Below are 53,102 nucleotides of genomic sequence, written 5' to 3' on the forward strand. Positions count from 1 at the left end.
ATGCAGGAACTGATCAACAATATCGCCAAGGCTTACGGCGGTTATTCGGTTCTGGCCGGCGTGGGCGAACGCACCCGCGAAGGCAACGACCTGTATCACGAGATGATCGAGTCTAACGTGAACGTCGCCGGCGGCGGCGAAGGCTCCAAGTGCGCCCTGGTTTACGGCCAGATGAACGAGCCCCCCGGCGCCCGCGCCCGCGTGGCCCTGACCGGCCTGGCCCAGGCCGAATACTTCCGCGATGAAGAGGGCAAGGACGTCCTGCTGTTCATCGACAACATCTTCCGCTTCACGCAAGCCGGTTCGGAAATGTCGGCTCTGCTGGGCCGCATTCCCTCGGCCGTGGGCTATCAGCCGACGCTGGCCACCGAGATGGGCAACCTGCAGGAGCGCATCACCTCGACCAAGAAGGGCTCGATCACTTCGATCCAGGCCATCTACGTCCCGGCCGACGACCTGACCGACCCGGCGCCCGCCGCCTCGTTCGCCCACTTGGACGCGACCACGGTTCTGAACCGCGACATCGCCGCCCAGGCCATCTTCCCGGCCGTGGACCCGCTGGACTCCACCTCGCGGATCATGGACCCGCTGGTCATCGGCGAAGAGCACTATCAGGTCGCCCGTCGCGTCCAGGAAATCCTGCAGCAGTACAAGGCGCTGAAGGACATCATCGCCATCCTGGGCATGGACGAGCTATCGGAAGACGACAAGCTGGTCGTGTCGCGCGCCCGTAAGATCAGCCGCTTCCTGTCGCAGCCCTTCTTCGTGGCCGAGCAGTTCACCGGTTCGCCGGGCAAGTTCGTCGAACTGGCCGACACCATCCGCTCGTTCAAGGCGATCTGTGACGGCGAATACGACCACCTGCCGGAAGCCGCCTTCTACATGGTCGGCGCCATCGAAGAGGCCGTCGAGAAGGCCGCCAAGATGGCTGCGGAAGCCTAAGTCATGGCCAGTAAGCTGAACTTCTCCCTCGTCGCCCCGGAACGCGAAGTCTTCGCCGGTTCGGTCGATCAGGTCGATGCGCCGGGCGTCGAGGGCGACTTCGGCGTCCTGCCGGGCCACGCGCCCTTCATGACCACCCTGCGCGAAGGCGTGGTGACGGTCTATGACGGCGCCCTGCGCCGCCGCTTCGAGGTCAAGGGCGGTTTCGCCGACGTCAACGGCGAAGGCCTGACCATCCTGGCCGAAGAGGCTTCGGAGCTGACCGCGAACTAAGGTTCGCGCGACTGAAACGATCAAAGGCCCCTCGCTCTAGCGGGGGGCCTTTTGTTTTGTTCGTATCTCAAGCCCTCCCCCTCGATGGGGAAGGGAGCGTCAGGAGGCCCACTCTCCGAACGCCCGCACCACCTGTTCATAGACCGGGCGTTTGAACGGCACGATCAGACCGGGCGCTTCTTCCAGACGTCCCCAGCGCCAAGCGTCGAATTCGGGCTCGCCGTGGCCGTTCAGGTCGATCTCGTCGTCGGCGCCGGTCAGGCGGAAGGCGAACCACTGCTGCCGCTGGCCTTTCCAGCCCCTCCAACTTTTCGGGCTCGGCAGCCCTTGCGGGAAGTCATAGGGAATCCACTCGGTCGTGCGGCCCAGAAGAGCGATGGAGCGGACGCCCGTCTCCTCGTGCAATTCACGGCGGGCGGCGGCTTCCAGGTCCTCGCCGTCATCGACGCCGCCTTGCGGGAACTGCCAGTTCCACGGCTCGGGCGTGTCGGCGCGGCGGCCGAACCAGACCTGGCCGGCCGGGTTGAACAGGACGACCCCGACGTTGGGGCGATAGAGGGACAGGTCGATGCTCATGCTTCTTCGCATACGCCCCCGCCATGCCGGGGGCTAGGCGTCAACGTCCGGGAAAGGGAGCGCGTCTAGGGTGGCGTCATGGACAGACGTCAACTGATCGGCCTGACTTTGCATGGCGCCGCGCTGGGCGGCCTCGCATGGGCGGGCGTCGCCCACGCTTCGCCTGAGAAGGGCGGCGGCGGCAAGGGCGGGTATCTGTCCCTGCCCACGGCCACGGCGACCGTTCTGCGCCGCGACGGGCGGCGCGGGGTCTTGACGGTCGAGACAGGGCTCGACATCGCCGACGGCACCCTGATGGAGCGGGCGCGCCTGTCCCAGCCGCGTCTCAGCGCCGTCTATAATGAGGTGGTCCGCATCGCCGCAGAGCGGCTGCTGCCGGACGCGCCGCCTGATGTCGAATGGCTGGTGGCGGCGCTACAGCACGCGACGGACGCCATTCTGGGCAGGCCGGGAGCGAAGCTGCTGCTGGGCACGGTGATGGTGGCGTGATCCGCGTGTGAGGGGAGAGGAGAGGTCAGTCCTGCGTCGGATCCGGGCGGCTCGTGTCGCCGTAGGTCATGGCCAGGAAGACGTCTTCCAGATCCGGATCCTCGGTGGCGATGTCCTTGATGGTCACGCCCGCTGCGCGGACGGCCGCCAGCACCTGTTCGACGCTGGATTCGCCCGTGCGATAGGTGACGACGAAGGCCCCGTTGGCGCGCGGGGCGACGGCGAAGCCGTTCAGGGCGGGCAGGGCGTCGGGCGCTGTTTCGGGCGTCACCACGACGTTGCGGGTGTCCAGCCGCTTCAAGAGCTGCTGCGTCGGCTCGCAGGCCACGACCTCGCCCCGGTTGATGATGGCGATGGTGTCGCACAGCTCCTGCGCCTCTTCGAGGTAGTGGGTGGTCAGGATCACCGTCACCCCCTCCTCGTTGATCTTGCGGACATAGTCCCACAGCTGGCGGCGCAGCTCGACGTCCACGCCCGCTGTCGGTTCGTCCAGGATCAGGACCGGCGGATTGTGCACCAGGGCCTTGGCCACCATCAGGCGCCGCTTCATGCCGCCGGACAGGGCGCGGACATAGGCGTTGGCCTTGTCCGACAGGCCCAACGCCGCCAGCAGCTCGTCCGAGCGGCGCTCGTTGGTCGGCACGCCGTAGAAGCCCGCCTGGACCTCCAGCGCTTCGCGCGGGGTGAAGAAAACGTCGGCGACGATCTCCTGCGGCACCACGCCCAGGGCCGAGCGGGCGTCGCGCGCCTCATGGTCGATGTCGCGATCCCAGATGCGGACCGTGCCCTCGGATTTGTTCACGACCCCGGCGATGATGTTGATCAGGGTCGACTTGCCTGCGCCGTTCGGTCCCAGCAGGCCGAACATGGAGCCGCGCGGCACCGTCAGATCGACGCCGCGCAGGGCCGTCTTCGGCGGCGACTTGCGTGAGCCCTTGTAGGTCTTCTTCAGCCCCCTGACCTCGATGGCGTTGACGGGCAGGGCGGGGGCTTGGGTCATGGCGCGGACTTCAACTCGGGCAGGGATGAGCGGACCGCATAGGTAGGGGGCGCGGCGCCGTTCGCCAAGGCGTCGTTGCGATGCGAAGACAAGGCTGCGAGACGATATGTAAAAGTTGCTTGACGGCACGCGTAAGGGTGTCTAGCTTGCTTGTCATAAAGACAACTTCCCTTGGATGAGGACACGCCATGACCACCGCCATCGCTCCCCATAAAGCCATGACCCGCACCCGCCTGATCGGCTTCATCGCCATGGGGTTCTGCGTCGTCGGCTACGCTGGTTTCACTCTCGCTCTGCTGGCGGGGAAGCTGGACTACCTGCCTATGACGCAGGCGGCGATCATCGCCGCCGTCGCTGCTGTCATCGGCGAGATCGGCCTGTGGGTCGGCGCGGGCTGCCTGGGCCTGACCCTGTTCAAGAAGCGCAAGGCCCTGTTCGATCAGGTGATGGGCCGCAAGCCCGCCGCTTCGGACGTTTGACCTGACGGTCCGGTCCGCCTAGGAACGGCGCAAAGCCTTTCCAGACCGGACCGGATCATGCCTCCCCGCCATCTCGACGCCGTCATTCCTCCGCCCGAAGAGATCGTGGTCTCGACCAAGCGCGTCGCTTGCGACGGCGGCGGCGGGGCCCTGGGCCACCCGCTGGTCTATATGGACATGGGCGAGGACGACTTCATCGAGTGCGGCTATTGCGACCGCCGCTTCGTGCTGTCGGCGCATCCGCAGCCGGAGAACGAATACCTCGACCCGGCGGCGCGTCCGCCTGAGGCGCACTGAGGCCGGTCGCGCCATGCGTTATCTGCATACTATGGTCCGGGTGAAGGATCTGGACGCCTCGATGCGTTTCTACCGCGACCTGCTGGGTCTGGAAGAGACGCGCCGCGCCGATTATGAGGCCGGGCGCTTCACCCTGGTCTATCTGGCCGCGCCGGCGGACAAGGCCCGCGCCGAGGCCGAGAAATCGCCCGAGGTCGAACTGACCTACAACTGGGACGATCAGGATTACGATGGCGGCCGCAACTTCGGCCACCTGGCCTTTCAGGTCGACGACATCTACGCCGCCTGCCAGCGGCTGATGGACGGCGGCGTCGTCATCAACCGCCCGCCGCGCGACGGCCATATGGCCTTTGTCCGCTCGCCGGACGGCATTTCGATCGAACTGCTGCAGGCGGGCGAGCGTCTGGCTCCGGCCGAGCCCTGGGCCTCCATGCCGAACGTGGGCGCCTGGTGAGCGTTTCGGCGCGGCTGATCCTCGGGTTGGCGGTCTTGAGTCTGGGCGCCTGCGCCATGGTGACCGAGACCAATCCGGCGCGGACGGCCACCGACATGCTGCTGGTCAACCGCGCGGCCGACCGCGCGGTCGAGGGGCTGACCCTGCCGATCCCGCAGGGCGCGCGCGTCTTCGTCGACGAGACCTATTTCCAGGCCGAGAACGCCCGCTATGCGCTGAGCGCCATCCGCGCCGCCCTGTCGGAAGCGGGCTACGCCATCGTGCGCGAGCGCGGCGAAGCGGACGCCATCTTCGAGGTGCGCGCCGGCGCCCTGTCGCTGGACCAATTGCGCCGCGTGGTCGGGATTCCCGACATGCGGGTGCCGATCAATGAGAGCCTGAACGTCGTCTCCCTGCCGGAACTGTCGATCTATTCCAACCGCGATCGCATGGGCGTGGCCGAGTTTTCCGGTTTCCTCTACGACGCGCGCACGGGCATGCCGCTGGGCGCCGTCACCCCGATGATCGGCCAGTACAAGATCCGCAGCCACAAGGCCTTCATGATGCTGACCTGGGGCCAGCAACTGGCCCAGCCGGGCGAGCGCGATCCGGGATCGAGCTGGAAGGAATTCTAGGGCGAGACCAAATCGCCCTTGCGCCGCTCAGTCCGTTCGCGGAGCGAGACAGGCGCGTTCGGCCGTGTTAGGGCGCAGGTGAGCATAAGGCGTTCCGGCCGCGCTCATCTGTTCGCCGCCGCCGCAAGAGACGACGCCCTTGTCCTTCTTCCACGCCGGTCCTGCGCCGAAAGGCTCCGGTCTTCGCCGAGGCGCCCTGCGCGACGGGCTGGATCTGGCGCCGGGGATGAAGGTCGGTCTGTTCGGCGGATCGTTCAATCCGGCCCACGACGGCCACGCCCATGTGGCGGCCACGGCCATGCAACGACTGGGGCTGGACCGGGTGGTCTGGCTGGTCTCGCCGCAGAACCCGCTGAAGTCCGCCCATGAGACCGCCCCCCTGGCCGAGCGGATGGCCTCGGCGCAGGCGGCGGCCGCGACGGTCGGCCCGGCGATGATCGTGTCGGATTTCGAGACCAGAGCCGGCACGCGCTGGACCGTCGACACCCTGCGCGCCATCGTCGCGCGCCATCCGGGGGTGCAGTTCGTCTGGCTGATGGGGTCTGACAATCTGGCGGACTTCCATCGCTGGCGCGGTTGGACCGACATCATGCGGCTGATGCCCGTGGCGGTGATCGCCCGGCCCGGCAGTCTGCTGGACAGCCGCACGGCGCCGGCCGCGGTGCGTTTCGCCCGCTATCGCGTGCCGATGGCCCAGGCCGGGCTGCTGCCCTGTCTTGAGGCACCCGCCTGGACCTATCTGTCGGCTCCGCTGAATCATCGCTCCTCGACCGCGATCCGGGCTGCGCGAACCGCGCGGGGCGAAGAGTCGCCGCCAGCCGGGTGACCTTTCGCGCCGGGCGTGCTAGACTGGGCTTTTAGTAAATCGCCTTGGAGCCCTCCGCTGACCCCCTCGACCGCGCACGATGCGCAAGACGCCGTTTCGAACGCGGCGCACGAAATGGACCTGATGGATTCCGTCCATTCCGAAGACGGTCAGGCCGAGGACGGCCCCAGTAGCGGCGAGCGCCAGCCTCTGCCGGTCGGCGCGACCGAGCTGGAACAGGCCATTCTCGCCAAACTCGACGACGACAAGGCTCAGGACATCGTCCTGATCGACCTGCGCGGCAAGAGCCCCATGACCGACGCCATGATCGTCGCGTCGGGCCGTTCGCATCGCCATGTCGGCGCCATCGCCGATCACCTTCTGCGCCTGTTCAAGGAGCAGGGGCTGGGCAAGGTGAAGGTCGAGGGCCTGCCGCACTGCGACTGGGTGCTGCTGGATGCGGGCGACGTCATCGTCCACCTGTTCCGCCCCGAAGTGCGCACCTTCTACAACATCGAGAAGATCTGGGCGGTCGACAGCGCCCACCGCGGCGGCCCCGTCCGCGGCTGATCTTTTTCTGAAAACGGGCTGACCTCATGAAGCTGGCGATCGCGGCCATCGGCAAGCCGGGCCGCGGTCCCGAGGCGGCTCTGGCCGACGACTACGCCCGGCGCGCCACCCTGTCGGGGCGGGCGCTGGGTCTGGGCCCGCTCGAACTTATCGACCTTGAGCCGAAGAAGCCCGGCAAGGCGCCCGAGGCTGAACTGCTGCTGGCCGCCGCCGAGGGCGCGCATCTGATCGCCTGCGACGAGCGGGGGCGGACCTATTCCTCGCGCGCCTTCGCCGACCATGTGGCCGCCCTGCGCGATCAGGGCGAGCGGCGTCTGGTCTTCGTTATCGGCGGGGCAGACGGTCTGGACGAGAGCGTGCGCCGCGCCGCTCGTTCGACTCTCGCCTTCGGGCCGCAGACCTGGCCCCACGCCCTGGCCCGCGCCATGCTGGCCGAGCAGATCTATCGGGCCGTGACCATTCTGGCCGGTTCGCCCTATCATCGCGACTGATGCGACGCGGGGCCGTTCTTCTTCTGACCTCTTCCAGCCTGCTGCTGGCCCTGGCCGGGCCTGCGGCCAGCCAGCGCGCGGCTCCGTCGAACGCCGAGCTGACCCGGCTTCAGGCCGAGTATCGCGACGAGACCGCCCGCGCCCGCCGTCTGCGGGCCGAGGCGGCCGCCGCCGCCGAGGAGATCGTCGATCTGGATCGACAGTTGCGCGAACTGCGCCGGGCCGAGGCCGAGGACGATGTGCAGTTGGAGGCTCAGCGCGCCCGGCTGAAGGAACTGGCCGAGCGCGAGGCCGCCCTGGTCGCCGCCCTGTCGCGTGAACGCGCGGCTCAGGGTCGGCTGCTGTCCGCCCTGCAGATGATGAGCCGCAAGCCGCCGCCGCCTCTGCTGATCCCGGCCGATCAGGCCGTGGATACGGTGCGCGCCTCCATCCTGATCCGCGCCATCACGCCCGACTTGCAGAAACGCGCCGAGACCCTGGTGGAGCGTCAGGCCGAGATCGGCCGCATCCGTCGTCTCGCCGCCCTGTCCAGCGAGCGCCTGTTCACCGTCGAGAGCGCCCAGAACGACCGGCGCGCCGAAATCGAGGGTCTGACGGCGCGCAAAACCGCCCTGCGCTCGGTGCTGAGGGCCGAGGCCGCGCGGGCCGAGCGCGCGACCAAGGCGCTGGAAGCCCGTATCCGCGAACTGGGCGGGCAGACGCCGCAGGTGGCGGAGGCGCCCGAAGAGGCGCCCGCCGCCCGCCTGCCTGCAGGCCGTAGCCGCCTGACGCCCCCTATCGCGGGGACGCCCTCGCAACGCTTCGGCGGCCGCTCGGCCGGTTGGAGCTGGCGCTCCAGCCATGAAGCGGTCGGCGCCCCCGCGGCGGGCCGTGTCGCCTATGCCGGGCCGCTCAAGGAGTGGGGCGAGGTGGTGATCCTGGACCTGGGCCCCGGCTGGCGCGCCGTGATCGCGGGGCTTGACCGTCTGGAAGTCGAGACCGGCCAGCGCGTGGCCGACGGCCAGACCCTGGGCCGCACCGGCGAGGACGGCGAAGCCTATTTCGAACTGCGCCGCCAGGAACGGCCCATCGATCCGGCGCCGTGGCTGCAGTAGGATCAACCGCGCGAAATTCCTTTCAAATCGGCGCGGACGCTGATTGTATCGACGCAACTGTCGCGCGCGCCTTTGCGGCGCTCGCGCCGCCCTGGACGACCGGAGCCGAAAGCGGATCCGATGGAAAGAGACCGAATGCGTAAACTGCTTCTCGTGGGCGCCGCCGCCCTGGCGCTGGGCGGATCGGCCGCGGCCGTCGCCAGCCAGACTCCGCGCAACGAGACCTTCCGGATGCTGGAGCTGTTCGGCGACGTCCTGGGCATCGTCGAGCAGGCCTATGTCGTCCCTGTCGACAACAAGAAGCTGATCGAAGCCGCCCTGCAGGGGATGATGACGGCGCTCGACCCGCACTCCAACTACATGCCCGCCAAGGCGTTCGGCGATCTGCGCGAGCGCACATCGGGCGAGTATTCCGGCGTCGGCCTGACGATCACCTCCGAAGGCGGGCTGGTGAAGGTCATCTCGCCGATGGATGACAGCCCGGCTGGCCGCGCCGGGGTGCAGGCAGGCGACGTCATCAGCGCCGTCAATGGTCAGAACGCGGCTGGTCTCAGCGTCTCCGAGGTCTCGGACAAGCTGCGCGGCGCCACCGGCACCAGCGTCACCATAACCTTCCTGCGCGATGGCGAAGAGCCGCGCGAGGTCGTGCTGACGCGCGAAGTCATCAAGGTCGAATCCGTCACCGGCCGTCTGGAAGGCGATTTCGGCTATCTGCGCATCTCGACCTTCAACGAGAACACCGGCCGCGAACTGACCGAGACGATCGAGCGGCTGAAGCGCGAGAAGCCGGGCCTGAAGGGTTATGTGCTGGACCTGCGCAACAACGGCGGCGGCCTGTTGACGGCGGCCATCGACGTGTCGGACGCCTTCCTGGAGCGCGGCGAGATCGTCAGCCAGCGCGGCCGCAAGCCCGAGGACATCGAACGCTACGCCGCCAAGCCGGGCGACCTCACGGGCGGTCTGCCGGTCGTGGTGCTGATCAACTACGGATCGGCCTCGGCGTCGGAAATCGTGGCGGGCGCCCTGAAGGATCAGGAGCGGGCGACGGTGGTCGGCCTGACCAGCTTCGGCAAGGGATCGGTGCAGACGGTGATCCCGCTGCGCGGCGGGCGCGACGGCGCCCTGTCGATCACCACGGCGCGCTATTACACGCCCTCGGGGCGCTCGATCCAGAAGATCGGCATCGAGCCGGATCTGGAGGTGGCCCGTTCCGAGGCCGAGGCGCGCATCGTTTCGCGCTCCAGCTTCATCTATTCCGAGGCGGCCTATTCGACGGCGCTGGACTCCTCCATCGGGGCCGAACGCAAGGGGCCGCACACCCCGCGCGAGGCGCCGGGCGCCGACTACGCCAAGGACAAGGACTATCAGCTCGAGCGGGCGCTGGATGTGCTGCGCGCCGGCGGCGACCTGACCAAGCTGGCCGCCGCGCCCGAGGGGATCGTCATCACCGAACCGGGGCAGGAAAAAGTCGAGACGGCCGAGGCCGACACGCCCAAGGTCACGGTCGAGCCGAAAGACCCCCCGGCGCCGCAGCGCGCGCCGGAAATCACGCCGGGGAACGAGCCGAAGAGCGACTGAGGCGCGGCGCTCGAACGTGGTGAATGCGCCGTTAGGCTTTCTTAACCGGCGCAGGGCTTAACTGAGGCTGAGGGGCGCCGCGTCTGTGCGGCGCCTGCAAGCCTGAGCCGTCGCCCTGACCATGTTCGCCAAGCGCCAGTCCGCCCTCGCCGCCGCCGCAGGCGCGCCGCCGGAGCCCCGGTCGCGCGTCGCTATGGACCCGGTCTTCAACGCCTTGAAGAAGCCGCCGGTCGCGGCGGGCGCGGCGGGAGCCTTCGTCATCGGCGCCGCCGCCCTGTTCGTCGCCGTTCTGGGCGATCCGCGCGCCGGCGCACCGACGGCCAGCGCGGTGCTGGAGCGGCCCGCCGCCGCTGCCGCCCCAACCGGCGCCGAGGCCTTCGGCTTCAGCGGTCTGGACATCTATCAGGACCTTGGCCCCATCGACCCGGCCCTGATGGGCGAAGAGGGCGCGGGGATGATGGGCGAGGCCCTCATCACCCTGCCGGACGGCGCCAGCGTGGCCTCGGGGCAGGGCTTCAGCGCGCCGGTGCGCGCTCCGTCCAACCCCCTGCCCAAGGCGCCGATCGCGGGCCTGTTCCAGCCCGGCCCGAACGGTCCCCTGCCGCGCATCGCCGCCGATGGCCGCGTCCCGGCTCAGGCCTACGCCCGGCCTTTCCGCTCGAACGGTAAGCCGATGGTGGCCCTCGTCGTCGGCGGCCTCGGCCTCAACACCGCCACCACCCGCGCGGCGATCGAACGTCTGCCGGCCGAGGTGACGCTCTCCTTCGTGCCCTACGCCGAAGGTCTTCAGACCTGGATCGACATGGCTCGCGCCCACGGCCATGAGGTGATGATCGAACTGCCGATGGAGCCGACCGGCTATCCCGACAACGATCCCGGCCCCTACACCCTGCTGTCGAGCGGCGGGGCCGACGATGTGGCGGTCAAGCTGGACTGGCTGCTGGCGCGCGCCACCGGCTATTTCGGCGTAACCAACTATCTGGGCGACCGTTTCGCGACCTCGGACGAGGGCGTGACGGCCCTGATGACCCATCTGCGCCAGCGCGGTCTGGCCTTCTTCGACGACGGCTCCATGCGCCGTCGCCCCGGCGCCTTCGCCCGCGCCAGCGCCGACCGCGTCATCGACGAGGAACAGACCCCCGCCGCCATCCTGCGCCAGTTCAACGCCCTGGAGGCCGCGGCCAAGACCAATGGCGCTGCGCTGGGAACCGGCTTCTCCTACCCCGTCACCGTCGAGGCCGCCGCCCGCTGGACAGCGGGCCTCGAAGCGCGCGGCCTGCAACTGGCCCCCGCCTCGGCGATGACCCGGCGGCCGGGGCGTTAGGGCGGGGGGCTGCTTCTTCGACTAGGCTAACGGCGTGATGTCGACTAGGGTATCGACGTTCTTGTCAGCAGGAGGTCTGGGAAGTGAGCAGATTGCGTATGGGCGTCCTATGGGCCGCGCTGGCGTTATCGGGGCTAACCTCAACGGTCTGGGCGCAGGCGCAGCCTGACGTCACGGTCCTGCCGGAAGTTACTGTGCAGGGCCGGGCGACGCCTGAGGCTGTGCGTGATTTTGTCGGTCGGGTGGCGGCGCCGTCTCCGGGCCGACCGCTGGCGCAATGGCGCGGTCCGATATGCCCTGGGGTGGTCAATCTGGAGCGCGAGGCCGCCCAGGCGATCATCGATCGCATAAGCCAGACTGCGGCCGAGTTGGGACTTCGGACCGGGAATCCAGGATGCGAGAGCAACCTTGTCGTCGTTTTCGCCGAAGACGGCCGGGCGACGGCTCAGGGTCTGAACCAAGCGAATCCCAAACTCTTCCGTCAAAATGTGACAGGCTGGGATCGTGGGCGGGCAGCGTTCCACGCCTTCCTCTCGGATGAACGACCTGTGCGCTGGTGGTCGCTGAGCATCCCAACCGATCCAGACACGGGGCAGCGCGGCGTCAGGGTGCCGGGGGACCGGTCAGGGGTACAGATCGATCCTCAACTGGCTTCCGTAATCGGGTGCAAGCCGCATGACTGTGCGATAGGAGCCGCTCCGATTATTCAGAGGCGAGAGGGCGCCGCCCGCCTGAACACGGCTTTGGTGGAGACGCTGTTCAAGGTGATCGTCATCATCGACATGGATCAGATCGGGTCCGTCAACACGACGCAGCTGGCCGACTACGTCTCGATGATCAGCCTGGCGCAGATCGACGCCGGCGCTGACACCATGGGGTTTGATACGGTTTTGAACCTGTTTTCGGGGAGCGATCCGGCAGGATTGACGGAATGGGACCGTTCTTATCTGTCGGCGCTTTATGGCTCGCGCGCGCAGCGGGCTTCAGTCTCAGCTCAGACGGAGGCTGTCGCCGCTGTGATGACGCGAGGCGAAATGATTGCGCGACGCGAGCCCTAAAGACGGTGCAAAATCTCAGCCCTGAACGCGCTGCCGTGCTACAGGTCGGGCATGAGCACTGATGACGATCACGCCCCCGCCGCCGGGCCTGCGGACGCTGTTCCCGGCGAAACGCCCGTTCAGAGGGCTTTGCGGCTCAAGAAGGCGGCGCTCGATGCACGGCCCAAGCCGCCGCGCGGCGGACGTTTCCAGCGCGAGCAGGCCGCGCGTATCAAGAGCGGTGCGGCGCGGCCCTGGATGAGCAAATAAGGCGCGCAGCTGGTTCCTGTGTTGATCGCGGATAGGTGTCGTGATCGTCTGCCGATATGACGGCGTTCGCATTGATCATGGCTGCAGCTTTCGTCGCCGTGTTGGCGGCCATGTCCCGACAGGCTGCAAGAGGACTGCCGCGTTCGGCGCGCCTGCCGATGCAGTGGGGCTTTGACGGGCGGCCGACGTGGCGCGCGCCGCGTGACCTGGCTCTCGCCTTTACGCCGACCCTGGCGGCGATCACTCTGTTTCCCACGGCCCTGTTGCCGCTGCTGGGCAAAGCGGGGCGGGGTCTTGGCCTTTACTTCGGCGTTCTGAGCCTTATGGGCGTGGCCTGGGTGGCGGCGCACGCCCTGCACCTGTGGCTGGTGGCGCGCTGGCGCCGCGCCGAGGGCGTTTAGGCCCGCGCCTCGACCCTCAGCGGCATGGGCTTCAGGTCCAGCAGGGCGAACAGTCTGGCGTCGTCGTCCTCTTCCGGGTTCGGCGTGGTCAGCAGCTTGCCGCCGACGAAGATGGAGTTGGCGCCGGCCAGGAAGCACAGGGCTTGCATCTCCGGCGTCATGCCCTCGCGACCGGCCGACAGGCGCACCATCGACCGTGGGCAGACCAGACGGGCGACGGCGACGGTGCGGACGAACTCGATCGGGTCGATCTCGCCTTCCTTCAGCACGCGCTCGCCCAGAGGCGTGCCGCCGACGGGGACCAGGGCGTTGACCGGCAGGCTGTCGGGGTGGACGGGCAGGGTGGCCAGGGCGTGCAGCAGGCCCGCGCGGTCGCGGCGCTTCTCGCCCATGCCGACGATGCCGCCACAGCAGGTCGACATCCCGGCGTCGCGGACGTGTTGAAGCGTCTCCAGCCGGTCCTGATAGGAGCGGGTCGTCACCACCTCGGCGTAATACTCAGGCCCGGTGTCGAGGTTGTGGTTGTAGTAGTCGAGGCCCGCGTCCTTCAGCTGTTTCGCCTGATCGGCGTTCAGCATCCCCAGGGTGGCGCAGGTCTCCAGACCGAGCGCCTTCACGCCTGAGATCATGGCCGCCAGCTTGGGCGTGTCGCGGTCCTTCAACTCGCGCCAGGCAGCGCCCATGCAGAAGCGGCTGGCCCCGCCCGCCTTGGCCGCCATGGCCTCGGCGATGACGGCGGTCGGTTCCATCAGCTTCTCGGCCTTCAGCCCGGTCTTGAAGCTGGCCGATTGCGAGCAGTAGCCGCAGTTCTCGGCGCAGCCGCCGGTCTTGACCGACAGCAGCTGCGACTTCTGCACCTCGTTCGGGTCGAAGGTGCGGCGGTGCACGGTCGCAGCCTCGAACACCAGCTCCATGAAGGGGCGGGCGAACAGGGCCTCGACCTCCTCCAGCGTCCAATCGTGGCGGGGGATCGAGAGATCGCGGGCGGGTCGGATCGAAGCGTCGTCAGCCATGAGGCGACGGCTTAAACGACTTGCGGCCGATCCGCCAAGCCTGTCTTGGCCGCACGACGTTGCGCGAAGCGACCGTCAGGCGACCAGGCGCGGACCGGCCATGCTTGCGACCGAACGGTCCAGTCGGAAGCGGCCGACCTGCTGGTTCAGGCTGACGGCTTCATTGGCCAGTTGACGGGCGGCGGCTGTCGCTTCCTCGGTCATGGCGGCGTTCTGCTGGGTGATGTCGTCCATTTCGCCCATGGCGCGGCGGACGCGGGCCAGGCCCTCTGCCTGTTCCTGAGCCGAACCGGCGATGCCGCCCGCCAGGCCGTCGACGGCCGTGACTTTGGCGCCGATGCGCTCAAGCGCCGCGCCGGTGCGCTCGACCAGATCGACCCCTCGCGCCACCTGGGCCGAGGAGGTTGCGATCAGGGTGCGGATCTCGCCCGAGGCTTCGGACGAGCGCTGGGCCAGGGCGCGCACTTCCTGGGCCACGACGGCGAAGCCGCGCCCGGCGTCGCCCGCGCGGGCGGCCTCGACCCCGGCGTTGAGCGCCAGCAGATTGGTCTGGAAGGCGATCTCGTCGATCAGGCTGGTGAAGCGAGCGATCTCGGCAGAGGATTCAGCGATGGCGTGGATGGCGGAAACCGCGTCGCCGACCACCTGGGTCGTGTGTTCGACATCGGTGCGGGCGGCGGCGAGGGCCTCGGCGGTCTGGCGGGCCCCGTCGGCGGTGGAGGCCACTTCGCGGGCGATGGCGTCGGCTTCGTTGACGGTGCGCTCCAGATTGGCGGCCTGACGCTCGGTGCGGCTGGCCAGGTCCTCGGAGGCGACGGCCAGCTGGCTGGAGCCGGCGCTCAGGCTCTCGACGCTGTCGGCCACGGCGCGCACGGCGGTGCGCAGGGCGCGGGTCGCGGCATGGAAGTCGTTCTGCAGCGAGCGGTATTCCTCGGGGAAGACGTCCGGCAGCGTCACCGACAGGTCGTTGTCGGCCAGGCTGTGCAGGGCGGCGCCAAGCGCACGCACCACTTCGGCCTGTCGCGCTTCGGCGGCGTCGTGTTCGGCCTGGACGCGGTCGCGCTCTTCCTGCAGGGCGTCGAGGTAGATGGAGATGGCCAGATCCATGTCCAGCATGACTCGCTGGTTCAGTTCGGCCACGGCCTCGGCGGTGATGCGGTCATGTTCGCGGCGATTGGCGAACAGTTTTCTGGGCCGCTCGACGATGGCGCGGGTCAGGTGGGCCAGGATCACGCTGTAGCCGCCGATATACCAGCGCGGCTCCAGACCGATGCGGGCGTGAACCCGGCCGATGGTGCGCACCGAGGCGGCGTAGTTCTCGTCGGCCCGGCCGTCGATGATGGCGTCCCAGTGGCGCTGCTGGGCGTTGCTGGCGGCGCTGATGTGCCCTTCGTCGCGGAAGAAGCGGCGCATCTCAGGTTCGGCGCGCACCTTGTCGTAGAAGGCGGCCAGGGCCACAGGCGCGTTCTTGCGCAGCACGCCCGAAACGGCGCTGTAACCGGCGGACGGCCGACCCAGGCCCATGAAGTTCATGCGGCGGTCGATCTCGTGGGAAGCCATGACGCAATACTCACTGCAACGGCAGGGCGGAGGGAGGGCCCTTAATACCCCTTGTCATCAAGAGGGTATTGGCCGGGTTAAGCCGCGGATGCGTAGATTCCCTTAATGAGCAGGCTCAAATCGCTGTGGGAGGCCGAGGCGTCAGCGCCTTGGCGTGGTTCATATAAAGACATCCTTATGTCTTGATTGCTCCACCCGCCGCGTCGCGCTATAGCGGCGACAATCTCCGACAGTGGCCGAAAGACATTTCAGCATGACCGACTACATCGTCCGCGACATCTCCCTGGCCGACTTCGGCAACAAGGAAATCGCTATCGCCGAAACCGAGATGCCGGGCCTAATGGCGCTGCGCGACGAATACGGCGCGTCCCAGCCTCTGAAGGGCGCCCGCATCGCCGGCTCCCTGCACATGACCATCCAGACGGCCGTGCTGATCCAGACGCTGGAAGCCCTGGGCGCCGAAGTGCGCTGGGCCTCGTGCAACATCTTCTCGACCCAGGACCACGCCGCCGCCGCCATCGCCGCGTCGGGCACGCCGGTCTTCGCCTTCAAGGGCGAGAATCTGGTCGAGTATTGGGAATACGCCCACAAGATCTTCGAATGGGCCGATGGCGGCTACCCGAACCTGATCCTCGACGACGGGGGCGACGCCACCCTGCTGTGCGTGCTGGGGCCGAAGGCCGAGAAGGACGCCTCCGTCCTCGACAACCCCCAGAACGAGGAAGAGGAAGCCCTCTTCTCAGTCATGAAGCGCTATCTGAAGGAAAAGCCGGGCTTCTACTCGGCCATCCGCGACGCCATCGGCGGCGTGTCGGAAGAGACGACCACGGGCGTTCACCGCCTGTATCAGATGGCGGAAAAGGGCGAACTGCCGTTCCCCGCCATCAACGTCAACGACAGCGTCACCAAGTCCAAGTTCGACAACCTGTACGGCTGCCGTGAATCGCTGGTCGACGCCATCCGTCGCGGCACCGACGTCATGCTGTCGGGCAAGGTCGCCGTGGTCTGCGGCTACGGCGACGTGGGCAAGGGCTCGGCGGCCAGCCTGCGCAACGGCGGCGCCCGTGTGATCGTCACCGAGATCGACCCGATCTGCGCCCTGCAGGCGGCGATGGAAGGCTATGAGGTCCAGACGCTCGAAGACGTCGCCGACAAGGCCGACATCTTCGTTACCACCACGGGCAACAAGGACGTCATCCGCGTCGAGCACATGCGCGCCATGCGCAACAACGCCATCGTCTGCAACATCGGCCACTTCGACTCTGAGATTCAGGTCGCGGGCCTGAAGAACTTCAAGTGGGACAAGATCAAGGATCAGGTCCACCACGTCGAGTTCCCAGACGGCAAGAAGATCATACTGCTGTCGGAAGGCCGCCTCGTGAACCTGGGCAACGCCACGGGACACCCGTCCTTCGTGATGAGCGCCTCCTTCACCAACCAGACGCTGGCCCAGATCGAGCTGTGGACCAACGCCAAGGCCTACGACAACAAGGTCTACACCCTGCCCAAGCACCTGGACGAAAAGGTCGCCTTCCTGCACCTGGCCAAGCTGGGCGCCAAGCTGACGACGCTGAACCAGGAACAGGCCGACTATATCAACGTGCCGGTCGAAGGCCCGTTCAAGCCGGAACACTACCGCTACTAAGGACCGGCTTCAGGCCTGAAAACAGAACCCCGCGCTGTCGACGGCGCGGGGTTTTCTTTGTCACGCGGCGATATCGCGCGGATCGAACTCGTCCGGTCCACGCCCCATCAAGCCGGTCTCGAAGTCCATGAAGATGTCGATCAGTTCGTCCACCCCGACCGGCGGCGCCTTGGGGTTGAAGCGGAAGCGCCAGAAGCTGACGATGTGCTGCACTGCGCCCAACTGGTCGCCCAGCCGGGTGAACATGGCGGGCGCCTCCAGCAGGAAGTCCCTGAACGCCACCGGATTGCCCTCGCGCGTCAGGGCCGCATAGGCGTCGTCGTAATAGCGCAGCGTCCGGCTGACCTCGTCGCAGGTCTTCATGATCCGCGCGCGCAGGACGCCGCGTCCGCGCTGAATATATTCGGCGGCGGCCCGGTCGCTGGGGCCGACGGCCTGCACCGTCACCACCTCGTCGGCGACGTTGACGATATCGGCCATCAGGCTGCTGAGCGCCCATTTGTAATAGAGGAAGCCCTTCCAGCAGAAGACGCCCTCCTGATACTGCTCGGGCTCCAGCTTCAGCGTCAGGCGCAGGGCCTCCAGTCGGTCGCCGGGCGCGTTGGACAGGATTTTCGCCGCCATCCGCGCGGTGGAGCCGGCGGCGACCACGCCGTCGCCGACGCTGAGGGTGACCAGGGGCTCGATCTCGCTCTGGACGAACTCCAGCATCCGCTCCAGGTCGGCCTCGCTGAGGGCGAAATAACAGGCCGCCGCATCCACACTGCCCCGCCGAAGCTGCTCGCGCAGCAGGAAGGGGTCCAGCGACGGCAGCCGGTCCATCAGCCGCAGGGTCTTCAGGTCCGGATGATCGGCGTCGACGCCGAACGCTTCATGCATGGCGCGTTCAAAGCCGATCTGATTGACGAAGATGAATCGGCCGCCGGTCTTCAGGTCGGTGCTGTCGATCGGCACCACGATCTTGGTCGCCACCTGGCGACGGCCCGGAAAGGCGTCGGTCTCATTGCGGCGCAGACGGTGCTTGATGATCAGGGCGCGGTTCAGCGCCGGCGTGCGGAACATCGGCCGCTCGGCCCAGTCCTCGGTGTCGCCGTGTTCGTCATAGACCTTGAGCAGGTTCAGCACACGCGCCGTCGAGGCGGTGCGGCGCAGGTGTTCAAGATTGCGGATGGCGCGGTCGGTCATGGCGACATTGTGCCCGCCAAAGGTGACCAACGGCTTAGTTTGGAGCGCGAAAAAAACGGGCCGCTTCCAGCAGGAGGCGGCCCGGTCAGTCGGGGAGGAAACTGAAAAGGGGATCAGAAGGTCGTCGTCACCGACACCCACAGACGACGCGGCTCCTGGTTGTTGGCGTATTCCGGCGTATAGGCGACCGGCGTGCCGTAGGGCAGCAGGCTGACGAAGTCCTTGTCGAATAGATTGTAGATCGTTGCATTGACTGTCAGCCGGTCGTTGACCTCATACGATCCGCCCAGGTGGAACAGTTCGTAGGCGGCGTAGTCGCCCCAAGCGTCCTGGGCCGGGCCGGCGCCGCGATAGCGTTCCGAGCGGTATTCGCCGCGCACCCACAGGTTCAGCCGGTCGGTGGCGTTCCAGCGGACATTGGCGTTCAGCATGTGCTCGGGCGTGTCGGTCAGGGGCAGACCGGCCGAGGCGCCCGACTTCTGTTCGCTTTCGGTATAGGTGTAGTTGGCCTGAAGGGTCCAGTCGGGGGCAGCGCGCCAGCGAGCCGACAGTTCGACGCCCTGGGTCTCGGCCTCATCGATGTTCACTGACTGGCCGAAGCCCGCGACGGTGGCGATATAGGGGGTGAAGAAGCCGACGTCATAGCAGCCCGTGGTCGGATAGCTGCCCGCGTCATACTGGGCCTGATCCAGGCCGAACAAGCAGTTGGCGACCTGGGGACCCGAGGCGATCTTGTCGTCAAAGGCATTGTGGAAAAGCGTCATGCTGGCGCGGAAATTGTCGCGGTTGTCGTAGAAGACCGCCAACTCGGTCGAGGTCGAGGTCTCGGGCTTCAAGCCGGGCGAACCCAGCAGCGGCAGGCGGCCCTGGGCGCCGAAGCCGTTGATGCCTTCGGCCAGTTGTTCCAGGCGCGGAGTCTTGAAGCCCTGGCTGACCCCACCCTTCAGGGTCCAGTTGGCCGTGGCGTTCCACACGACATAGGCGCGCGGGCTGAAGTGCGAACCGAAGGTCGAGTGGTCGTCATGGCGGGCGCCCAGCGTCAGCGCCAGGGTGTCGGTAAAGCGCCATTCGTCCTCGGCGAAGATCGCCCACTGGGTGTGCTCGAACCGGGTGGGGGCGACGCCGTCGACCATCTCGGCTTCCCAGTACTGGCCGCCGACGGTGAAGCTGTGGTTGCGCCATTGCGAGAACAGCTTGGTGTCGAAGATGCGGTTCTCGCTCTCCAGGGTGCGCGGGCCGCCGGCGCCGGCGACGCCGTTGGGAATGATCCGCCCGACCGTCTCGGTCGTGCCCACCGAATAGTTGGACTCCAGCACCCCGAACGGCAGGCGCCAGTTGTGGGCGATGACGAATTGGTCGCGGTTGAACTCCAGGAATTTGTCGTAGCCGCCGGCGGTGGTGGCCGTGCCCATCTGGCCGTTGGTATTGTCGTACCACTGGTTGGCGGTGTCATAGTCGAACCACAGGTCGTGATCCGGGTGCAGGTTCAGCGACAGGCGCGCGCCCAGCGACCAGATTTCATTGGCGGTCGAACTGCGTCCGAAGCCGCTGACCGGCGTCTCCACACCGTTGACATTCTCATAGGTCAGGCTGGATTGTTCGCGCTCGGAATAGGCGCCGCGCAAGGCCAGGCCGACCCGGTCGGCGACCAGAGGTCCACTGGCGTAGAAGTCGCCGCCCCAGATGGCGCCGAAGTCGTCGTCTCCCTGAAGGGTGTAGTGGCCGGTGACCGCGCCCAGCCAGCGATCGCCGACCTTGCGGGTGATGATGTTGACCACCCCGCCCATGGCGTCGGAGCCATAGAGGGTCGAGACCGGCCCGCGCACTACTTCGACGCGCTCGATGGCGGCCACGGGCGGCATGAAGCTGGACGAAGTCTCGCCGAAGCCGTTGGGCGTGACGCTGCCGGCCGTGTTCTGGCGGCGGCCGTCGATCAGGATCAGGGTGTAGTCCGAGCCCATGCCGCGAATGTTGATGGTCTGGCCGCCGGTCTTGCCCACGGCGGCGCCCGTGTCGACGCCTTCCACATTGGCCAGGATTTCGGCGATGGAGACGGCGCGGATCTCTTCGATTTCGGCGCGCGGGATGACGCTGATCGAAGCCGGAGCCTGTTCGATGCGTTGCTCGAAGCCAGAGGCGGTGACGACCACGTCGGCCACCTGATGGCTCTGCTCCAGGGCGGCCGCAGCTTCGTCAGCCAGGGCGGGCGCCGCTGCCCCGACGGTCATCAGGGCGGTGGCCGCCAGCAGGGACGAGCGGCGGGACGAGCGGAAGGAGGACATTGGAGCGGAGCCTTAAGAAATGAGAACGCTTCTCAACAGCGTTCGAACTTTCTTGGCAATGGGGGTGTGCGAATAGGTCGCATTTGCGCCGTGCTTCCGACACGACTGGCGCGCAAATGCGCTCGGGCCTAAAGAGGCGGTCATGGACATCATCGACATCCTGATCCTGATCGCCGTGGCCGCTGTCGCGATCACCCTGGGCCTGGGCCTGTACAACATGCAGCGCGGGGGCGAGGGCGCAGGCGCTCGGTCCAACAAGCTGATGCGGTGGCGGGTGGCTCTGCAGGCGGTGGCGGTGCTGCTGTTGATGATCGGGATGTGGCTGAAGCGCACGCACGCGGGTTGAGGCCGGCGCCGACGAAAAACAGGGAGGGCGCGCCATGGTGACGCTGAACAAGATCTACACCCGCACCGGCGACGCCGGTCAGACGCGGCTGGCCTCGGGCGCGCCGGTGTCCAAGACTGATCTGCGGGTCGAGGCCTATGGGACGGTGGACGAGCTGAACGCCGTCATCGGCGTGGCGCGTCTGAACAGCGGCCAGAACGACCGCATCGACGCCATGCTAGGCCGCATCCAGAACGAGCTGTTCGACCTCGGCGCCGATCTGGCCACCCCGCTGGACCCGGCCCCGAAATGGGAGGCGCTGCGCATCATCGCCTCACAGGTCGAGCGGCTGGAGAAGGAAATCGACTGGATGAACGAAAGCCTGAAGCCGCTGGACAGCTTCATCCTGTCAGGCGGCTCGCCGTTGTCGGCGCATCTGCATCTGGCGCGCACCGTGTGCCGTCGGGCCGAGCGTGACGCGGTGCGGCTGGTGGAAAGCGGCGAGACGGTGAATCCGGACGCGGTCCGCTATCTGAACCGCCTGTCGGACCATCTGTTCGTCGCCGCCCGCCGCGCCAACGCCAATGGCGCGGGCGACGTGCTGTGGCGCCCCGGCGCGACGCGCTGAAGGCTGAGCGCCGACTGAAGAGCAGGGGGCCTTAGCGGCCCTGAAGCGCCTTGACCCGCTCGCGCTCGGCTTCGGTGGCGGCGGCGCGGGCGCGTTTGTCGGCGGCGATCTGGTCTTCCAGCTTGACCAGGTCGCGGTTGGCCTCGGCCGAGGCCTCGGCGCGCGTCATGCCTTCGGGCCGTTTGGTGATGTCGGGAATGTAGACGGGCTGGGCGCAGATGCGCGTCTCCATGTCGTACCAATAGCCCTTGGCCGTACAGCGATCGCCCGGCTCGACCCAGAAACGCTGCAGGACGAACAGCCCCGCCAGCGTCACCGCGAACAGGCTGAAGAAGATAAAGCTGAGGCGACGGATCGTCAGGAAGCGTTTCATGCCGGTCTCAATAGATCAAAAATGCGTCCGCGACACGACCGCACTTCACGTAGCGTTACGTTGACAGGTCGGCCTCGTCGGTCCAATCCCTCGGCCGATATTTCGGTGACCAAGCGGATAGTCTCATGAAGGTACTCGTCCCGGTGAAACGGGTGATCGACTCCAACGTCAAGGCTCGCGTGAAAGCGGACCAGACCGGCGTCGACCTCGCCAACGTCAAAATGAGCATGAACCCCTTCGACGAAATCGCCGTCGAAGAGGCCGTGCGTCTGAAGGAAGGCAAGGAACACCATGCCGCGGGCACGGCGACGGAAATCGTCGTCGTCTCCATCGGCGTGACCCAAGCTCAGGAAACCATCCGCACCGCCCTGGCCATGGGCGCCGATCGCGGCGTCCTGGTGCAGTCGGACACGGACCTGGAGCCGCTGGCCGTCGCCAAGGTGCTGAAGGCGGTCGTGGACGAGGAGAAGCCGGATCTGGTCCTGCTGGGCAAGCAGTCGATCGATGGCGATAACAACGCCGTGGGCCAGATGCTGGCCGCCCTGCTGGACTGGCCGCAGGCCACCTTCGCCGGCAAGCTGGCGATCGACGGCGGCAAGGCTGTGGTCACGCGTGAAGTCGACGGCGGCCTGCAGACCGTCTCGGCGGAACTTCCCGCCGTGGTCTCGGTCGATCTGCGCCTGAACACGCCGCGCTATGCGTCGCTGCCGAACATCATGAAGGCCAAGAAGAAGGAGATCGCCATGAAGGCGGTCGCCGACTACGGCGTCGACACGGCCGACCGCCTTAAGGTGCTGAAGGTGACGGAGCCGCCGAAGCGTTCGGCGGGCGTCAAGGTCGCCGATGCGGCCGAACTGGTTTCCAAGCTCAAAGACGCAGGGGTTCTGTAATGGCCGTTCTCGTCATCGCCGACCACGACGGCTCGGCCGTTCGCGACACCACCAACAAGACCGTGACGGCCGCCCTGGCGCTGTCGTCCGACGTGGACGTTCTGGTGCTGGGCAAGGACGCCAAGGCCGTGGCTGGTGCCGCCGCCAAGATTTCGGGCGTGCGCAAGGTCCTGCTGGCCGAGGGCGACGCCGTTGCTCACGGTCTGGCCGAGGCCGTCGAGGCCACCGTCCTGCCGCTGGCCGGAAACTACGACGCCATCCTGACCCCGGCCAACACCGACGGTAAGAACTTCGCTCCGCGCATCGCGGCCAAGCTGGATACGGCGCCGATTTCGGACATCGTCGAGGTCGTCTCGGCCGATACCTTCGTGCGCCCGATCTATGCGGGCAATGCGCTGGAAACGGTCCAGTCGGCCGACGCCAAGAAGGTCATCACCGTGCGCCCGACGGCCTTCGCCGCCGCCGCTGAAGGCGGTTCGGCCCCGGTCGAGAGCGTCGCTGCGGGCGAAGCGCCCAAGACCGCCTTCGTCTCGGAAGAAATGGTCAAGTCGGACCGCCCCGAACTGGGCGCCGCCAAGATCGTCGTCTCGGGCGGCCGCGCCCTGGGCTCGGCCGAAGAGTTCGCCGCCATCATGGACCCACTGGCCGACAAGCTGGGCGCCGCTGTCGGCGCCTCGCGCGCGGCGGTCGACGCGGGCTATGCCCCTAACGACTATCAGGTCGGGCAGACCGGCAAGGTCGTGGCGCCGGGCCTGTACATCGCCATCGGCATCTCGGGCGCTATCCAGCACCTGGCCGGTATGAAGGATTCCAAGGTGATCGTCGCCATCAACAAGGACGCCGACGCCCCGATCTTCCAGGTCGCCGACTACGGCTGGGTCGCCGACTACAAGACCGCCGTGCCGGAACTGATGGCCGCTCTGGGCTAAGGGCGAGCGTCACGCTGAGTTGGAAGCGCGCCGGGCGAGAGATCGTCCGGCGCGTTTTCTTATCCGCCTTCTATATCCGCTCATCCCGGCGGACGCCGGGACCCAGTAAGAGCTACGCGCTCCACGAAGCCAAAGCACTGGATCCCGGCGTCCGCCGGGATGAGCGGGAAGGTTAGCTTGGCGCTCTCGCGTGAATGGGCCAAACACGCTGCATGACCGCCCGCCTCGCCATCAAACTGACTCCGCGCGCCTCGGCCGACCGCATCGACGGCTGGGACGTCGACCCGGACGGCCGTCCGGTGCTGAAGGTCCGCGTTCGCGCCCAGCCGGTGGAGGGCGAGGCCAACGCCGCCCTGACCGCCTTCCTGGCCAAGGCGCTGGGCGTGCCCAAGCGCGACGTGACCCTGGCGCGCGGCGGCCAGTCGCGGCTGAAGATGATCGAGGTCGACGGCCTGACCGACGCGGAGGTCCGCGCGCGCTTGCCTGCCGATTGAGCGCCGCGCTGACTTTGCCGCGAGCAACCGCTTTTAGAGCTTTACCCTGACGGAAACAGGCGATTGTATACGCGCCATTGTTTGCCCGCCGTTCGCGGGCGCGAGGGGGCTCGCCCATGTTGTTCAGTCGCCTGCGGGGGCCAAGCCTCGCTGTCCTCACCTGCGCGCTCGGCGCGCTCAGCCTGTCGGCCTGCGCCACGACCGGCGAGGCGTCGCCCAAGACGCAGACCGCTTCGACGTCGTCGGCCTCCAAGGATCGCACGATGGCGCCGGGTCTGGACGGCTGGGCCAATCAGGACCCCTATCCCTCGACCTATCGCGGCCTGCCGCGCCAGGACATGGCCATCGTCGGCGCCACGGTGCTGACCGGCGCGGGCCAGAAGATCGAGGGCGGCGTCGTCGTCGTCACCGACGGCCGCATCGCCGCTGTCGGCGGGGCGGACACCCCGGTTCCGGCGGGGCACCAGGTGGTTGACGCGCGCGGCCGCTTCGTCACGCCGGGCATCATCGACATTCACAGCCACCTGGGCGTCTATCCCTCGCCCGGCGTGCAGGGGATGAGCGACGGCAACGAGGCCACCAACCCCAACACCGCCCAGGTCTGGTCCGAGCACTCGATCTGGCCTCAGGATCCGGGCTTCAACACCGCCCGCGCGGGTGGCGTGACGACTGTGCAGATCTTGCCCGGATCGGCCAATCTGTTCGGCGGTCGCGGCGTGACTCTGCGCAACGTCCCCTCGGTTACCATGCAGGGGATGAAGTTCCCCAACGCCCCCTACGGCCTGAAGATGGCCTGCGGCGAGAACCCTTCGCGCGTCTACGGCGGCCGCAATCAGTCGCCCGCCACCGGCATGGGCAATGTCGCCGGCTATCGCGCCGGCTTTATCGCCGCGCGCGACTACAAGGCCAAGTGGGACAAGTGGCGTGAGGACGGTCAGGGCACGCCCCCGACCCGCAACCTGCAGCTTGAGACCCTGGCGGGCGTGCTGGACGGCTCGATCCTGGTCCAGAACCACTGCTATCGCGCCGACGAAATGGCCGTGATGCTCGATGTGGCCAAGGAGTTCGGCTACAAGGTCACCACCTTCCACCACGCGGTCGAGGCCTACAAGATCGCGCCGATGCTGGCGCGTGAAGGCGTCTGCGCCGCCATGTGGACCGGCTGGTGGGGCTTCAAGATGGAGGCCCTGGACGGCATCGAGGAGAACGCCGCCCTGACCGACGCGCCCGAGGGCTCGTGCGCCGTCATCCACTCGGACGACGCCGAACTGATCCAGCGCCTGAACCAGGAAGCCGCCGCCGCCCTGTCGGCCGGTCGGCGCGCCGGGATGAACATCTCCGAAGAGCACGCCATCGGCTGGATCACGCTGAATGCGGCCAAGTCCATCGGCATCGACAAGGAAACCGGCTCGCTGGAGAGCGGCAAGCGCGCCGACGTGGTGATCTGGAGCGCCGATCCCTTCTCGATCTACGCCCGCGCCGATCAGGTCTTCATCGACGGCGGCTTGGCCTTCGATCGCCAGAACCCCGCCTTCCAGCCCGTGTCCGATTTCGAACTGGGCCAGCCCGGCTTCGGCCTGTCCGCCGCCGGCGTCGCCCAGGGAGCCCGCTGAACCATGCGTATCAAAACTCTGCTTGCGGGCGCAGTCGCAGCCTTCGCACTGACCGGCCCCGCTCTGGCCCAGGACGTGGCCATCACCGGCGGTCAGGTGCTGACCGGGACCTCGGTCATCGAGAACGGCACCGTCGTCATCCGTAACGGCAAGGTCGTTTCAGTCGGAACCGGCGCGGCCCCGGCCGGTCTGCGGGTCATCGACGCGCGCGGCAAGGTGGTGACGCCGGGCTTCGTCGCCGTGGATTCCGGTCTCGGCGGCACCGAGGTCGGTTCGGTGCGCGGTTCCAACGACCTGGCCAACCGCGCCAACACCCTGACGGCGGCCTTCGACCTGTCCTATGGGCTGGATCCGTGGTCCTTCACCCTGCCGGTCGCGCGTCTGGGCGGCGTCACGCGCGCCGTCGTCACGCCGCAGCACGGCGGCTCGGGCGGCGGCCACAGCCATGACGATTCCGACTTTGCCGGGGCGGGCGCGGGCGGCTTCCAGACGCCGGGCCTGTTCGCGGGGCAGGCGGCGGTCATCAAGCTGGGCGGCGCCGACATCCTGGTGAAGCCGCGCGTGGCCATGGTCGCGCCTTTCGGCGAGGCCGGCAAGGCGGTGGCGGGCGGCGCGCGCGGCGCCGAGTTCGTCCTGTTCAAGGAGACCCTGGCCGAGGTGCGGACATACGCCCGTAACAAGGCGGCCTATGAGCGGGCCGACATGCGCGCCCTGTCGCTGTCGCGCGCCGATATGGAGGCCCTGATCCCGGTGGCCGAGGGGCGTATGCCGCTGATCGTCACCGTCAACCGCGCCTCGGACATCCAGCAGGTGCTGCGTCTGGCGCGCGAGGAAGGGATCAAGATCATCATGGACGGCGCCGCCGAAGGCTGGCTGGTCGCCGACGAGATCGCGGCGGCGAACGTGCCGGTCCTGCTGCACCCGATCACCAACCTGCCCGCCAACTTCGAGATGCGGGCGGCGCGGATGCAGAACGCGGCGGCGCTGAACGCGGCCGGTGTCGTCATCGCCATCAAGGGCAACGAAGGCTCGGCCCACCGCGCCCGCGACATCCGCTACAATGCGGGCAACGCCGTCTCGCACGGCCTGCCCTTCGCGGCGGCCATCCAGGCGATCACGGTCAACCCGGCCCGCATCTTCGGCTTTGACGGCCAGTTCGGCGAGCTGAAGGCCGGGGCGGCGGGCGACGTCGTGGTCTGGTCCGGCGATCCGCTGGAGCCGCTGAGCCAGCCGTCAGCCGTGCTGATCGACGGGGTGGAGCAGCCGCTGCAGGCCCGCAACCTGTTGCTGCGTGACCGCTACCGCACTGGCGGCGAGGGCGCCATGCCGCCCGCCTACGGCAACTAGGGTTTCAAGGCCTGAAGACGGAAGGGCGCTGCGGGAGACCGCGGCGCCCTTTTTCATTGCTCCCGACTTCCGCTCATCCCGGCGTCCGCCGGGACGAGCGGGTAGGCCCGAGCGCTACTGCGCTGTCAGTCCGCCGTCGATCTTGAACTCGGCGCCGGTTACGAACTTCGATTCATCTGACGCGAGATACAGCACGCAGTACGCCACATCGTCCGGCTCGCCGATCCGTTTCAGCGGAATGCCGCGCGCCAGCTTTTCGTGCGCGCTCGCCTCGTTCCCGCCGGCCATGACGACGAAGGGATCGAGGATCGGCGTCTTGATGAAGACCGGGTGCACCGAGTTGGCGCGCACGTTCCAGCCCGCCTTGGCCGCCTCCAGCGCTACCGTCTTGGTGTAGAGCCAGACCGCCGCCTTGGTGGCGTTGTAGGCGCCCATGCCCGGCGCCGCCGCCAGTCCCGCGATGGATGAGATGTTGACGATGGACCCCGCGCCCGACGCCCTGAGCGGCGCCATGGCGTGCTTGCAGCCCAGCATGACGGATTCCAGATTGATCGCCTGAACCCGGCGCCAGTTCTCCAGCGTGTCCTGCTCGGCCCACAAAAGCTGGCCGCCGATCCCGGCGTTGTTCACCAGGATGCTGAGCCCGCCCATGTCCTCGACCGCCGCGCCGACGACGCGGACCCAGTCGTCCTCGCGCGTGACGTCGTGCTCATAGGCGAAGGCCATGCCGGGATGTTCGGCGTTGATCGCCTCGGCCAGGGCGCGGACGCCGCTCAGGTCCAGATCGCTGAGCGCGACCTTGGCGCCCTCGCGGACCAGCATCCGCGCCATCGCCTGGCCCAGCCCGCCGGCGGCGCCGGTGATCAGGGCCGCCTTGCCTGCGACGCGTCCGTGACGGGGGGCCATTACTCGACCAGCCCCTTGACCGCTTCGTCGATGAAGCGGGCCATCGCCACGTCGCGCTCCGTCACCCCGTCCGCGTCATGGGTGGTCAGCAGCACCTCGACGCGGTTGTAGACGTTCGACCACTCTGGATGGTGATCGACCTTGTCGGCCAGCAGGGCGACGCGGGTCATGAAGCCGAAGGCGGCGTTGAAATCGGCGAAACGCAGGGTCCGCGCGATGGCCGGGCGCGGATCGTCGGCGCGGCGCCAGTCGGGCAGGCCCGCCAGAACTTCGGTCACGTCGAGGGCGGCGGTCATGGGCGTCTCCTTATGCTTTCGTCAGGCGTATCGCGGCCCCCGAGGCGCGACAAGCCGCCAGCCTGCGTCAGATGCGACGCTTCCCCAGATGACGGCGAGGGCGGGAGGCGTTACACCCGCATCCATGACCCAGGCCGATCCCTCCTCCGACGCTTCCGGCAAGACCTCCTCCTTCGGCTTCCGCGACGTGGACGCCAAGGAAAAGGTGCAGATGGTGCGCGGCGTGTTCAACTCCGTCGCCTCCAACTACGACCTGATGAACGACCTGATGAGCGCGGGCGTCCACCGCATCTGGAAGGACGCCACGGCGGCCAAGCTGAACGTCCGGCCGGGCGAGGTGGTGCTGGACATGGCTGGGGGCACCGGCGACATGGCTCGCCGCTATTCGAAGATGGCCCGCGCGGCGCAGGAACGGCGCGGCGGCGAGGACGCCACCGTCATCGTCATGGACTACAATGCCGAGATGATCCTGAACGGCGTGGCCAAGGGCGGCGAGCCCGAGATGGCCTGGGGCGTCGGCGACGCCATGCACCTGCCGCTGCCCGACGCCTCGATAGACGCCTATTCGATCAGCTTCGGCATCCGCAACGTGGCCGACATTCCGCAGGCCCTGCGCGAAGCGCGTCGCGCCCTGAAGCCGGGCGGCCGCTTCATTTGTCTGGAGTTCTCGCGGCCCACGACCGGCGCGTTGAGGAAGGCCTATGACGCCTGGTCCTTCCACGCCATTCCACGCATCGGCCAGTTGGTCGCCAAGGATCGTGATTCCTATCAGTATCTGGTCGAGAGCATCCGTCGCTTCCCCGATCAGCAGACCTTCAAGCGGATGATCGAGGAGGCGGGCTTCAGCCGCGTCAGCGTCACCAATCTGTCGGGCGGGATCGCCGCCATCCACCACGGGTGGGCGATCTGAGCCGGCTGACCTTCAACGCCCCGCCGCCGACGCCTCAGGCCCAGCCGGTCCGCCATCCGGTGGGCGCGGCCTTCCGCATGGTCCGCTGGGGCTGGGTGCTGGCGCGCCACGACGCCCTGATCCCGCGCGAGGCCAACCCCCTGCTGCCCGCCTGGGGGCGTCCGTTCGCCCGCCTGATCCAGATGTTCGCCAGCCGCAGACATCGCGCCGGGCGGCCCGGCCAGCGCGTCGGCGAAGCCTTCGAGCACCTCGGTCCCGTCGCCATCAAGCTGGGGCAGGTGCTGGCCACCCGCGCCGACATCTTCGGCCTGCAGCTCGCCCAGGATCTGGGGCGTCTGAAGGACAAGCTGCCGCCCTTCCCGCTGGAAGAGGCCAGGCGCGAGATCGAGCGGTCGCTGGGCCGTCCCGCCGAGAGCCTGTTCATTGATCTGAGCGAACCGATGGGCGCCGCGTCGCTGGCTCAGGCGCACCCGGCCTGGCTGGCCGATGGGCGCAAGGTGGCGGTCAAGGTGCTGCGTCCCGGCGTCGAACGCCGCGTGGCCCAGGGGCTGGACGCCATGCGTCTGGGCGCCAAGCTGGTCGACCGCTTCGTCGAGCCCGCGCGTCGGCTGGAGCCGCGCGCCTTTGTCGAGATCATCGCCCAGTCCTTGCAGTTGGAACTGGACATGAGGCTGGAGGCGGCGGCGGCCTCCGAACTGGCCGAGGTCATGGCCAAGGACGGCTATATGTCCGCGCCCGCCGTGGTCTGGGACGGGGTGGGCAAGCGGGTGCTGACCCTGGAATGGGCGCAGGGCCTGCCGATGACGGACCCGGCGCTGGTCGAACTGCCGGACCTCGACAAGGATGCGCTGGCCGACAAGGTGGTGCGCGCCTTTCTGGTGCAGGCGCTGGACCACGGCGTATTCCACGCCGACCTGCACGAGGGCAATCTGTTTGCCGACGCGCCCGCGCAACTGACGGCCATCGACTTCGGCATCGTCGGGCGGCTGGGCCCGGCCGAGCGCCGCTATCTGGCCGAGATCCTGTGGGGCTTCATCAGCCGCGACTACGACCGTATCAGCCGCGTTCACTTCGAGGCCGGCTATGTGCCGCCGCACCATTCGGTCGATACCTTTGCGCAGGCCCTGCGCGCGGTGGGCGAGCCGGTGATCGGCCGTCAGGCCAGCCAGGTGTCGATGGGGCGTCTGCTGGGCCAGCTGTTCGAGATCACCGCCCTGTTCGACATGCATATGCGGCCCGAGCTGGTGCTGTTGCAGAAGACCATGGTCTCGGTCGAGGGGGTGGCGCGCCGCCTCAACCCTGATCACGACCTGTGGGACGCGGCCAAGCCGGTGGTCGAGCGCTGGATTCGCCGCGAACTGGGGCCCGCGAACCAGGCCAAGGAGGCGATGGAGGAAGCCGTCGCCACGCTGAAAGCCCTGTCGCGTCTGGTGCAGAACCCGCCGCCGTCTCAGACGTTGGTGATCGAGAAGGCCGGAACGCGGCCCTGGGTGGTCGCCGCCGTCACCGTCGCTGTCTGTGCGTCGGTCGCCGCCTTGGTGCTGACGCTTTGGCCGATGATCGTCGCCTGACGTTTCTTCGGAGCCTGCGCATGAAGACCTTTTCTCTGACCGCCGCCCTGATGGGCGCGACCCTGCTGGCCGCCCCCGCCCTGGCGCAACAGGCGCCCGCCCGGCCCGCAACCGGCCCCACGACAGGCCCCACGACAGGCTCGGGCGCGGCGGCGGCCACCCTGCCTGAAGCCTTCGAGGGCGATGCTGCTTCGGCTCGCCCGCAAGCCGCGCCGCCCGCGCCTGCGACCACGGCGACCGCGCCTGATATCGCCCGTTCAGAAGAGGCCCTGCGCGCCGTCATCGCCGCCATGCAGGCCGGTCAGATCGACTATACGGTGTTCACCCCCGATCTGGCCGAGCAGATCCGCGCCCAGTCCGGCGCGGTGGCGCCCCTGATCCAGCAGTTCGGCCCGCTGAAGTCGATTTCGCACCTGGATCAACAGAACGGTGCCGACGTCTTCCGCGTCGTGTTCGACAAACAGGCCACGGATTGGATTATCGGCTTCAACGAGGACGATCTGATCGCCGCCCTGCTGTTCCGTCCGGCGCAGGACTGACGGGCGGCGCCTTCAATCCAGCGACGGCTTGCCGCGTCCGCTCTTGATCGACGATCGGCTGGATTTGGCCTGCAACCGACGCTCCTTGGACGCCCGCGTCGGGCGGGTCGGCACGCGATAGACCGGCTTGATCGAGGCTTCGGCCACCATGGCCTCCAGTCGTTCGATGGCGTCGGCGCGGTTGCGTTCCTGGGTACGGAAGCGCACGGCGCTGATGACGATCATCCCGTCCAGCGTCAGGCGGCTGCCCGCCAGCTTCATCAGCCGCGCCTTCACCGGCTCGGTCAGGCTGGGCGAGTTCTTGACGTCGAACCGCATCTGCACGGCGGTCGAGACCTTGTTGACGTTCTGGCCGCCCGGCCCCCCGGCGCGGAAGAAGCGGAACTCTAGCTCATCTTCGGGAATGCGGCTCATGACGCCTCTCTGCGCGCCCGCACCACGGCCGCGTCCAGCGCCTGCAGAAAGCGCGAGCGGTCGGCGGCGGAAAAGGGCGGCGGTCCGCTGGTCGGCACGCCCATGGAGCGCAGGTGCTCGCCGATCATCCGCCCGGCCAGGGCTGATCCGATGGAGTCCGCCGTGAACGGCTGGCCGTTGGACTTCAGCGCCTGCGCGCCCGATTTCAGCACCCGATCGGCCAGCGGAATGTCGGCGGTGATGACGATGTCGCCGCGTTGGGCGCGGTCGGCGATCCAGTCGTCGGCTGCGTCCGGCCCGGCGTCGACGACCACCTGTTCGATCAGCGGCTCGCGCGGGGTGTTGATCCAGGCGTTGGACACCACGAAGACCTTCAGGCCGCAGCGGCGCGCCACGCGATAGACCTCCTCCTTCACGGGGCAGGCGTCGGCGTCGATGTAGAGGGTGGTGGGCATGACAGGCTTATGGCGCCTTTTCCTCCCCATTTCATGGGGAGGGGGACCACGAAGTGGTGGAGGGGCGAGCACGACCGGCAGCAGCCCCTCCGTCACGTCGCCTTGCGGCGCCGCGCCTCCTCCCCACAAAGTGGGGAGGAGAAGCGCGTTCAGTCTTACGCCACGCCGTCGCGGAGGCGCTTCAGGTCGGGCGCCAGGGCCTCGTCCGTCAGCATGGCGATGGCTTCCTCGACCGTGACGATGGTCTGGGCCTGCGAGCCGAAGCGGCGGATGGCGACCTTGCCTTCCTCGGCCTCCTTGCGGCCGACCACGGCGATGGCGGGCACCTTGGCGACCGAGTGTTCGCGGATCTTGTAGTTGATCTTCTCGTTGCGCAGGTCGATCTCGGTGCGCAGACCCGCCGCCCGGAACTTGGCCAGAACCTCTGCGGCATAGCCGTCGGCGTCGGAGGTGATGGTCGCCACCACGGCCTGGGTCGGCGCCAGCCACAGCGGGAAGGCCCCGGCGTAGTTCTCGATCATGATGCCGATGAAGCGCTCGAACGAGCCCAGGATCGCGCGGTGCAGCATGACCGGGCGGTGCTTCTGACCGTCCTCGGCGATGTAGGTCGCATCCAGACGCTCGGGTAGCACATAGTCCAGCTGGATCGTGCCGCAGGTCCATTCGCGGCCGATGGCGTCCTTGACGATGAAGTCCAGCTTGGGCGCGTAGAAGGCGCCGTCGCCCTCGGTGACGACCGGCTCGGTTCCGGCGGCGCGGGCGGCTTCCAGCATCTGGGCCTCGGCCTTGTCCCAGAATTCCTCGGTGCCGGCGCGCAGCTCGGGGCGGGTGCCAAGGCTGATGTATTTGGTCTCCATGCCCAGGTCGGCGTGGACCGAATAGGCCAGCTTGATGAACTCGGCCGTCTCCTCGACGATCTGGTCCTCGCGGCAGAAGATGTGGGCGTCGTCCTGGGTGAAGCCGCGCACCCGCATCAGGCCGTGCAGCGAGCCGGACGGCTCATAGCGGTGGCAGGCGCCGAACTCGGCCATGCGCAGCGGCAGTTCGCGATAGGATCGCTGGCCCTGATCGAAGATCTGCACGTGACCGGGGCAGTTCATCGGCTTGAGGCTGAGCGTCTCGCCCTCGACCGTCTCGCAGACGAACATATTGGCGCGGTACTTGTCCCAGTGGCCCGAGGCTTCCCAGAATTTTCGGTCCAGAACCTGCGGCGTCTTGACCTCGACGTATCCGGCGGCGTCCAGACGGCGGCGCATATAGGCTTCCAGCACGCGCCACAGCACCCAGCCCTTGGGGTGCCAGAAGACCATGCCCCGGCCCTCTTCCTGCATGTGGAAGAGCTCCATGGCGCGGCCCAGCTTGCGGTGGTCGCGCTTCTCGGCCTCTTCGATGCGCAGCAGATAGGCGTCCAGATCCTCCTTGGTCGCCCAGGCCGTGCCGTAGATGCGCTGCAGCTGGGCGCGGCTGGAATCGCCGCGCCAATAGGCGCCTGCCAGCTTGGTCAGCTTGAAGGCCTTGCCCACGAACTTGGTCGTCGGGAAGTGCGGCCCGCGGCACAGGTCGGCCCATTCGCCCTGCTTGTAGACGGTGATCGTTTCCGTCTCGGGCAGGTCGCGGATCAGTTCGGCCTTATAGGTTTCGCCGAGCGTCTCGAAGTGGGCGATGGCCTCGTCGCGGTTCCAGACCTGACGCTCCAGCGGGGCGCCCCGGTCGATGATCTCGGCCATCTTCTTCTCGATCTTCGGGAAGTCGTCGGTCGAGAAAGGCTCGTCGCGGGCGAAGTCGTAGTAGAAGCCGTCCTCGATGGCCGGGCCGATCGTCACCTGAGTGCCGGGGAAGAGTTCCTGCACCGCCTGGGCCAGCACGTGGGCGGCGTCGTGACGGATGGTCTCCAGCGCCTCGGGATCGTCGCGCATCAGCAGGCGGAAGTCGCCGTTCCCGTCGATGACGCGGTCCAGGTCGCGCTGCTCGCCGTTCCAGACGACCAGGGCCGCCTTCTTGGCCAGCGAGGGCGAGATGGCGGCGGCCACGTCGCGGCCCGTCGAGCCGGCCGGATACTGACGCACGGCGCCGTCGGGGAATTTCAGTTCGATCATGACGGTCGTTCTTTTTCGGTCTTGGCGGGCGGAACGGGATCATAGCCCGAACCGCCGAAGGGATGGCATTTACAGAGGCGCCGCACGGTGAGCCATCCCCCCCGCACCGGACCGTGCCGGATCAGGGCGTCGCGTCCGTAATCCGAACAGGTCGGCATGAACCGGCACTGCTGGCCGATCAGGGGGGACAGCGTCAGCTTATAGCCCCGATGGGCCGCGCGGACGCTGCGTTCGTAGAGAGACATCGGTCCCTTCGCCGGGGGCTCTGTTTCGGGTTCGTCGCGCTTATCCCTCTTCACAGCAGGGGGATCAACCGACGCGCCGTTCAGGCCGCGCCGGCGAGACGAGTTCGCGTATCGGTGTGGTGTTTCGCCAACGCCTGTTTCACGGCGTCCAGCGTCGCCTCCAGCGCCACCATGGTCGAGGCGTGGCGGGCGGGATAGTCGGCGACCTGCTTCAGGACGCGTAAGGCTTCGAAGCGGCTCTCGGGGCCGTCGCCGCCCGACTTCAGCATGGCGGACATGGCGTCGCGCGCGGCCTCTATCTCCTGCACCGAGGCGCCGAGGATGGCTTCCCCGACCACGCCCGCCGCCGCCTGGCCCAGGGCGCAGGCCTTGACCGTCTGGGCGAAGTCGCTGACGCGGCCGTCGGCGTCCAGCACCACGTCAATGATCGCCTTCGACCCGCACAGCTTGGCGACCCGCTCGGCCGAGCCTTCGGGTGCAGGCAGGCGCCCGCTGTGCGGCAGGTTGGCCGCCAGCGACAGGATGCGCGCGCTGTAGAGGTCGTCGATCACGGTATGAAGATAGGCGTTCACGGGCGGAAGGTGAAGAGACGCAAGGCCTCTCCCTCCCCTTCATGGGGAGGGGGGTCGCGCAGCGACCGGGTGGGGAGGGCTGGGTCATGGACGCGGCGCGTAAATAGCTTCGCCGCCCCCACCCGACTTCGCCCTTACGGGCTCAGCCACCCTCCCCATGAAGGGGAGGGAGAAAGTCGCGCCTTATCCGCCCTGCAGAGAGGACCATGTGCGCGCCGTCGGCGACGCCTCAGTGAGGGCGGGGGAGGGCGTCTGTCCTGGCTGCATCCGCGCGGCCAGCCAGCGCAGGTTCTGGTCGGCGGCCTCGGGCGGCAGGTCGCGGCGCAGGATGGCTTCGGCCTCGGCGGTCTTGCCCTGCAGGCCCAGCGCCAGGGCCAGGTTCTGGCGCACCTGCAGTCCGGCGCTCGGCTGGCTCGCGGCGCGGCGTAGCAGGATTTCGGCTGAGGGCGCATCCCCCTCGCCGATGCGGGCGATGGCGGCGTTGGTCAGGACGTCGGCGTTGTCGGGCGACAGGCGCAGGGCCTCGTTCCACGCGGCGCGGGCGTCGTCGGGGCGGCGTACCTGCTGATAGGCTACGCCCAGAAGCGACAGGGGCCGCCAGTCGCGCGGCGCCGCCGCCTTCGCCTGCTCCAGCGCGGCGATGCCGTAGAAGGCCTGACCGCGCGCGATGTGGGCGCGCCCGACCTCCAGCATGGCTTCGACATTGGCGGGCTGGACGACCAGCACTCCCTGGGCCGTCTCGGCGGCGCGGTCGAACTGGCCCAGTTCGCGCAGGGCCTGCGACAGCTTGACCCCGGCGACGGGGTCCATCGGGTTGAGCTGCTGCTCATTGGTCCAGAAGACCGAACGGCTGAGGGCGTCGGCCCGGTCATAGCCCGCGCGCGTCACGGCGTCGGCAGGGGCGCGCACGGCGGGCGCAGTCTGGCTCAGGGCCGGGGCGGCGAGGGCCAGAAGCGTCAGGCTGACAGTTGCGGCGAGGGCGGCGTTGCGCGACATGGAAGGGGTCCGTGGCGGTTCAGCCCCTAGGGTCGCGCCGACGGGTCAAGGTTTGGTTAATCGACGTTAAGCGTCGGAAAGGTCGCCCTATGTCCCCTCAGTCCGAACTGCTGATCGCCGCCGCCGAGACCGCGCGCCCGGTTCGCATCGTCGCAGCGGGCGCGGCGCTGGACGGACGCATCGCCGTCTGGGCCGAGGTCAACGGCTTCACCGGCAAGGCGGGCCAACTGCTGATCGTCCCCGACGCCGACGGCGCGCCGGAGCTGGCCCTGTTCGGCGCGGGCGAGGCCTTCGACCCCATGACGGCGCGCGGCCTGCCGACGCGCCTGCCTGCGGGCGACTGGCGGCTGGAGGGCGTCGAGGGCGAGGTGGCGCATTCGGCGGCCCTGGCCTTTGCGCTCGGCGGCTATCTGTTCGACCGCTACAAGGCCAAGATCAGGGGAGGCCCCGAGCGCGGCCGCGCCCGTCTGGTCGCGCCGGACGGCCTCGACCTGACGGCGACGCTGAACATCGCCGCCGCCTGCGCCCTGACCCGCGAGATGGTCGACACCCCCGCCGCCGACATGGGGCCGCTGCAGCTCGAAACCATCGCGCGCGAGATCGCCGAGGGCGCGGGGGCGAGCCTGACCGTCACCACCGGCGACGTCCTGCTGGAAGACAACTATCCGGCCGTTCACGCCGTCGGCCGCGCCGCCGCCCCGCATCGCGCCCCGCGTGTGCTGGAGATCGGCTGGAATCTGGACCGGGCGGACTTGCCGCTGGTGGCCCTGGTCGGCAAGGGGGTGGTGTTCGACACCGGCGGTCTGGACCTGAAGCCCGCCGCCGGGATGCGCAATATGAAGAAGGACATGGGCGGCGCCGCCCACGCCCTGGCTCTGGGGCGCCTGATCATGCAGGCCGGTCTGCCCGTGCGGCTGGTGGTGCTGGTCGCGGCGGTCGAGAACGCGGTGTCGGCCGACGCCTTCCGGCCGGGCGACATCCTGAACAGCCGCAAGGGCCTGACTATCGAGATCGGCAACACCGACGCCGAGGGGCGCCTGATTCTGGCCGACGTCCTGACGCGGGCGGGCGAGCATGAGCCGGACCTGACGCTGGACTTCGCCACCCTGACCGGGGCGGCGCGCATCGCCCTGGGGCCCGAACTGCCGCCGCTCTACACCGACGACGACGCCCTGGCCGAGGGCGTGCTCAGCGCCGGTCGCGCCGTGGGCGACCCCCTGTGGCGGATGCCGCTGTGGGCCAGCTATCGCGCCTCTCTGGACAGCGAGATCGCCGATGTGCGCAATGATTCCGCCGCCTGGGCCCAGGCCGGGTCGGTGACGGCGGCCCTGTTCCTGCAGAAGTTCGCCCCCACGACCGGCAGCTGGGCGCACATGGACGTCTTCGCCTGGAATCCGCGCGCCCGTCCCGGCTGGCCCGAGGGCGGGGAAGCGCAGGCCATCCGCGCCTGCTTCCGCTACCTCAGCGACAAATTCGTCAAATAGCCAAGGCTGTTAACGCCCCCTTTGGGATCGGCGCCTAGGGTCGGCGGTTCGATTTCTCCGAGCCGCCCAGAGACCGCCGCTTGACCGATGTTCTGGCCCTTCTGCCGCCTGGCGCGCCCCTGATCCTGCGGGATGGGGACCGTGTGGTGCTGGCCGAACAGGCGCTGGAAGGGCTGATGCGGGCTGAGGCCTATCGCCGGACCGACCCCTTTCATTGCCGCCTGCCGCTCGCCGATATCGTCGCCGACGACGGCCAGCGCATCGACCAGCTGCTGTTTGGCGAGGCCTTTGACGTGTTGGAGCGTCGCGAGGATCGCGCCTGGGGCCGGGCGCGGCGCGACGGCGTGGTCGGTTGGATCTCGCTGGACGCTTTGGCGCCTGGCGCGCCTCTGGCGAGCCGCCGCGTGGCCTCGGTTGGCGCAAAACTGCCGCTCAACGCCCTGATCGGCGAAGACGCGCACGGGCTGGCCGAGACTGATCTCGAATCTGTCGGCGCCTTCGAGCGCGATCTGGTCGCCGTGGCCGAGCGTCTGCTGGGGCGACCTCACTCTTTGGGCGCCCGTTCGTCGATCGAAACGGACTGTTCCGGTCTGGTGCAGCAGGCGCTTCTGGCCTGCGGCCTGCCCGGTCCGCGTCGTGCGGCCGATCAGGCCGAGCTGGGTCGCGCCGTGTCTCGAAACGACGCCCAGCGCGGCGATCTGGTGATCTGGCTGTCCTCGGCCGAGGGCGACTGGACCGGTCATTCCGCCCTGATGATCGACGCCGAACGCATCATCCACTCTACGGGCGCGCGCGGCGGGGTGGTGATCGAGGCCTTGGCCGAGGTCGAGGCGCGCTTGGCCGCTGACGGCTTGGCCTCCGCGATCTTCCGCCGGGTCTGAGCCTCAACCTGATCCCCGAAACGAAGAAAGGCGGCCCCGAAGGCCGCCTTTCCGTCGTCTGTCCTGTCCGTCAGCCTCAGGCTTGCGGCGCCGGGTTCGTCGCCTGGGTCGCAGGCGCGTCGGCGGCCGGGGCGTCAGCCGGAGCCGAACCGGCTTCGGTCGCGGCGTCGCCTTCAGCAGCCGGGGCCTCGCCCTCGGCCGGGGCGGCGGCGCCCGGTTGGCGTGCGGGGTCCGGCGCCGGGATGGCGTAGCCGCCCGAGCCCTGCGTGCGCAGCCAGGCGATCAGGTTGATGCGGGTGTTCTCATCACGGATGCCGGCGAACGACATCTTGGTGCCCGGCACATAGCGGCCCGGCGCGTTGATGAAGTGATCCAGCTCATCGTAATTCCAGGTCGGAGCTTCGGCCTTGTGCTTGGACATGGCGTCCGAATAGGCGAAGCCCGCGCGGTGCATGGCGGGGCCGCCGACCACGGCGAACAGGTTCGGGCCGATGCCGTCGGCGCCGCCCGAGTTCACGGTGTGACAGGCCTGGCAGCGCGCGAAGGCAGCCTCGCCGGCGGCCAGGTCGGCGGTCGGCAGGACCGTGCCCCAGTCGATCGGCAGAACTTCTTCAGCCGCGCCTGCAGCCGATTCATCCGGCGCGTCGACGAAATAGCCCATCTTTTCGGGCTGCTTGGTGTGGTAGACCATGCCCGAAACCTGCTGGACCACCAGGATCGCAAAGGCGGTGCCCAGGCACGCGCCCATAATCTTGTTCCACTTCAGATCGCCGCTCATTCCGCGTCGTCGCATCCCGTCTCTAGATGAGCCCCCCGACCGCAGAGCGGCGCTCAGGCATATTCTTGCGTGGGCGTCTCTTACACGCTAGCGCGACCTTCGCAACCGGCCCGGACGTTTCCGGGCGTTTTCAAGGCGCTTGGCGACCATGAAACCCCTGATAATGATACCCGCTCGCATGGCTGCGACCCGTTTGCCCGGCAAGCCCCTGGCCGACATCGGCGGCAAACCCATGATCGTGCGCGCCTGGGAGCAGGCCAGCCTGTCCGGTTTCCGCGTCGCCGTGGCGGCGGGCGACCCTGAAATCGTCGCGGCGGTTCAGGCGGCGGGCGGGGAGGCGGTGCTGACCGATCCCGACCTGCCCAGCGGTTCGGACCGCATTCTGGCGGCGGCCCAGGCGGTCGATCCTGACGGCGTGCATGAGGTGGTCATCAACATTCAGGGCGACATGCCCTTCGCCTCGCCGGGGCTGGCTCAGGCCTGCGCCGAGCTGCTGGCGCGCGAATCAGCCTGCGACATCGCCACCCTGGTCGCGGCCGAGGCGGATGTGTCGGACCGCACCAATCCCGATGTGGTCAAGGCGGTGCTGGCCCTGCCGGAGAACGGGACCAGCGGCCGCGCCCTCTACTTCACCCGTTCGACACTCTACGGCGAGGGTTCCGTCTGGCGCCACGTCGGCATCTACGGCTATCGCCGCCAGGCCCTGACCCGCTTCTGCGCCGCCCCGCCGTCGCCGCTGGAGAAGCGCGAGAAGCTCGAGCAGCTGCGCGCCCTGGAGATGGGCCTGCAGATCTGGGCCTCAGTGATCGACGAGGCGCCGCTGTCGGTGGACAATCCAGCCGACCTGGAGGCGGCCCGAGCGCTGGCGTGACCCTGCTGCTCTTTTCCCACATGGGGAGAAGGGCTTTATTCCGCCGCCCAGCTTTCCAGCAGCCGTCGCGCGATGGCGTAGGGCGGCGGGGCGTGGATGATCGGGTGCGTCTCGTCCAGAACGGCGCGCGCTTCGCTGCGGGTCAGCCAGGCGACGGCCTCAAGCTCGGTCTGGTCGGGGGCGGCTTCATCGGTCGTGACCTCGGCGATCAGGCCGATCATCAGCTGGGCCGGGAAGGGCCAGGGCTGGCTGGAGTGGTAGCGCACGTCGCAGACCGTCAGCCCGGCCTCCTCCATCACCTCGCGGGCGCAGGCCTCCTCGATCGCTTCCCCCGGCTCCATGAAGCCCGCCAGAGCCGACATCCGACCGGCGGGCCAGGCCGCCTGACGGCCCAGCAGGCAAACAGGTTCGGCGCCGCCCTTATAGACCGGCAGCATGATGACGACCGGGTCGACGCGCGGGAAATGCTCGGTCCCGCAAGCCGGGCAGACGCGCTTCCAGCCGCCGGACGCCTGATCCGACGCCTTGCCGCAGGCGGCGCAGAAGCCGTGACGACGGCGCCAGTCGAACAGGCTCTTGGCTGTGGCGGCGATGGCGGCGTCGGCTTCGGGCAGGACGACCGCCGCCTCGCGCATTTCGACAAAGCGGCCCAGGCCTCCGGCGGGACCGCTGGTCGGGTCGATCGAGCCCTCGAACTCTGCGGCGAAGACCGGCGCCCCCTTCCACAGGCCCAGAAAGACGTCGCGGTCGCGCGCCAGATCGCGCGCATGGCCCAGCGACAGCCAGACCAGCCGCTCGGCGCCCTCATGGGTTTCGATCAGCGGCCGCCCCTCCCACAGGATCATGGCCAGGGCTTCGGGATTGGCTTCCTGCTCGGCCAGCCAGGCGGCGTCGTTGCGAAGGTCGCCGGAGCGGTCGAGCGGATTGCCGGAAAAGGCGTTGCGATAGGGCATGCCGCTTCATAGCCCCGACGGCGCGTACAGGGGAGGGCTTGATTCCCGCGCCGTCCGCCTTCATATCCCCTCTCGGAGATCGCGGGCGAAGGCTTCGCCAACCTGGTCAGGGCCGGAAGGCAGCAGCCACAACGAATTCCCCTTCGGGTCGCGGTCTCCACCTTTCCTGATTTTTAGCGCGCTATCGTCGATCACGCGGTGATCGACTGCTTGAGCGCGTTTGTGCGTTTTTTGTGCGCTATCGCTCGGCTCGCGGAGCCTTGCTGTTTGAGCGCGCTATCGTCTGCATCTACCCCGTCGTCCAAGCTTCACGGAACCGGCGCGCGCCTCATTCGCTGAAAGGGCTTCATCCCTTTTAGGAGCAGGCGAATGAGCATTCTCGGCAAGATTCTCGGCGGCGTCTTCAAGAAGAAGGAGGCGACGCCCGCGGCCCCCGCCCCCGAAGCGTCGGCCCCGACTCCGGCGCCGTCCCCCACCGCAGCCGCCGTCGCGCCCCAGCCCGCGCCCGAGGTCGATGTCGCCGGCATCCTGGATTTCATGAACGAGCAGCGCGCGCAGAAGCTGAACTGGCGCACCTCCATCGTCGACCTGATGAAGCTGGTCGGCATGGAGTCCTCGCTGGCTGAGCGCAAGGAGCTGGCCGACGAACTGGGCTACACTGGGGACAAGTCAGATAGCGCCAGCATGAACATCTGGCTGCACAAGCAGGTGATCCAGAAGATCCGCGACAACGGCGGCCAACTGCCCACCGATCTCTGAGTCTCTCTCTGGCGCGAGGGGGTGCGCGATAGCCCCCCTTCGCGCTAAGACAGAACCATGAGCGACGCCGATCACAGTCTCGATGGTCCTCCGTGGGAGGAAGACGCGCCCGAAGTCGAGGAGCGCGACCCCAACACCGACGACATGTTCGGCGCCCCGCCGCCTGTCGCCGCGCCTGAACCCGCGCCTGAACCGAAGGCGGAGCCCGCGCCTGCGCCCGCTTCCAAGGCGTTCGAGGCGCCGCCCGCGCAGGGCGAGGCCTACACCGTCCTGGCCCGCAAATACCGCCCGCGCGCGTTTGAAGACCTGATCGGTCAGGAGGCGATGGTCCGCACCCTGACCAACGCCTTCGCCACCGGGCGGATCGCCCACGCCTTCATGCTGACCGGGGTGCGGGGCGTCGGCAAGACGACGACCGCCCGCCTGCTGGCCCGCGCGCTCAACAACGAAACCGAGACGATCGACAAGCCGTCCCTGGCCCTGACCGCTCACGGGCGGCACGACGCCGCCATCATGGCGGGCCAGCACATGGACGTGATGGAGATGGACGCCGCCTCGCACACCGGCGTCAATGACATCCGCGACATCCTCGAAAGCGTCCGCTACGCCCCGGTCGAGGCCCGCTACAAGGTCTATGTGCTGGACGAGGTCCACATGCTGTCGACGCAGGCGTTCAACGCCCTGCTGAAGACGCTGGAAGAGCCGCCGCCCCACGCCAAATTCATCTTCGCCACCACCGAGATCCGCAAGGTGCCGGTGACCATACTCAGCCGCTGCCAGCGTTTCGATCTGCGCCGGGTCGAGCCTGAGGTTCTGGTCGGGCATCTGGGCCGCGTCGCCGAGCGCGAGGGCATGAAGATCGAGCAGGAAGCCCTGGCCCTCATCTCCCGCGCGGCCGAAGGGTCGGTGCGCGACGGCCTCAGCCTGCTCGATCAGGCGCTGGTTCAGGCTGAACGCGGTACGGTGGTCGAGACGACCACGGTGCGCGATATGCTGGGTCTGGCCGACCGCACCCAGACCATCGCCCTGTTCGAACAGACGATGGCGGGCAAGACGGCCGAGGCGCTGACGACCTTCCGCACCCTGTATGGCTACGGCGCCGATCCGGTGCAGGTGGCCAACGACCTGCTGGAGCATTGCCACGCGGCCTCGGTCGCCAAGATGCTGGGGCCGAACGCCACCCGCCTGCCCGGCGATCAGGCGCAGAAGCTGGCGGCCCTGGGCGCGGCGATCTCGGCCGGGACGCTGTCGCGGACGTGGCAGATGCTGCTGAAGGCGCTGGACGAGGTGCGGCGCGCGCCCAATCCTGCCGATGCGGTGGAGATGGCCATCGTGCGGCTGGCCTACGCCGCCGACCTGCCCGGCCCGGAAGAGGCGCTGAAGGCGATCCAGTCGGGCGGCGTCCCTGGCGGCGGCGCTGGCGGTCCTCGCGGCGGCGGTTCTGGCGGTGGAGGCGGCGGCGCCTCGGCCATGCTGGCGGCGCGGCCGATGGTGGCGCCCGCCCTGCCGGATCCGCAGAGCTTCGAGGCCGTGGTCGCCCTGATCGGCGAGAAGCGCGAGATCACCCTGCAGATGGACGTGGAGCGCTACGTCCGCGTCGTCAGCTTCCGCCCTGGCGCCATCACCTATGAACCGGCCGAGGGCTCGCCCCACGATCTGGCGCGGCGTCTGGCGGGTCGGCTGAAGGAATGGACCGGCCGCACCTGGCTGATCGCCGCCAACGGCCAGGGCGGCGGCGAGACCCTGATCGAGGTCGAGAAAAAGGCCCGCATCGCCCGCCGCGCGGCGGTCGAGGCGGACCCCTTCGTCGTGTCGATCATGCAGGCCTTCCCCGGCGCCGAGATCAAGGAGATCGTCACCCTGGCCCCGGCCGTCGAGATGCCCGCCATCCCCGAGGACGGCGAGGCGGGCGACGACGACTGATAGTTTCCGCCCCAGTCGATGGGGAGGAGGGGCGTTACAGGATCTGCGCGGCTTCCTCGAAGTCGAGGCGGGGCGAGCGCGGGAACAGGTTCTCGTCCGTGCCATAGCCCAGGTTCATGATGAAGTTCGGCTCGACATTGCCCTCGGGGAAGAACTCGGCCTTCACGCCTGCCGGGTCGAAGCCTGACATCGGACCGACATCCAGACCCAGCGCCCGCGCGGCGATGGTCAGATAGCCGCCCTGCAGCGAGGCGTTGCGGAAGGCGGCCTCGCGTCGGCCGGCCTCGTCCAGGAACCAGTCGCGGACGCCCTGGGCATGCGGAAACAGCTTGGGCAGGGTGTCGTGGAAGTCGATGTCCTGGGCGATGATCAGGTTGACCGGCGCGGCCAGGGTCTTGGCCCGGTTGCCCTCGGCCATGTGCACGGACAGACGCGCCTTGGCTTCCGGCGAGGTGACGAAGACGAAACGGGCCGGGGTCATGTTGACCGCCGTCGGGCCGAACTTGGTCAGGTCGTACAGCTTGCGGATCAGCTCTTCGGACACCGGCCGGTCGCTCCAGCCGTTGCGCGTACGCGCTTCGGTGAACAGTTGGGCCAGAACGGCGTCGGCGACCGGAACGTCACGGGTGGAAAGGGCGTCAAAGGCCATTACGGCTTCTCCAGAAACTGATTGGTAACTTCAGGTGTGGCTAATTAGGGAGAGGCGGCGAAGGCGTCAAGGGATCGGCCGATGATTTTCTGCGAAATATCTACAGAGACGGGCGGGCGCTTTCTTCGCCGGGGTCTGGAGCCGCGCGGCGCTTGGCCCTATCTAAGGGGCATGAAAGATCTCAACGCCCTGATGCAACAGGCCCAGGCGATGCAGCAGAAGCTGCAGGACGCCCAGGCTAAAATGGCCGAATCCACTGCCGAGGGCACCTCGGGCGGCGGTCTTGTGACCATCGCCCTGAAAGGCCCCGGCGAAATCACCTCGGTGAAGATCGACGACAGCCTGATGGCCCCCGGCGAGGGCGAGATTCTGGCCGACCTGATCGTCGCGGCCCACGCCGACGCCAAGCGCAAGCTGGACGAGGTCAACAACGCCCTGATGCGCGAGGCCGCCGGCCCCATGGCCGGGATGAACATCCCCGGAATGCCGAAACTCTTCTGATGGCCGCCTCCGCCGGGCCGGAAATCGAACGGCTCATCAGCCTGCTGGCCAAGCTGCCGGGCATGGGGCCGCGCTCCGCCCGGCGCGCGGCGCTGGCCCTGTTGAAGCGGCGCGAGCAACTGCTGGTCCCGCTGGCCGCCTCCCTGGCCGAGACGGCGGACAAGGTCGTCAACTGCTCGGTCTGCGGTTCGCCCGACACGCGCGATCCCTGCTCGGTCTGTTCGGATCAGACACGCGACAACGCCCTGATCTGCGTGGTCGAGGAGGCCGGCGCTCTGTGGGCCATGGAGCGATCGGGCGCCTTTCGCGGCAAGTATCATGTGCTGGGCGGCCTGCTGTCGGCGCTGGACGGCGTCGGCCCCGAACAGCTGCGCATCGCCGAACTGATCGGCCGCGCGAAAGGCGGCGAGGCGAGGGAGGTCGTTCTGGCCCTGCCCGCCACGGTCGACGGCCAGACCACGGCCCACTATTTGGCCGAGCGCCTGTCGGCGGCAGGGGTGCAGGTCACGTCCCTGGCGCGCGGGGTCCCCGTCGGCGGCGAGCTGGACTGGCTGGACGACGGCACCATCATCCAGGCCCTGCGCGCGCGTCGCCCGGCCTGAAGCCGCTCCCATCGGGAGTGATAACTTCCAACCGCCACCGACTCCCGCTAGGAACGGAGCATGAACACGCTCGAACTCATCCTGCTGGTCGTCGCGCTCATGGCGGGCGGCGGTTTCCTGTGGGCCTATATGGGCTGGCAGAAGGCGCGCGGCGCGCTCGACGCCGCCGACGCCCGGCTGGAGCTGATGGAGGAGAGCCGCGACTCCATGGCCGAGTTTCTCAAGGCCCAGGCCTCGCAGTCGGCCGAGGCGGTGGCGACCAAGCTGGTCGCCCGCGCCACCGAGACCTTTCAGGCTCAGGATCGCGTCGCGCGCGAACGGATGGAGGCCCATCTCAAGCCGGTCTCGGAAACCCTCGCCAAGTTTCAGCAGCACGTCACGGCGCTGGAAAAACAGCGCGCCGATGAGACCGGCGGGCTGAAGGAGCAGCTCAACCTGCTGATGGCCGCCTCCACCGCCACCCGCGATGAGGCGCGGCGCCTGACCGAGGCGCTGAAGGGCAACACCGGCCGTCGCGGCCGCTGGGGCGAGCAGACCTGCCGCAATGTGCTGGAAGCCGCAGGCATGGCGGGCCGCTTCGACTTTGAGGAGCAGAACTCTTCGGCCACCGACGAAGGCCGCCAGCAGCGCCCGGACTTCATCGTCAAACTGCCCGGCGGCGGGATGTTCGTCATCGACGCCAAGGTGTCGCTGGCCTTCGCCGACGAGGCGGACGGCGACGAGGAAGCCCAGGCTCGCGCCATGTCCCTGCGCACCGCCGCCAGCATGAAGACCCATGTGCGCCAGCTGTCATCCAAGGCCTATCAGGACCAGTTCAAACCCAGCCCCGACTTCGTCGCCATGTTCGTGCCCGGCGACGCCTTCCTGGCCGCCGCGCTCGATCATGAGCCGGACCTGATGACCACGGCGATGGCCTCGCGCGTGGTCATCGTCACGCCCACCACCCTGTTCGCCCTGTGCAAGGCGGTCGCCTATGGCTGGCGCGCCGAGGAGCAGGCGAAGAACGCCGAGGACGTCGCCAGGCTGGGCAAGGAGCTCTACAAGCGGCTGTCGGTCATGGGGGGCCACGCGGCTTCGGTCGGCAAGGCGCTGGATGCGGCCGTTTCCCGCTACAACCAGTTCGTCGGCTCGCTGGAGAGTCAGGTCATGGTCTCGGCGCGCCGCTTCGAGGACCTGAAGGTCGACCACGAAGGCAAGGAGCTGCCCGAACTGAATGCGGTCGAACAATCCCCCCGCGCCCTCAGCCGTCCGGAGTTACTGAACGCCCCGGAGTGACGTCGGAATGTGACAAACACGCTTGACGTTCCGCGCTGGGACTGACAAACAAACTTGTCTGTTTCTGTTTGAGAGCGCTGATGTCGTTCAAATCATTCAAACCGCTGGGAGTTCGCGGCGCCCTGCTGGTGTTCGCCGTCTCCCTGGGGCTGGGCCTGATCGGCGGCGTCCTGGGCGTCATCCTGTCCGAACAGCCCGGCGTGGCCGGGTTCGCCATGACCGCTGTGATGCTGAGTCTGGTGATGGCGGCGGCGCTGTCGATCTGCGTCTGGTGGTGGCGTCATCTCGATGAGGCTGCGCGTGAGGCTCACAAATGGGCCTGGTTCTGGGGCGGAACCAGCGGCATGGCGGTCGGCGCGGTGCTGCTGATGGCCCTGTCGCTGCGCCGGGACGAAGTCGTCCTGCCTCAATGGGCCGGCGAGACGCCGCCGGAGCTGCTGTTGAACGGCATGATGGCCATTCTGCTGTTCCAGCTCGCCGGCTACGGCCTGGCCTGGGCCTGGTGGTGGCTGGGACGCCGTTGAGGAGGACGCCGTGAAGAACCGCCTCAAGGTATTGCGCGCCGAGCGCGACTGGAGCCAGGCGCACCTGGCGCAGGAACTGGGCGTGTCGCGCCAGACGGTGAATGCGCTCGAAACCGGCCGCTATGACCCGTCCCTGCCGCTGGCCTTCAAGATCGCCCGGCTGTTTGAAATGCCCATCGAGTCCATCTTCATCGACGAAGAGGGCTGACGCGCCATCCGCTTTTTCTGCGACCCCTTGGGAGTCTGACCATGATCCGCCGCCTTTGGAGCCGCGCCTCCGTTTCCGTCGCCGCCTCGACCGCAGTTCTGGCTGCCGCCCTGCTGGCGCCGACCACGCCCGCCTTCGCCCAGGCGGCGCCCGCCGCCGTCGATCCCGCCGCGGTGGTGGCCGCTCCGGCCGGATCGGGTCCGCGCCTGTGGGTGGTGAAGGACGAGGATTCGACCCTCTATCTGTTCGGCACCGTCCATGTGCTGAAGCCCGAGACGCCTTGGGGCAGCGCCAGGCTGGACCGGGCCTTCGTCAGCGCCGACGAATACTGGTTCGAAATCGCCGATCTGAACGATGTGGCCGGCGCCGTGCCGATCTTTCAGGCCAAGGGCGTGTCGCCCGACCGCCCCCTGTCCAGCCTGCTGACGGCTGAAGAACTGGCCGACCTCGACGCCGCCGCACGCCAGGTCGGTTCCACGGGGGCCGCCCTGGATCCCTTGCGCCCCTGGTTCGCGGCCCTGCAACTGGCGATCGCCAGCATCAGCAAGGCCGGTTATCTGCCGCAGAACGGCGGGGATCAGGTGCTGCACGCCCGCGCCGCCGCCACCGGCAAGCCGATCAAGGGCTTTGAGACCATGTCGCAGCAGATCGGCTTGATCGCCGACATGTCCGAAGAGGCGCAACTGGCCATGCTGCGCTCCGGCCTGAAGGAGTTCGATCAGGCGCCCGAGTTCCTGGGTCGCATGGTCGGCGCCTGGTCGACCGGCGACGTTGATGGCCTTGACGCCCTGATCGGCCGGGAGATGAAGGACCAGTCTCCGGAGATGTACGACGTCATGCTGACGCGCCGCAACGCCGACTGGACCCAGCAGATCATGACCCTGCTCGAAGGCTCAGGCACGGCCTTCATCTCGGTGGGCGCGGGCCATCTGGCAGGCGCCGACAGCGTCCAGGCCATGCTGGCCAAGCGCGGCGTCAAGGTCGAGGAAGTGCGCGACTAGGCTCGTCGCCTGATCTGAGAAAAATCAGGGGCCCGGTTCGCCGGGCCTTTTCTTTTGCTCCGCGCCCTATATCTTCCGCGCTCGCCTAGGCGATGCGGGTATAGTTCAGAGGTAGAACGTCAGCTTCCCAAGCTGAATGTCGCGAGTTCGATTCTCGCTACCCGCTCCAACACTTCGCCAGCGCTTTCTCCAGCACGCAGAGCTCCGACGCAGCGGTAGGGCGCGCGAGTTGTTCAGCGCCTACATTCTCCTTTAAGTTGTGTTTCGCATGATCGCTGCTCAGTCAGGAGCGCGACGATGCAGAAGGCGTGTGGTTCTGGTGTAGCGGGCAGGCGTAGAGGCGCGGCGGCGATCGAGTTCGCTATCGTCGGTCCCTTCTTCCTGCTGCTGGTCGTCGGCATGATCGTCTACGGCGGCTGGTTGTGGATGGCCCATTCTGTTCAGGCGGCGGTGTCGGAGGGCGCGCGCGCGGCGGTCGCGGGGCTAGATGCAGTCGAACGGGAGCAGTTGGCCCGTGATGGGGTCGCGGGACATCTGCGCAATCTGGGACTGAGGAGCGTGGACGCTACCGTCGAGACCAGCGTTGACGGTCGGTTTTTCCGCGTCGTGGTGGCCTATGACGCCGGTCATCACCCTCTGATGGCCCTGGCCCCGCTGACGGTGTCGCCGCCCAAGGTCATCCGTCGCGCCGCCGTCATTCAGATCAATGAGGTCTGAGATGGCTGGTTCGAAGACTGTACGCAATCTGATCGCCCGTCTGGGACGAAACCGGCGCGGCGGGGTGACGATCATGTCGGCGGCCGCCGGCGCGCTGATCTGCGTCAGCGCCGCCCTGGCGGTCGATGTGGGAATGGTGGTCCTGAAGGGGCGGGAGTTGCAAGGCGCAGTCGATCTGTCGGCGCTGGCCGCCGCGGGCTCGCTTCAGCACGCCGAAGCGGCGGCGGAGGCGACGGCGCGGGCCAATCTGGCGGATATCGCGACCCTGAGCGTTCAGACGGGTGTCTATACGCCGGACCCCAGGCTGAAGCCGTCGCAGAGGTTCGTCGCGGCCGCAGGGCAGGTCAACGCGGCGCAGGTGACGGCGACGGCGCCCGCCCCCTTGTTCTTTGGCCGCGTCGTTCTGGGGCGTGATGCGGTGTCGGTCACCAAACAGGCTACGGCCGCGCGGCCCGGCGGCGCGCCGACAGCCATGTTCTCGATCGGGTCGCGGCTGGGGTCGGTTGACGGGGGGCTGGCCAACAGTCTGTTGTCGGGCCTCTTGGGAGGCCGCGTGTCGCTGACCCTGATGGATTACAGAAGCCTGCTCGACGCCCAGGTCAGCCTGTTGCAGTTCTCGGACGCGCTGGCGGCGGACCTGGGGGTGACGGCGGGGGACTATGACGCCCTGCTGAAGCAAGAGGTCGAGACGGGGCGTGTCCTGCGCGTGCTGGAGCGGATTGCAGGCTCGGGGCCCAGCAGCGCGCTGAGCAAGTTGACGGGCGCACCCGCGGACGCCCGTTTGAAGCTCGGCGACCTGATCGGCGTGGAGGCCGACGCCCGTCAGGGATTGCGTGAGCGGTTGAACGCCCAGGTGTCTGTCTTTGACCTGCTGATGGCGACCCTGCAAACGGCGAACAAGGAACGCCAGTTGGCGCTGGATGTGGGCGCGCGGCTCGGCATCGCCGACCTGGATGTCATGCTGGCCATCGGCGAGCGACCGAACCGGTCGCCCTGGCTGACGGTGACCAGCAAGGGCGAGCCGATCATCCGCACGGTGCAGACGCGGCTTTATCTTGAGGCGACGACCGCCAAGGCCCTGTCGGATCTCACCGCGATCAAACTTCCTGTCCTGATCGAAGCGGCGAGCGCGGAGGCGCGGCTGAAGCAGATCGACTGCGGCCCCGGGCCCGGCGTAACGCTGGAGGTCAAGCCGGGCGTTGCGCGGGCGGCGATCGGCGCCGTCGACAAGACCAAACTGCGGGAGTTCAAGTCGAAACTGAACGTCACGCCTGCGCCTCTGGTGTCGGTCCTGGGGCTGCTCGGTATCAAGGTGGCGAATGTGACCGGCCGGGCGGACATAGAGGCGGCCGACCCTGATTGGCGCCAGGTCCGCTTCACCGCTGCCGATATCGGCGCGGGCGAACCCAGGACGGTGGGCTCGAAACAGTTCGGCCAGGGGGTGATCGTGAGCCTGCTGACGAAACTGGACCTGAAGGTCGAGTTGCTGGGGGGGCTGATAAGTTTGCCGGTCAGCGAACTGTTGGGGACCGTTCGGGGATTGTTGACGCCGCTAGGCCCCGTTCTGGACGGGGTGATTCAGCCCCTGCTGGAGCTTCTGGGCGTGCGTCTGGGCGAGGCGGACCTGTGGGTCCACGGCGTGCGGTGTCCGAATCAGGAAGGCGCGCCGCAACTGGTCGGTTGAGGCGCGACTGTCGCCCGGCGATCAGCCTTCGGCGGGACGCAGGCCGTTGGCGGCCTGTTGCACGGCGGCGGGGCGGCGCTGGCCGCCGGCGGCGATGATGCGGTCGATGCGGGCCTTCTCGGCGCGGAAGGCGTTCAGGTCGTCGCCCGCCAGGACGGTGCCTTCCTGGGTCTTGATGCCCGAGGGATTGATCCGCTGGCCGTTACGCCAGATTTCATAGTGCAGGTGCGGTCCGGTCGAGGCGCCGGTCGAGCCGACATAGGCGACGACCTGGCCCTGGGTCACGCGCTGGCCCGCGCGCATGCCCGAGGCGTAGCGCGACAGGTGGCCGTAGCCGCTTTCCAGACCGTTGGCGTGGCGGATGCGCAGCCAGTTGCCGTAGCCGCCCCAGCGGCGGGCCTCGACCACCACGCCGTCGGCGGGGGCCACGACCGGGGTGCCGGTCGATGCGGCGAAGTCCATCCCCTGGTGCATCTTGCGATAGCCCGAGATCGGGTGGGTGCGGACGCCGAAGTTGGAGCTGACGCGGCGGAAGTTCTGCAGCGGCGTGCGCATCATGGCGGTGCGCGTATTCTTGCCGGTGGCGTCGAAATACTGAGCCGTCTTCGAGCCCGCGGGCTGGAAGCGATAGAAGGCGTGGCCCTTCAGCTCTGCATAGAGGAGTTCGCCGGTCTCGACGGTGCGGCCCGATTCGGTGACCTTGCGGTCGAAGACGAGGGTGAATTCATCGGCGGCGCGCACGTCGCGCTGCATGTCGAACTTGTGGGCGAACAGCTGGCTGGCGCGGCGCACCACGGCCGAGGTCGCGCCCAGTTCGCGGGCGCTGGCGGACAGGGAGCGCTGAACCTTGTCGTTGGCGACGACGGTTTCCTCGGTCACCTTCTCGTCGAGCGAGCGCAGGCGAAGCGCGCCGTCGAAGCTGCGCGACACGGTTAGCTGGCTGGCCGGGCCGGTGCGCATGGTCAGGCCGATCAGGCGGGCGTCGCCCATGCCGCCGCGCGGCTTGGACACGGCGGTTTCAAAACGCAGGCCGGCGCGCAGGTCCTTGAGGTCGAAGGCGCTGGCGACGGTGTCGGCCACGGCGCGGGCTTCCTCGGCGCCGACGCCGGTGCGGCGCACGGCCTGTTCGAACGTCTCGCCGCGACGAATCTGCACGGGAATGGCTTCGGGGGTGGTCATGCCGGCCGGAGCGGCGGCGGCGGCGTAGGCCTGGGCTTCCAGGAATTCGATCTGTTCCGCCGTCAGAGGGGGAACCTCCTCGGCCTTCACCTGTTCAAACCCTCGACCCGCAAGCAGGGCGATGCCGACGGCGGCGCAGGTGGTCAGCAGGTGCGGCGCAAGCCGAACAGGCTGGCGGCGAGGATCGAACTGAGCCATGGGTCCCCGGCGAATCGACGACGCGTGCTGCGCCAGACCAGTCGAAATTAGGTCACGTCGGACGTCCCCGACCGACAGTGAAGCGAGCCGTATAGCCCGCCTGATCCATGTTGGGAAGCGGTCAGGTTACATTCGGTTAACTTGGCGGGGGATTGATGAAGTATTTCGACGTTCGCTGCGGTCTTGTCGTGAATCTTCGCCATTTTTAGGGTCTGATCGTCCTGTAGTGGCGATGATGACACGGTATAGTTGTCGCAAGGCAACGACTGTCATCGTGGCGCATTTTGTGGCGTTGTCGCCTTCAACCGTTAGATGATGATCGTCCCGCGACCTTGACCGAAGACGCCGATCCTTCCTCGCCGCGCGAGCGACCTCGCAAGCCTTCCCCTATGCGGGCCCTGATGAAGGGCGCCGGGGTCGCCCTGATGGTGATTCTGGTGCTGGCGGCGGCGCTTTATCTGAACCGCCGGGCGGCGGCGCGCGAACTGCTGGTCGGCTGGCTGGAGCGCAAGGGCATCGACGCCGACGTCGAGGTCGAGCGGTTGGAGGTCAACGGCTTCGTCGGCAGGATCTCCATCGGCGATCCCAATAATCCAGATTTCAAGGTCGAGCGGGTCGAGGTCGATTACGCCGTGGGCCTGCCCTGGTCGAAAGCCGGGCTGGGCGTGACGCCCAGTCGGGTGCGGCTGGTTCGGCCGATCGTCCGCGCGGCGTGGAAGGACGGCAAGCTGTCTCTGGGCAGTCTGGACCCTCTGGTCGAAGAGTTCACCGGCAAGCCGCCCAAGCCGGATTCGCGCGCGCCCCTCGTCATCGTCGAAAGCGGTCAGGCGCGCATCGACACGGAATACGGGCCGGTTAATCTGCTGGCCGACGCGCGCATCGACAACGGCAAGCTGATGCGTCTGTCGGGCCGTATGCCTGCGGCCTCGCTCAAGAG

Annotated in this window: 60 protein-coding genes, 1 tRNA gene and 1 other RNA gene (2 of these 62 running past the window's edge); 43 read left to right on the plus strand and 19 right to left on the minus strand. The window is 68.0% G+C overall.

The annotated features are described in order from the left end of the window. Both atpD and D1604_RS05580 read left to right on the plus strand, forming a co-directional pair. On the plus strand, positions 1–942 hold the 3' portion of the coding sequence (atpD, locus tag D1604_RS05575; RefSeq protein WP_119412560.1) for a F0F1 ATP synthase subunit beta. Its footprint begins 579 nt before the window's first position; only the last 942 of its 1,521 coding nucleotides appear in the window; its start codon lies beyond the left edge, outside the window; it ends in the stop codon at positions 940–942. A 3-nt stretch (positions 943–945) separates the two neighbouring features. Further along, on the plus strand, positions 946–1,215 hold the full coding sequence (locus tag D1604_RS05580; protein WP_119412561.1) for an ATP synthase F1 subunit epsilon: 270 nt from the start codon (positions 946–948) through the stop codon (positions 1,213–1,215). Between the two features lie 99 nt (positions 1,216–1,314). Here D1604_RS05580 and D1604_RS05585 read toward each other — a convergent pair whose 3' ends face one another. Continuing rightward, a complete protein-coding gene (locus D1604_RS05585) occupies positions 1,315–1,791 on the minus strand; it encodes an RNA pyrophosphohydrolase (protein ID WP_119412562.1) in 477 nt (158 codons plus the stop codon). A 78-nt stretch (positions 1,792–1,869) separates the two neighbouring features. Between D1604_RS05585 and D1604_RS05590 the strand changes: the two genes are divergently transcribed. After that, positions 1,870–2,280 carry a Tat pathway signal protein gene (locus D1604_RS05590; RefSeq protein WP_119412563.1) on the plus strand — a complete coding sequence of 137 codons (411 nt, stop codon included), beginning with the start codon at positions 1,870–1,872 and terminating at the stop codon, positions 2,278–2,280. Positions 2,281–2,305: 25 nt separating this feature from the next. Here the strand turns inward: D1604_RS05590 and D1604_RS05595 are convergent, their stop codons facing one another. After that, positions 2,306–3,280, minus strand: a complete 975-nt coding sequence (locus tag D1604_RS05595) for an ABC transporter ATP-binding protein (RefSeq protein WP_119412564.1) — start codon at positions 3,278–3,280, stop codon at positions 2,306–2,308. Positions 3,281–3,468: 188 nt separating this feature from the next. Between D1604_RS05595 and D1604_RS05600 the strand changes: the two genes are divergently transcribed. The 13 genes from D1604_RS05600 (at position 3,469) to D1604_RS05660 (ending at position 12,694) form a co-directional block, all read left to right on the plus strand. Beyond that, positions 3,469–3,759: a hypothetical protein gene (locus D1604_RS05600; protein WP_119412565.1), complete on the plus strand. Its 291-nt coding sequence runs from the start codon at positions 3,469–3,471 to the stop codon at positions 3,757–3,759. A gap of 57 nt (positions 3,760–3,816) precedes the next feature. Then, positions 3,817–4,056: a zinc-finger domain-containing protein gene (locus tag D1604_RS05605; protein ID WP_119412566.1), complete on the plus strand. Its 240-nt coding sequence runs from the start codon at positions 3,817–3,819 to the stop codon at positions 4,054–4,056. A 13-nt stretch (positions 4,057–4,069) separates the two neighbouring features. Continuing rightward, positions 4,070–4,510, plus strand: a complete 441-nt coding sequence (locus D1604_RS05610) for a VOC family protein (RefSeq protein WP_003167480.1) — start codon at positions 4,070–4,072, stop codon at positions 4,508–4,510. Further along, positions 4,507–5,124 (plus strand): DUF6655 family protein, encoded by a 618-nt coding sequence (locus D1604_RS05615; protein WP_024355134.1) that lies wholly within the window; start codon positions 4,507–4,509, stop codon positions 5,122–5,124. The genes D1604_RS05610 and D1604_RS05615 overlap by 4 nt, the downstream gene beginning before the upstream one ends. A gap of 139 nt (positions 5,125–5,263) precedes the next feature. Continuing rightward, complete coding sequence (locus D1604_RS05620) at positions 5,264–5,950, plus strand: nicotinate-nucleotide adenylyltransferase (protein ID WP_119412567.1); 687 nt, start codon at positions 5,264–5,266, stop codon at positions 5,948–5,950. A gap of 114 nt (positions 5,951–6,064) precedes the next feature. Then, complete coding sequence (rsfS, locus tag D1604_RS05625; RefSeq protein WP_024355132.1) at positions 6,065–6,499, plus strand: ribosome silencing factor; 435 nt, start codon at positions 6,065–6,067, stop codon at positions 6,497–6,499. Between the two features lie 26 nt (positions 6,500–6,525). Beyond that, the gene (gene rlmH / locus D1604_RS05630; RefSeq protein WP_003167484.1) at positions 6,526–6,990 is read left to right on the plus strand and encodes a 23S rRNA (pseudouridine(1915)-N(3))-methyltransferase RlmH; all 465 of its coding nucleotides are present in this window, start codon (positions 6,526–6,528) and stop codon (positions 6,988–6,990) included. Continuing rightward, on the plus strand, positions 6,990–8,084 hold the full coding sequence (locus D1604_RS05635; protein ID WP_119412568.1) for a murein hydrolase activator EnvC family protein: 1,095 nt from the start codon (positions 6,990–6,992) through the stop codon (positions 8,082–8,084). Before rlmH ends, D1604_RS05635 begins: the two co-directional genes overlap by 1 nt. Before the next feature lie 135 nt (positions 8,085–8,219). Continuing rightward, positions 8,220–9,662, plus strand: coding sequence for a S41 family peptidase (locus D1604_RS05640; RefSeq protein WP_119412569.1), 1,443 nt, complete (start codon positions 8,220–8,222; stop codon positions 9,660–9,662). Between the two features lie 121 nt (positions 9,663–9,783). Continuing rightward, positions 9,784–10,986, plus strand: a complete 1,203-nt coding sequence (locus D1604_RS05645; protein WP_119412570.1) for a divergent polysaccharide deacetylase family protein — start codon at positions 9,784–9,786, stop codon at positions 10,984–10,986. Positions 10,987–11,084: 98 nt separating this feature from the next. Continuing rightward, entirely contained in the window at positions 11,085–12,044 is a 960-nt protein-coding gene (locus D1604_RS05650; protein WP_119412571.1) for a hypothetical protein, read from the plus strand. Between the two features lie 51 nt (positions 12,045–12,095). Next, entirely contained in the window at positions 12,096–12,293 is a 198-nt protein-coding gene (locus D1604_RS05655) for a hypothetical protein (protein WP_119412572.1), read from the plus strand. A 77-nt stretch (positions 12,294–12,370) separates the two neighbouring features. After that, the gene (locus D1604_RS05660) at positions 12,371–12,694 is read left to right on the plus strand and encodes a hypothetical protein (protein WP_233551914.1); all 324 of its coding nucleotides are present in this window, start codon (positions 12,371–12,373) and stop codon (positions 12,692–12,694) included. Here the strand turns inward: D1604_RS05660 and bioB are convergent. Beyond that, positions 12,691–13,707 carry a biotin synthase BioB gene (bioB, locus tag D1604_RS05665; protein ID WP_119412574.1) on the minus strand — a complete coding sequence of 339 codons (1,017 nt, stop codon included), beginning with the start codon at positions 13,705–13,707 and terminating at the stop codon, positions 12,691–12,693. The two genes, D1604_RS05660 and bioB, sit on opposite strands and share 4 nt — an antisense overlap. 75 nt (positions 13,708–13,782) lie before the next feature. Beyond that, the gene (locus tag D1604_RS05670; RefSeq protein ID WP_119412575.1) at positions 13,783–15,267 is read right to left on the minus strand and encodes a globin-coupled sensor protein; all 1,485 of its coding nucleotides are present in this window, start codon (positions 15,265–15,267) and stop codon (positions 13,783–13,785) included. A gap of 253 nt (positions 15,268–15,520) precedes the next feature. Here D1604_RS05670 and ahcY point away from each other — a divergent pair, with 253 nt between their 5' ends. After that, positions 15,521–16,912, plus strand: coding sequence for an adenosylhomocysteinase (ahcY, locus tag D1604_RS05675; protein WP_119412576.1), 1,392 nt, complete (start codon positions 15,521–15,523; stop codon positions 16,910–16,912). Positions 16,913–16,972: 60 nt separating this feature from the next. Here the strand turns inward: ahcY and D1604_RS05680 are convergent, their stop codons facing one another. Both D1604_RS05680 and D1604_RS05685 read right to left on the minus strand, forming a co-directional pair. After that, complete coding sequence (locus D1604_RS05680) at positions 16,973–18,097, minus strand: hypothetical protein (protein WP_024355122.1); 1,125 nt, start codon at positions 18,095–18,097, stop codon at positions 16,973–16,975. Between the two features lie 113 nt (positions 18,098–18,210). Continuing rightward, on the minus strand, positions 18,211–20,379 hold the full coding sequence (locus tag D1604_RS05685) for a TonB-dependent receptor domain-containing protein (protein ID WP_119412577.1): 2,169 nt from the start codon (positions 20,377–20,379) through the stop codon (positions 18,211–18,213). 142 nt (positions 20,380–20,521) lie between these two features. Here D1604_RS05685 and D1604_RS05690 point away from each other — a divergent pair, with 142 nt between their 5' ends. Both D1604_RS05690 and D1604_RS05695 read left to right on the plus strand, forming a co-directional pair. After that, a complete protein-coding gene (locus tag D1604_RS05690; protein ID WP_119412578.1) occupies positions 20,522–20,725 on the plus strand; it encodes a twin transmembrane helix small protein in 204 nt (67 codons plus the stop codon). 34 nt (positions 20,726–20,759) lie between these two features. Further along, on the plus strand, positions 20,760–21,332 hold the full coding sequence (locus D1604_RS05695) for a cob(I)yrinic acid a,c-diamide adenosyltransferase (RefSeq protein WP_024355119.1): 573 nt from the start codon (positions 20,760–20,762) through the stop codon (positions 21,330–21,332). 31 nt (positions 21,333–21,363) lie between these two features. On the opposite strand, the gene D1604_RS05700 is transcribed toward D1604_RS05695, so the two are convergent. Then, positions 21,364–21,705 carry a hypothetical protein gene (locus D1604_RS05700; RefSeq protein ID WP_119412579.1) on the minus strand — a complete coding sequence of 114 codons (342 nt, stop codon included), beginning with the start codon at positions 21,703–21,705 and terminating at the stop codon, positions 21,364–21,366. A gap of 125 nt (positions 21,706–21,830) precedes the next feature. Here D1604_RS05700 and D1604_RS05705 point away from each other — a divergent pair, with 125 nt between their 5' ends. The 5 genes from D1604_RS05705 to D1604_RS05725 all read left to right on the plus strand — a co-directional run bounded on the left by D1604_RS05705 (position 21,831) and on the right by D1604_RS05725 (position 26,978). Further along, positions 21,831–22,595: an electron transfer flavoprotein subunit beta/FixA family protein gene (locus D1604_RS05705; protein WP_119412580.1), complete on the plus strand. Its 765-nt coding sequence runs from the start codon at positions 21,831–21,833 to the stop codon at positions 22,593–22,595. Next, entirely contained in the window at positions 22,595–23,524 is a 930-nt protein-coding gene (locus D1604_RS05710) for an electron transfer flavoprotein subunit alpha/FixB family protein (RefSeq protein WP_119412581.1), read from the plus strand. Before D1604_RS05705 ends, D1604_RS05710 begins: the two co-directional genes overlap by 1 nt. Positions 23,525–23,736: 212 nt before the next feature. Continuing rightward, a complete protein-coding gene (locus D1604_RS05715; protein WP_024355116.1) occupies positions 23,737–24,018 on the plus strand; it encodes a DUF167 domain-containing protein in 282 nt (93 codons plus the stop codon). A gap of 116 nt (positions 24,019–24,134) precedes the next feature. Further along, positions 24,135–25,631, plus strand: coding sequence for an amidohydrolase (locus D1604_RS05720; RefSeq protein ID WP_119412582.1), 1,497 nt, complete (start codon positions 24,135–24,137; stop codon positions 25,629–25,631). Positions 25,632–25,634: 3 nt separating this feature from the next. Beyond that, positions 25,635–26,978, plus strand: a complete 1,344-nt coding sequence (locus D1604_RS05725; protein WP_119412583.1) for an amidohydrolase family protein — start codon at positions 25,635–25,637, stop codon at positions 26,976–26,978. Positions 26,979–27,092: 114 nt separating this feature from the next. On the opposite strand, the gene D1604_RS05730 is transcribed toward D1604_RS05725, so the two are convergent. Together D1604_RS05730 and D1604_RS05735 are read right to left on the minus strand one after the other, a co-directional pair. Beyond that, positions 27,093–27,884: an SDR family oxidoreductase gene (locus D1604_RS05730; protein ID WP_119412584.1), complete on the minus strand. Its 792-nt coding sequence runs from the start codon at positions 27,882–27,884 to the stop codon at positions 27,093–27,095. Continuing rightward, the gene (locus D1604_RS05735; protein ID WP_024355112.1) at positions 27,884–28,180 is read right to left on the minus strand and encodes a 4a-hydroxytetrahydrobiopterin dehydratase; all 297 of its coding nucleotides are present in this window, start codon (positions 28,178–28,180) and stop codon (positions 27,884–27,886) included. The genes D1604_RS05730 and D1604_RS05735 overlap by 1 nt, the downstream gene beginning before the upstream one ends. A 124-nt stretch (positions 28,181–28,304) precedes the next feature. On the opposite strand from D1604_RS05735, the gene D1604_RS05740 reads away from it, so the two are divergent. The 3 genes from D1604_RS05740 to D1604_RS05750 are packed head-to-tail and all read left to right on the plus strand — an operon-like array spanning position 28,305 to position 31,200. Next, complete coding sequence (locus tag D1604_RS05740) at positions 28,305–29,090, plus strand: class I SAM-dependent methyltransferase (protein WP_024355111.1); 786 nt, start codon at positions 28,305–28,307, stop codon at positions 29,088–29,090. Next, positions 29,078–30,661 carry a 2-polyprenylphenol 6-hydroxylase gene (ubiB, locus tag D1604_RS05745; protein ID WP_119412585.1) on the plus strand — a complete coding sequence of 528 codons (1,584 nt, stop codon included), beginning with the start codon at positions 29,078–29,080 and terminating at the stop codon, positions 30,659–30,661. The genes D1604_RS05740 and ubiB overlap by 13 nt, the downstream gene beginning before the upstream one ends. A 20-nt stretch (positions 30,662–30,681) precedes the next feature. After that, on the plus strand, positions 30,682–31,200 hold the full coding sequence (locus tag D1604_RS05750) for a hypothetical protein (protein WP_119412586.1): 519 nt from the start codon (positions 30,682–30,684) through the stop codon (positions 31,198–31,200). A gap of 12 nt (positions 31,201–31,212) precedes the next feature. Here the strand turns inward: D1604_RS05750 and arfB are convergent, their stop codons facing one another. The 6 genes from arfB to D1604_RS05780 all read right to left on the minus strand — a co-directional run bounded on the left by arfB (position 31,213) and on the right by D1604_RS05780 (position 35,978). Then, a complete protein-coding gene (gene arfB / locus D1604_RS05755; protein ID WP_119412587.1) occupies positions 31,213–31,614 on the minus strand; it encodes an alternative ribosome rescue aminoacyl-tRNA hydrolase ArfB in 402 nt (133 codons plus the stop codon). After that, a complete protein-coding gene (locus D1604_RS05760) occupies positions 31,611–32,069 on the minus strand; it encodes a YaiI/YqxD family protein (protein ID WP_119412588.1) in 459 nt (152 codons plus the stop codon). Before D1604_RS05760 ends, arfB begins: the two co-directional genes overlap by 4 nt. Positions 32,070–32,224: 155 nt before the next feature. Next, positions 32,225–34,165, minus strand: coding sequence for a threonine--tRNA ligase (gene thrS / locus D1604_RS05765; RefSeq protein ID WP_119412589.1), 1,941 nt, complete (start codon positions 34,163–34,165; stop codon positions 32,225–32,227). Then, the gene (gene yidD / locus D1604_RS05770; RefSeq protein ID WP_024355105.1) at positions 34,162–34,410 is read right to left on the minus strand and encodes a membrane protein insertion efficiency factor YidD; all 249 of its coding nucleotides are present in this window, start codon (positions 34,408–34,410) and stop codon (positions 34,162–34,164) included. The genes thrS and yidD overlap by 4 nt, the downstream gene beginning before the upstream one ends. Before the next feature lie 80 nt (positions 34,411–34,490). After that, complete coding sequence (locus D1604_RS05775) at positions 34,491–34,961, minus strand: iron-sulfur cluster assembly scaffold protein (protein WP_119412760.1); 471 nt, start codon at positions 34,959–34,961, stop codon at positions 34,491–34,493. A gap of 204 nt (positions 34,962–35,165) precedes the next feature. Continuing rightward, positions 35,166–35,978 carry a tetratricopeptide repeat protein gene (locus D1604_RS05780; RefSeq protein WP_119412590.1) on the minus strand — a complete coding sequence of 271 codons (813 nt, stop codon included), beginning with the start codon at positions 35,976–35,978 and terminating at the stop codon, positions 35,166–35,168. A gap of 89 nt (positions 35,979–36,067) precedes the next feature. Here D1604_RS05780 and D1604_RS05785 point away from each other — a divergent pair, with 89 nt between their 5' ends. Then, the gene (locus tag D1604_RS05785; protein WP_119412591.1) at positions 36,068–37,462 is read left to right on the plus strand and encodes a leucyl aminopeptidase family protein; all 1,395 of its coding nucleotides are present in this window, start codon (positions 36,068–36,070) and stop codon (positions 37,460–37,462) included. Positions 37,463–37,542: 80 nt separating this feature from the next. Next, positions 37,543–38,343 (plus strand): C40 family peptidase, encoded by an 801-nt coding sequence (locus tag D1604_RS05790; RefSeq protein ID WP_119412592.1) that lies wholly within the window; start codon positions 37,543–37,545, stop codon positions 38,341–38,343. 76 nt (positions 38,344–38,419) lie between these two features. Here the strand turns inward: D1604_RS05790 and D1604_RS05795 are convergent, their stop codons facing one another. Beyond that, positions 38,420–39,136 (minus strand): c-type cytochrome, encoded by a 717-nt coding sequence (locus D1604_RS05795; protein WP_233551915.1) that lies wholly within the window; start codon positions 39,134–39,136, stop codon positions 38,420–38,422. Between the two features lie 133 nt (positions 39,137–39,269). Between D1604_RS05795 and D1604_RS05800 the strand changes: the two genes are divergently transcribed. Next, on the plus strand, positions 39,270–39,992 hold the full coding sequence (locus D1604_RS05800) for a 3-deoxy-manno-octulosonate cytidylyltransferase (protein WP_119412761.1): 723 nt from the start codon (positions 39,270–39,272) through the stop codon (positions 39,990–39,992). Positions 39,993–40,027: 35 nt separating this feature from the next. Here D1604_RS05800 and nudC read toward each other — a convergent pair whose 3' ends face one another. Then, a complete protein-coding gene (gene nudC / locus D1604_RS05805; protein ID WP_119412594.1) occupies positions 40,028–40,945 on the minus strand; it encodes an NAD(+) diphosphatase in 918 nt (305 codons plus the stop codon). A 71-nt stretch (positions 40,946–41,016) separates the two neighbouring features. Between nudC and ffs the strand changes: the two genes are divergently transcribed. The 3 genes from ffs (at position 41,017) to D1604_RS05820 (ending at position 43,627) form a co-directional block, all read left to right on the plus strand. Further along, positions 41,017–41,110: signal recognition particle sRNA small type (ffs, locus tag D1604_RS05810), an RNA gene on the plus strand. A 204-nt stretch (positions 41,111–41,314) separates the two neighbouring features. Further along, positions 41,315–41,704 carry a DUF3597 domain-containing protein gene (locus D1604_RS05815; RefSeq protein ID WP_024355097.1) on the plus strand — a complete coding sequence of 130 codons (390 nt, stop codon included), beginning with the start codon at positions 41,315–41,317 and terminating at the stop codon, positions 41,702–41,704. 57 nt (positions 41,705–41,761) lie between these two features. Then, the gene (locus tag D1604_RS05820) at positions 41,762–43,627 is read left to right on the plus strand and encodes a DNA polymerase III subunit gamma/tau (protein ID WP_119412595.1); all 1,866 of its coding nucleotides are present in this window, start codon (positions 41,762–41,764) and stop codon (positions 43,625–43,627) included. Between the two features lie 34 nt (positions 43,628–43,661). On the opposite strand, the gene D1604_RS05825 is transcribed toward D1604_RS05820, so the two are convergent. Continuing rightward, a complete protein-coding gene (locus tag D1604_RS05825; RefSeq protein ID WP_119412596.1) occupies positions 43,662–44,276 on the minus strand; it encodes a malonic semialdehyde reductase in 615 nt (204 codons plus the stop codon). Positions 44,277–44,447: 171 nt separating this feature from the next. On the opposite strand from D1604_RS05825, the gene D1604_RS05830 reads away from it, so the two are divergent. The 9 genes from D1604_RS05830 (at position 44,448) to D1604_RS05870 (ending at position 50,788) form a co-directional block, all read left to right on the plus strand. Beyond that, a complete protein-coding gene (locus D1604_RS05830; protein WP_024355094.1) occupies positions 44,448–44,777 on the plus strand; it encodes a YbaB/EbfC family nucleoid-associated protein in 330 nt (109 codons plus the stop codon). Further along, positions 44,777–45,379, plus strand: coding sequence for a recombination mediator RecR (gene recR, locus D1604_RS05835; protein ID WP_003166828.1), 603 nt, complete (start codon positions 44,777–44,779; stop codon positions 45,377–45,379). Before D1604_RS05830 ends, recR begins: the two co-directional genes overlap by 1 nt. Positions 45,380–45,439: 60 nt before the next feature. Continuing rightward, positions 45,440–46,654 carry a DNA recombination protein RmuC gene (locus D1604_RS05840; protein WP_119412597.1) on the plus strand — a complete coding sequence of 405 codons (1,215 nt, stop codon included), beginning with the start codon at positions 45,440–45,442 and terminating at the stop codon, positions 46,652–46,654. A gap of 80 nt (positions 46,655–46,734) precedes the next feature. After that, positions 46,735–47,178, plus strand: a complete 444-nt coding sequence (locus tag D1604_RS05845; RefSeq protein WP_024355091.1) for a hypothetical protein — start codon at positions 46,735–46,737, stop codon at positions 47,176–47,178. A 10-nt stretch (positions 47,179–47,188) separates the two neighbouring features. Continuing rightward, positions 47,189–47,386 (plus strand): helix-turn-helix transcriptional regulator, encoded by a 198-nt coding sequence (locus D1604_RS05850; RefSeq protein ID WP_025976128.1) that lies wholly within the window; start codon positions 47,189–47,191, stop codon positions 47,384–47,386. A gap of 41 nt (positions 47,387–47,427) precedes the next feature. Further along, positions 47,428–48,387: a TraB/GumN family protein gene (locus tag D1604_RS05855; protein ID WP_119412598.1), complete on the plus strand. Its 960-nt coding sequence runs from the start codon at positions 47,428–47,430 to the stop codon at positions 48,385–48,387. A gap of 94 nt (positions 48,388–48,481) precedes the next feature. Next, positions 48,482–48,556 (plus strand) — tRNA-Gly (locus D1604_RS05860). A gap of 128 nt (positions 48,557–48,684) precedes the next feature. Next, positions 48,685–49,104, plus strand: coding sequence for a TadE/TadG family type IV pilus assembly protein (locus tag D1604_RS05865; protein ID WP_119412599.1), 420 nt, complete (start codon positions 48,685–48,687; stop codon positions 49,102–49,104). Position 49,105: 1 nt separating this feature from the next. After that, positions 49,106–50,788: a TadG family pilus assembly protein gene (locus D1604_RS05870; RefSeq protein ID WP_233551916.1), complete on the plus strand. Its 1,683-nt coding sequence runs from the start codon at positions 49,106–49,108 to the stop codon at positions 50,786–50,788. Between the two features lie 21 nt (positions 50,789–50,809). Here the strand turns inward: D1604_RS05870 and D1604_RS05875 are convergent, their stop codons facing one another. Continuing rightward, complete coding sequence (locus D1604_RS05875; RefSeq protein ID WP_119412601.1) at positions 50,810–52,165, minus strand: M23 family metallopeptidase; 1,356 nt, start codon at positions 52,163–52,165, stop codon at positions 50,810–50,812. 401 nt (positions 52,166–52,566) lie between these two features. Between D1604_RS05875 and D1604_RS05880 the strand changes: the two genes are divergently transcribed. After that, positions 52,567–53,102 carry the beginning of an intermembrane phospholipid transport protein YdbH family protein gene (locus tag D1604_RS05880; RefSeq protein WP_119412762.1) on the plus strand. 2,590 nt of this gene lie beyond the right edge of the window, so 536 of the gene's 3,126 nt are visible here — the first part of the coding sequence; it begins with the start codon at positions 52,567–52,569; its stop codon lies off the right edge, out of view.

It is taken from the genome of Brevundimonas sp. LPMIX5, assembly GCF_003576505.1.
GTDB lineage: Bacteria > Pseudomonadota > Alphaproteobacteria > Caulobacterales > Caulobacteraceae > Brevundimonas > Brevundimonas naejangsanensis.

Bases quoted from the DNA above. Each gene is read 5' to 3' on its own strand.
- D1604_RS05845 (WP_024355091.1), top strand. From the start codon at position 46,735: ATGTCGTTCAAATCATTCAAACCGCTGGGAGTTCGCGGCGCCCTGCTG.
- D1604_RS05740 (WP_024355111.1), top strand. From the start codon at position 28,305: ATGACCCAGGCCGATCCCTCCTCCGACGCTTCCGGCAAGACCTCCTCC.
- D1604_RS05600 (WP_119412565.1), top strand. From the start codon at position 3,469: ATGACCACCGCCATCGCTCCCCATAAAGCCATGACCCGCACCCGCCTG.
- D1604_RS05780 (WP_119412590.1), bottom strand. From the start codon at position 35,978: ATGTCGCGCAACGCCGCCCTCGCCGCAACTGTCAGCCTGACGCTTCTG.
- D1604_RS05795 (WP_233551915.1), bottom strand. From the start codon at position 39,136: ATGCGACGACGCGGAATGAGCGGCGATCTGAAGTGGAACAAGATTATG.
- D1604_RS05785 (WP_119412591.1), top strand. From the start codon at position 36,068: ATGTCCCCTCAGTCCGAACTGCTGATCGCCGCCGCCGAGACCGCGCGC.
- D1604_RS05725 (WP_119412583.1), top strand. From the start codon at position 25,635: ATGCGTATCAAAACTCTGCTTGCGGGCGCAGTCGCAGCCTTCGCACTG.
- D1604_RS05670 (WP_119412575.1), bottom strand. From the start codon at position 15,267: ATGGCTTCCCACGAGATCGACCGCCGCATGAACTTCATGGGCCTGGGT.
- D1604_RS05585 (WP_119412562.1), bottom strand. From the start codon at position 1,791: ATGAGCATCGACCTGTCCCTCTATCGCCCCAACGTCGGGGTCGTCCTG.
- recR (WP_003166828.1), top strand. From the start codon at position 44,777: ATGGCCGCCTCCGCCGGGCCGGAAATCGAACGGCTCATCAGCCTGCTG.
- D1604_RS05610 (WP_003167480.1), top strand. From the start codon at position 4,070: ATGCGTTATCTGCATACTATGGTCCGGGTGAAGGATCTGGACGCCTCG.
- D1604_RS05735 (WP_024355112.1), bottom strand. From the start codon at position 28,180: ATGACCGCCGCCCTCGACGTGACCGAAGTTCTGGCGGGCCTGCCCGAC.
- D1604_RS05730 (WP_119412584.1), bottom strand. From the start codon at position 27,884: ATGGCCCCCCGTCACGGACGCGTCGCAGGCAAGGCGGCCCTGATCACC.
- D1604_RS05640 (WP_119412569.1), top strand. From the start codon at position 8,220: ATGCGTAAACTGCTTCTCGTGGGCGCCGCCGCCCTGGCGCTGGGCGGA.
- D1604_RS05705 (WP_119412580.1), top strand. From the start codon at position 21,831: ATGAAGGTACTCGTCCCGGTGAAACGGGTGATCGACTCCAACGTCAAG.
- D1604_RS05820 (WP_119412595.1), top strand. From the start codon at position 41,762: ATGAGCGACGCCGATCACAGTCTCGATGGTCCTCCGTGGGAGGAAGAC.
- D1604_RS05690 (WP_119412578.1), top strand. From the start codon at position 20,522: ATGGACATCATCGACATCCTGATCCTGATCGCCGTGGCCGCTGTCGCG.
- D1604_RS05800 (WP_119412761.1), top strand. From the start codon at position 39,270: ATGAAACCCCTGATAATGATACCCGCTCGCATGGCTGCGACCCGTTTG.
- ahcY (WP_119412576.1), top strand. From the start codon at position 15,521: ATGACCGACTACATCGTCCGCGACATCTCCCTGGCCGACTTCGGCAAC.
- bioB (WP_119412574.1), bottom strand. From the start codon at position 13,707: ATGGCTGACGACGCTTCGATCCGACCCGCCCGCGATCTCTCGATCCCC.
- D1604_RS05680 (WP_024355122.1), bottom strand. From the start codon at position 18,097: ATGACCGACCGCGCCATCCGCAATCTTGAACACCTGCGCCGCACCGCC.
- D1604_RS05760 (WP_119412588.1), bottom strand. From the start codon at position 32,069: ATGCCCACCACCCTCTACATCGACGCCGACGCCTGCCCCGTGAAGGAG.
- D1604_RS05840 (WP_119412597.1), top strand. From the start codon at position 45,440: ATGAACACGCTCGAACTCATCCTGCTGGTCGTCGCGCTCATGGCGGGC.
- D1604_RS05815 (WP_024355097.1), top strand. From the start codon at position 41,315: ATGAGCATTCTCGGCAAGATTCTCGGCGGCGTCTTCAAGAAGAAGGAG.
- D1604_RS05750 (WP_119412586.1), top strand. From the start codon at position 30,682: ATGAAGACCTTTTCTCTGACCGCCGCCCTGATGGGCGCGACCCTGCTG.
- D1604_RS05865 (WP_119412599.1), top strand. From the start codon at position 48,685: ATGCAGAAGGCGTGTGGTTCTGGTGTAGCGGGCAGGCGTAGAGGCGCG.
- D1604_RS05645 (WP_119412570.1), top strand. From the start codon at position 9,784: ATGTTCGCCAAGCGCCAGTCCGCCCTCGCCGCCGCCGCAGGCGCGCCG.
- D1604_RS05660 (WP_233551914.1), top strand. From the start codon at position 12,371: ATGGCTGCAGCTTTCGTCGCCGTGTTGGCGGCCATGTCCCGACAGGCT.
- thrS (WP_119412589.1), bottom strand. From the start codon at position 34,165: ATGATCGAACTGAAATTCCCCGACGGCGCCGTGCGTCAGTATCCGGCC.
- D1604_RS05825 (WP_119412596.1), bottom strand. From the start codon at position 44,276: ATGGCCTTTGACGCCCTTTCCACCCGTGACGTTCCGGTCGCCGACGCC.
- D1604_RS05590 (WP_119412563.1), top strand. From the start codon at position 1,870: ATGGACAGACGTCAACTGATCGGCCTGACTTTGCATGGCGCCGCGCTG.
- D1604_RS05830 (WP_024355094.1), top strand. From the start codon at position 44,448: ATGAAAGATCTCAACGCCCTGATGCAACAGGCCCAGGCGATGCAGCAG.
- D1604_RS05715 (WP_024355116.1), top strand. From the start codon at position 23,737: ATGACCGCCCGCCTCGCCATCAAACTGACTCCGCGCGCCTCGGCCGAC.
- D1604_RS05655 (WP_119412572.1), top strand. From the start codon at position 12,096: ATGAGCACTGATGACGATCACGCCCCCGCCGCCGGGCCTGCGGACGCT.
- D1604_RS05605 (WP_119412566.1), top strand. From the start codon at position 3,817: ATGCCTCCCCGCCATCTCGACGCCGTCATTCCTCCGCCCGAAGAGATC.
- D1604_RS05875 (WP_119412601.1), bottom strand. From the start codon at position 52,165: ATGGCTCAGTTCGATCCTCGCCGCCAGCCTGTTCGGCTTGCGCCGCAC.
- D1604_RS05635 (WP_119412568.1), top strand. From the start codon at position 6,990: ATGCGACGCGGGGCCGTTCTTCTTCTGACCTCTTCCAGCCTGCTGCTG.
- D1604_RS05700 (WP_119412579.1), bottom strand. From the start codon at position 21,705: ATGAAACGCTTCCTGACGATCCGTCGCCTCAGCTTTATCTTCTTCAGC.
- rlmH (WP_003167484.1), top strand. From the start codon at position 6,526: ATGAAGCTGGCGATCGCGGCCATCGGCAAGCCGGGCCGCGGTCCCGAG.
- D1604_RS05710 (WP_119412581.1), top strand. From the start codon at position 22,595: ATGGCCGTTCTCGTCATCGCCGACCACGACGGCTCGGCCGTTCGCGAC.
- D1604_RS05650 (WP_119412571.1), top strand. From the start codon at position 11,085: ATGGGCGTCCTATGGGCCGCGCTGGCGTTATCGGGGCTAACCTCAACG.
- D1604_RS05695 (WP_024355119.1), top strand. From the start codon at position 20,760: ATGGTGACGCTGAACAAGATCTACACCCGCACCGGCGACGCCGGTCAG.
- D1604_RS05685 (WP_119412577.1), bottom strand. From the start codon at position 20,379: ATGTCCTCCTTCCGCTCGTCCCGCCGCTCGTCCCTGCTGGCGGCCACC.
- arfB (WP_119412587.1), bottom strand. From the start codon at position 31,614: ATGAGCCGCATTCCCGAAGATGAGCTAGAGTTCCGCTTCTTCCGCGCC.
- rsfS (WP_024355132.1), top strand. From the start codon at position 6,065: ATGGACCTGATGGATTCCGTCCATTCCGAAGACGGTCAGGCCGAGGAC.
- yidD (WP_024355105.1), bottom strand. From the start codon at position 34,410: ATGTCTCTCTACGAACGCAGCGTCCGCGCGGCCCATCGGGGCTATAAG.
- nudC (WP_119412594.1), bottom strand. From the start codon at position 40,945: ATGCCCTATCGCAACGCCTTTTCCGGCAATCCGCTCGACCGCTCCGGC.
- D1604_RS05595 (WP_119412564.1), bottom strand. From the start codon at position 3,280: ATGACCCAAGCCCCCGCCCTGCCCGTCAACGCCATCGAGGTCAGGGGG.
- D1604_RS05720 (WP_119412582.1), top strand. From the start codon at position 24,135: ATGTTGTTCAGTCGCCTGCGGGGGCCAAGCCTCGCTGTCCTCACCTGC.
- D1604_RS05870 (WP_233551916.1), top strand. From the start codon at position 49,106: ATGGCTGGTTCGAAGACTGTACGCAATCTGATCGCCCGTCTGGGACGA.
- D1604_RS05580 (WP_119412561.1), top strand. From the start codon at position 946: ATGGCCAGTAAGCTGAACTTCTCCCTCGTCGCCCCGGAACGCGAAGTC.
- D1604_RS05855 (WP_119412598.1), top strand. From the start codon at position 47,428: ATGATCCGCCGCCTTTGGAGCCGCGCCTCCGTTTCCGTCGCCGCCTCG.